This is a genomic window from Alkalinema sp. FACHB-956, from assembly GCF_014697025.1.
In the GTDB taxonomy this organism is placed as follows: domain Bacteria; phylum Cyanobacteriota; class Cyanobacteriia; order Leptolyngbyales; family Leptolyngbyaceae; genus Alkalinema.
This window is the reverse complement of the sequence record NZ_JACJRC010000017.1, coordinates 57672-113313: the sequence shown is the minus strand read 5'-3', so window position 1 is coordinate 113313 and position 55642 is coordinate 57672. Positions and strand designations below refer to the sequence as shown.

General features: G+C 50.6%; 48 protein-coding genes, 31 tRNA genes and 1 pseudogene. 25 read left to right on the top strand and 55 right to left on the bottom strand.

Annotated features, from left to right (window positions below; all coding sequences use genetic code 11):
• Positions 1 to 143: 143 nt before the first annotated feature.
• From H6G21_RS17525 to H6G21_RS17355, 35 genes are all read right to left on the bottom strand, one after another.
• Positions 144 to 779 (bottom strand): hypothetical protein, encoded by a 636-nt coding sequence (locus tag H6G21_RS17525; RefSeq protein ID WP_190574694.1) that lies wholly within the window; start codon positions 777 to 779, stop codon positions 144 to 146.
• Between the two features lie 108 nt (positions 780 to 887).
• Positions 888 to 969: transfer RNA gene (locus tag H6G21_RS17520), tRNA-Ser, on the bottom strand.
• A 4-nt stretch (positions 970 to 973) separates the two neighbouring features.
• Positions 974 to 1057, bottom strand: a tRNA-Ser gene (locus H6G21_RS17515).
• A gap of 3 nt (positions 1058 to 1060) precedes the next feature.
• Positions 1061 to 1137 (bottom strand) — tRNA-His (locus H6G21_RS17510).
• Positions 1138 to 1139: 2 nt separating this feature from the next.
• Positions 1140 to 1212 (bottom strand) — tRNA-Ala (locus tag H6G21_RS17505).
• A 16-nt stretch (positions 1213 to 1228) separates the two neighbouring features.
• Positions 1229 to 1305 (bottom strand) — tRNA-Ala (locus H6G21_RS17500).
• Positions 1306 to 1311: 6 nt separating this feature from the next.
• Positions 1312 to 1387: transfer RNA gene (locus H6G21_RS17495), tRNA-Arg, on the bottom strand.
• Between the two features lie 6 nt (positions 1388 to 1393).
• Positions 1394 to 1466: transfer RNA gene (locus H6G21_RS17490), tRNA-Arg, on the bottom strand.
• A gap of 6 nt (positions 1467 to 1472) precedes the next feature.
• Positions 1473 to 1547, bottom strand: a tRNA-Val gene (locus tag H6G21_RS17485).
• Positions 1548 to 1552: 5 nt separating this feature from the next.
• A tRNA-Gly gene (locus tag H6G21_RS17480) sits at positions 1553 to 1623 on the bottom strand.
• A 28-nt stretch (positions 1624 to 1651) separates the two neighbouring features.
• A tRNA-Gly gene (locus tag H6G21_RS17475) sits at positions 1652 to 1722 on the bottom strand.
• A gap of 154 nt (positions 1723 to 1876) precedes the next feature.
• Positions 1877 to 1950, bottom strand: a tRNA-Thr gene (locus tag H6G21_RS17470).
• Between the two features lie 5 nt (positions 1951 to 1955).
• Positions 1956 to 2033, bottom strand: a tRNA-Met gene (locus tag H6G21_RS17465).
• A 1-nt stretch (position 2034) separates the two neighbouring features.
• A tRNA-Leu gene (locus tag H6G21_RS17460) sits at positions 2035 to 2109 on the bottom strand.
• A gap of 3 nt (positions 2110 to 2112) precedes the next feature.
• A tRNA-Lys gene (locus H6G21_RS17455) sits at positions 2113 to 2187 on the bottom strand.
• Between the two features lie 5 nt (positions 2188 to 2192).
• Positions 2193 to 2268, bottom strand: a tRNA-Leu gene (locus H6G21_RS17450).
• 38 nt (positions 2269 to 2306) lie between these two features.
• A tRNA-Leu gene (locus tag H6G21_RS17445) sits at positions 2307 to 2379 on the bottom strand.
• A 4-nt stretch (positions 2380 to 2383) separates the two neighbouring features.
• Positions 2384 to 2458: transfer RNA gene (locus H6G21_RS17440), tRNA-Pro, on the bottom strand.
• Positions 2459 to 2465: 7 nt separating this feature from the next.
• A tRNA-Leu gene (locus H6G21_RS17435) sits at positions 2466 to 2540 on the bottom strand.
• A gap of 46 nt (positions 2541 to 2586) precedes the next feature.
• Positions 2587 to 2660, bottom strand: a tRNA-Leu gene (locus tag H6G21_RS17430).
• A 223-nt stretch (positions 2661 to 2883) separates the two neighbouring features.
• A tRNA-Gln gene (locus H6G21_RS17425) sits at positions 2884 to 2957 on the bottom strand.
• 5 nt (positions 2958 to 2962) lie between these two features.
• Positions 2963 to 3037, bottom strand: a tRNA-Ile gene (locus H6G21_RS17420).
• 5 nt (positions 3038 to 3042) lie between these two features.
• A tRNA-Asn gene (locus H6G21_RS17415) sits at positions 3043 to 3114 on the bottom strand.
• A gap of 23 nt (positions 3115 to 3137) precedes the next feature.
• Positions 3138 to 3211: transfer RNA gene (locus H6G21_RS17410), tRNA-Phe, on the bottom strand.
• A gap of 39 nt (positions 3212 to 3250) precedes the next feature.
• Positions 3251 to 3324: transfer RNA gene (locus H6G21_RS17405), tRNA-Arg, on the bottom strand.
• A 4-nt stretch (positions 3325 to 3328) separates the two neighbouring features.
• Positions 3329 to 3418, bottom strand: a tRNA-Ser gene (locus H6G21_RS17400).
• Positions 3419 to 3558: 140 nt separating this feature from the next.
• Positions 3559 to 3635: transfer RNA gene (locus tag H6G21_RS17395), tRNA-Glu, on the bottom strand.
• A gap of 206 nt (positions 3636 to 3841) precedes the next feature.
• A tRNA-Trp gene (locus tag H6G21_RS17390) sits at positions 3842 to 3915 on the bottom strand.
• Between the two features lies 1 nt (position 3916).
• A tRNA-Ile gene (locus tag H6G21_RS17385) sits at positions 3917 to 3991 on the bottom strand.
• A gap of 1 nt (position 3992) precedes the next feature.
• Positions 3993 to 4067 (bottom strand) — tRNA-Cys (locus H6G21_RS17380).
• Positions 4068 to 4072: 5 nt separating this feature from the next.
• Positions 4073 to 4149, bottom strand: a tRNA-Glu gene (locus tag H6G21_RS17375).
• A gap of 57 nt (positions 4150 to 4206) precedes the next feature.
• A tRNA-Asp gene (locus H6G21_RS17370) sits at positions 4207 to 4279 on the bottom strand.
• Between the two features lie 182 nt (positions 4280 to 4461).
• Positions 4462 to 4689, bottom strand: a complete 228-nt coding sequence (locus H6G21_RS17365; RefSeq protein WP_190574693.1) for a hypothetical protein — start codon at positions 4687 to 4689, stop codon at positions 4462 to 4464.
• 433 nt (positions 4690 to 5122) lie between these two features.
• On the bottom strand, positions 5123 to 5512 hold the full coding sequence (locus H6G21_RS17360) for an alr0857 family protein (protein WP_190574692.1): 390 nt from the start codon (positions 5510 to 5512) through the stop codon (positions 5123 to 5125).
• A 217-nt stretch (positions 5513 to 5729) separates the two neighbouring features.
• Positions 5730 to 6254 carry an HNH endonuclease gene (locus H6G21_RS17355; RefSeq protein ID WP_190574691.1) on the bottom strand — a complete coding sequence of 175 codons (525 nt, stop codon included), beginning with the start codon at positions 6252 to 6254 and terminating at the stop codon, positions 5730 to 5732.
• A 182-nt stretch (positions 6255 to 6436) separates the two neighbouring features.
• Here H6G21_RS17355 and H6G21_RS17350 point away from each other — a divergent pair, with 182 nt between their 5' ends.
• Both H6G21_RS17350 and H6G21_RS17345 read left to right on the top strand, forming a co-directional pair.
• Positions 6437 to 6670, top strand: coding sequence for a hypothetical protein (locus H6G21_RS17350; protein WP_190574690.1), 234 nt, complete (start codon positions 6437 to 6439; stop codon positions 6668 to 6670).
• Positions 6671 to 6862: 192 nt separating this feature from the next.
• The gene (locus H6G21_RS17345; protein ID WP_190574689.1) at positions 6863 to 8611 is read left to right on the top strand and encodes a glycosyltransferase family 39 protein; all 1749 of its coding nucleotides are present in this window, start codon (positions 6863 to 6865) and stop codon (positions 8609 to 8611) included.
• A 114-nt stretch (positions 8612 to 8725) separates the two neighbouring features.
• Here the strand turns inward: H6G21_RS17345 and H6G21_RS17340 are convergent, their stop codons facing one another.
• Entirely contained in the window at positions 8726 to 9397 is a 672-nt protein-coding gene (locus H6G21_RS17340) for a thermonuclease family protein (RefSeq protein ID WP_199307287.1), read from the bottom strand.
• Positions 9398 to 9599: 202 nt separating this feature from the next.
• Between H6G21_RS17340 and H6G21_RS17335 the strand changes: the two genes are divergently transcribed.
• Positions 9600 to 10796 (top strand): cysteine desulfurase family protein, encoded by a 1197-nt coding sequence (locus tag H6G21_RS17335; RefSeq protein WP_190574688.1) that lies wholly within the window; start codon positions 9600 to 9602, stop codon positions 10794 to 10796.
• A gap of 159 nt (positions 10797 to 10955) precedes the next feature.
• Entirely contained in the window at positions 10956 to 12806 is a 1851-nt protein-coding gene (locus H6G21_RS17330; RefSeq protein WP_190574687.1) for a protein kinase, read from the top strand.
• Positions 12807 to 13130: 324 nt separating this feature from the next.
• On the opposite strand, the gene H6G21_RS17325 is transcribed toward H6G21_RS17330, so the two are convergent.
• The 3 genes from H6G21_RS17325 to H6G21_RS17315 form a co-directional block, all read right to left on the bottom strand.
• Positions 13131 to 14756 carry a phosphoenolpyruvate carboxykinase gene (locus tag H6G21_RS17325; protein ID WP_199307291.1) on the bottom strand — a complete coding sequence of 542 codons (1626 nt, stop codon included), beginning with the start codon at positions 14754 to 14756 and terminating at the stop codon, positions 13131 to 13133.
• A gap of 122 nt (positions 14757 to 14878) precedes the next feature.
• Positions 14879 to 16825, bottom strand: a complete 1947-nt coding sequence (uvrC, locus tag H6G21_RS17320; RefSeq protein WP_190574685.1) for an excinuclease ABC subunit UvrC — start codon at positions 16823 to 16825, stop codon at positions 14879 to 14881.
• Positions 16826 to 16843: 18 nt separating this feature from the next.
• Positions 16844 to 17164 carry a (2Fe-2S) ferredoxin domain-containing protein gene (locus H6G21_RS17315; protein WP_190574684.1) on the bottom strand — a complete coding sequence of 107 codons (321 nt, stop codon included), beginning with the start codon at positions 17162 to 17164 and terminating at the stop codon, positions 16844 to 16846.
• Positions 17165 to 17575: 411 nt separating this feature from the next.
• Between H6G21_RS17315 and H6G21_RS17310 the strand changes: the two genes are divergently transcribed.
• Positions 17576 to 17788 carry a hypothetical protein gene (locus tag H6G21_RS17310; RefSeq protein WP_190574683.1) on the top strand — a complete coding sequence of 71 codons (213 nt, stop codon included), beginning with the start codon at positions 17576 to 17578 and terminating at the stop codon, positions 17786 to 17788.
• 399 nt (positions 17789 to 18187) lie between these two features.
• Positions 18188 to 19459: a hypothetical protein gene (locus H6G21_RS17305; RefSeq protein WP_190574682.1), complete on the top strand. Its 1272-nt coding sequence runs from the start codon at positions 18188 to 18190 to the stop codon at positions 19457 to 19459.
• A gap of 99 nt (positions 19460 to 19558) precedes the next feature.
• Here the strand turns inward: H6G21_RS17305 and H6G21_RS17300 are convergent, their stop codons facing one another.
• The gene (locus H6G21_RS17300; RefSeq protein WP_190574681.1) at positions 19559 to 19720 is read right to left on the bottom strand and encodes a hypothetical protein; all 162 of its coding nucleotides are present in this window, start codon (positions 19718 to 19720) and stop codon (positions 19559 to 19561) included.
• A 307-nt stretch (positions 19721 to 20027) separates the two neighbouring features.
• On the opposite strand from H6G21_RS17300, the pseudogene H6G21_RS26290 reads away from it, so the two are divergent.
• Positions 20028 to 20099, top strand: a pseudogene (locus tag H6G21_RS26290) (PIN domain-containing protein); the annotation flags it as partial.
• Between the two features lie 71 nt (positions 20100 to 20170).
• Here the strand turns inward: H6G21_RS26290 and H6G21_RS17295 are convergent.
• The 4 genes from H6G21_RS17295 to H6G21_RS17280 form a co-directional block, all read right to left on the bottom strand.
• The gene (locus tag H6G21_RS17295; RefSeq protein WP_190574680.1) at positions 20171 to 20767 is read right to left on the bottom strand and encodes a cytochrome b/b6 domain-containing protein; all 597 of its coding nucleotides are present in this window, start codon (positions 20765 to 20767) and stop codon (positions 20171 to 20173) included.
• Between the two features lie 161 nt (positions 20768 to 20928).
• Entirely contained in the window at positions 20929 to 21231 is a 303-nt protein-coding gene (locus H6G21_RS17290; RefSeq protein WP_190574679.1) for a hypothetical protein, read from the bottom strand.
• Positions 21232 to 21251: 20 nt separating this feature from the next.
• A complete protein-coding gene (locus H6G21_RS17285; RefSeq protein ID WP_190574678.1) occupies positions 21252 to 22463 on the bottom strand; it encodes an HhoA/HhoB/HtrA family serine endopeptidase in 1212 nt (403 codons plus the stop codon).
• Positions 22464 to 22578: 115 nt separating this feature from the next.
• Entirely contained in the window at positions 22579 to 24852 is a 2274-nt protein-coding gene (locus H6G21_RS17280) for a recombinase family protein (RefSeq protein ID WP_242041902.1), read from the bottom strand.
• A 228-nt stretch (positions 24853 to 25080) separates the two neighbouring features.
• On the opposite strand from H6G21_RS17280, the gene H6G21_RS17275 reads away from it, so the two are divergent.
• On the top strand, positions 25081 to 26565 hold the full coding sequence (locus H6G21_RS17275) for a proton extrusion protein PcxA (RefSeq protein WP_190574677.1): 1485 nt from the start codon (positions 25081 to 25083) through the stop codon (positions 26563 to 26565).
• Between the two features lie 106 nt (positions 26566 to 26671).
• Here the strand turns inward: H6G21_RS17275 and H6G21_RS17270 are convergent, their stop codons facing one another.
• Positions 26672 to 28498 (bottom strand): ShlB/FhaC/HecB family hemolysin secretion/activation protein, encoded by a 1827-nt coding sequence (locus H6G21_RS17270; protein ID WP_190574676.1) that lies wholly within the window; start codon positions 28496 to 28498, stop codon positions 26672 to 26674.
• An 812-nt stretch (positions 28499 to 29310) separates the two neighbouring features.
• Between H6G21_RS17270 and H6G21_RS17265 the strand changes: the two genes are divergently transcribed.
• The 7 genes from H6G21_RS17265 (at position 29311) to H6G21_RS17235 (ending at position 36136) form a co-directional block, all read left to right on the top strand.
• Positions 29311 to 29829: a hypothetical protein gene (locus tag H6G21_RS17265; RefSeq protein ID WP_190574675.1), complete on the top strand. Its 519-nt coding sequence runs from the start codon at positions 29311 to 29313 to the stop codon at positions 29827 to 29829.
• A 360-nt stretch (positions 29830 to 30189) separates the two neighbouring features.
• On the top strand, positions 30190 to 31701 hold the full coding sequence (locus tag H6G21_RS17260; protein WP_190574674.1) for a UbiD family decarboxylase: 1512 nt from the start codon (positions 30190 to 30192) through the stop codon (positions 31699 to 31701).
• A 91-nt stretch (positions 31702 to 31792) separates the two neighbouring features.
• Complete coding sequence (locus H6G21_RS17255; RefSeq protein WP_190574705.1) at positions 31793 to 32101, top strand: HigA family addiction module antitoxin; 309 nt, start codon at positions 31793 to 31795, stop codon at positions 32099 to 32101.
• Positions 32102 to 32229: 128 nt separating this feature from the next.
• Positions 32230 to 33342 (top strand): tRNA guanosine(34) transglycosylase Tgt, encoded by a 1113-nt coding sequence (gene tgt / locus H6G21_RS17250; protein WP_190574673.1) that lies wholly within the window; start codon positions 32230 to 32232, stop codon positions 33340 to 33342.
• 404 nt (positions 33343 to 33746) lie between these two features.
• On the top strand, positions 33747 to 34925 hold the full coding sequence (locus tag H6G21_RS17245; RefSeq protein ID WP_190574672.1) for a hypothetical protein: 1179 nt from the start codon (positions 33747 to 33749) through the stop codon (positions 34923 to 34925).
• Positions 34926 to 35036: 111 nt separating this feature from the next.
• Positions 35037 to 35174: a photosystem II reaction center protein K gene (locus H6G21_RS17240; RefSeq protein ID WP_190574671.1), complete on the top strand. Its 138-nt coding sequence runs from the start codon at positions 35037 to 35039 to the stop codon at positions 35172 to 35174.
• Between the two features lie 191 nt (positions 35175 to 35365).
• Positions 35366 to 36136, top strand: a complete 771-nt coding sequence (locus tag H6G21_RS17235) for a GUN4 domain-containing protein (protein WP_190574670.1) — start codon at positions 35366 to 35368, stop codon at positions 36134 to 36136.
• Positions 36137 to 36251: 115 nt separating this feature from the next.
• Here H6G21_RS17235 and H6G21_RS17230 read toward each other — a convergent pair whose 3' ends face one another.
• Positions 36252 to 36893 (bottom strand): hypothetical protein, encoded by a 642-nt coding sequence (locus H6G21_RS17230; RefSeq protein WP_190574669.1) that lies wholly within the window; start codon positions 36891 to 36893, stop codon positions 36252 to 36254.
• A 573-nt stretch (positions 36894 to 37466) separates the two neighbouring features.
• Here H6G21_RS17230 and H6G21_RS17225 point away from each other — a divergent pair.
• Positions 37467 to 37796 carry a nucleotidyltransferase family protein gene (locus H6G21_RS17225; protein ID WP_190574668.1) on the top strand — a complete coding sequence of 110 codons (330 nt, stop codon included), beginning with the start codon at positions 37467 to 37469 and terminating at the stop codon, positions 37794 to 37796.
• Entirely contained in the window at positions 37768 to 38106 is a 339-nt protein-coding gene (locus tag H6G21_RS17220; protein ID WP_190574667.1) for a DUF86 domain-containing protein, read from the top strand. Before H6G21_RS17225 ends, H6G21_RS17220 begins: the two co-directional genes overlap by 29 nt.
• Positions 38107 to 38285: 179 nt before the next feature.
• On the opposite strand, the gene H6G21_RS17215 is transcribed toward H6G21_RS17220, so the two are convergent.
• The 4 genes from H6G21_RS17215 to H6G21_RS17200 all read right to left on the bottom strand — a co-directional run bounded on the left by H6G21_RS17215 (position 38286) and on the right by H6G21_RS17200 (position 40964).
• Positions 38286 to 38531: a type II toxin-antitoxin system HicB family antitoxin gene (locus H6G21_RS17215; RefSeq protein ID WP_190574666.1), complete on the bottom strand. Its 246-nt coding sequence runs from the start codon at positions 38529 to 38531 to the stop codon at positions 38286 to 38288.
• Complete coding sequence (locus tag H6G21_RS17210) at positions 38528 to 38743, bottom strand: type II toxin-antitoxin system HicA family toxin (RefSeq protein ID WP_190574665.1); 216 nt, start codon at positions 38741 to 38743, stop codon at positions 38528 to 38530. Before H6G21_RS17210 ends, H6G21_RS17215 begins: the two co-directional genes overlap by 4 nt.
• A gap of 14 nt (positions 38744 to 38757) precedes the next feature.
• A complete protein-coding gene (gene menB, locus H6G21_RS17205; RefSeq protein WP_190574664.1) occupies positions 38758 to 39588 on the bottom strand; it encodes a 1,4-dihydroxy-2-naphthoyl-CoA synthase in 831 nt (276 codons plus the stop codon).
• 80 nt (positions 39589 to 39668) lie between these two features.
• Complete coding sequence (locus H6G21_RS17200; RefSeq protein WP_190574663.1) at positions 39669 to 40964, bottom strand: dicarboxylate/amino acid:cation symporter; 1296 nt, start codon at positions 40962 to 40964, stop codon at positions 39669 to 39671.
• 302 nt (positions 40965 to 41266) lie between these two features.
• On the opposite strand from H6G21_RS17200, the gene aspS reads away from it, so the two are divergent.
• Positions 41267 to 43063 (top strand): aspartate--tRNA ligase, encoded by a 1797-nt coding sequence (aspS, locus tag H6G21_RS17195; RefSeq protein WP_190574662.1) that lies wholly within the window; start codon positions 41267 to 41269, stop codon positions 43061 to 43063.
• A 74-nt stretch (positions 43064 to 43137) separates the two neighbouring features.
• Here the strand turns inward: aspS and H6G21_RS17190 are convergent, their stop codons facing one another.
• Positions 43138 to 45057, bottom strand: a complete 1920-nt coding sequence (locus H6G21_RS17190) for a diguanylate cyclase (RefSeq protein ID WP_190574661.1) — start codon at positions 45055 to 45057, stop codon at positions 43138 to 43140.
• A gap of 728 nt (positions 45058 to 45785) precedes the next feature.
• On the opposite strand from H6G21_RS17190, the gene H6G21_RS17185 reads away from it, so the two are divergent.
• The 3 genes from H6G21_RS17185 (at position 45786) to nfi (ending at position 48332) form a co-directional block, all read left to right on the top strand.
• Complete coding sequence (locus H6G21_RS17185) at positions 45786 to 46721, top strand: hypothetical protein (RefSeq protein WP_190574660.1); 936 nt, start codon at positions 45786 to 45788, stop codon at positions 46719 to 46721.
• Between the two features lie 49 nt (positions 46722 to 46770).
• The gene (locus H6G21_RS17180) at positions 46771 to 47409 is read left to right on the top strand and encodes a ThiF family adenylyltransferase (RefSeq protein WP_190574659.1); all 639 of its coding nucleotides are present in this window, start codon (positions 46771 to 46773) and stop codon (positions 47407 to 47409) included.
• A gap of 248 nt (positions 47410 to 47657) precedes the next feature.
• A complete protein-coding gene (gene nfi / locus H6G21_RS17175; RefSeq protein WP_190574658.1) occupies positions 47658 to 48332 on the top strand; it encodes a deoxyribonuclease V in 675 nt (224 codons plus the stop codon).
• Between the two features lie 40 nt (positions 48333 to 48372).
• On the opposite strand, the gene H6G21_RS17170 is transcribed toward nfi, so the two are convergent.
• Positions 48373 to 49263 (bottom strand): IS982 family transposase, encoded by an 891-nt coding sequence (locus H6G21_RS17170; protein WP_190574704.1) that lies wholly within the window; start codon positions 49261 to 49263, stop codon positions 48373 to 48375.
• A 253-nt stretch (positions 49264 to 49516) separates the two neighbouring features.
• On the bottom strand, positions 49517 to 49834 hold the full coding sequence (gene trxA, locus H6G21_RS17165; RefSeq protein WP_190574657.1) for a thioredoxin: 318 nt from the start codon (positions 49832 to 49834) through the stop codon (positions 49517 to 49519).
• Positions 49835 to 49930: 96 nt separating this feature from the next.
• Here trxA and H6G21_RS17160 point away from each other — a divergent pair, with 96 nt between their 5' ends.
• Complete coding sequence (locus tag H6G21_RS17160; protein WP_190574656.1) at positions 49931 to 50485, top strand: RNA 2'-phosphotransferase; 555 nt, start codon at positions 49931 to 49933, stop codon at positions 50483 to 50485.
• Positions 50485 to 51372: a GNAT family N-acetyltransferase gene (locus H6G21_RS17155; protein ID WP_190574655.1), complete on the top strand. Its 888-nt coding sequence runs from the start codon at positions 50485 to 50487 to the stop codon at positions 51370 to 51372. The genes H6G21_RS17160 and H6G21_RS17155 overlap by 1 nt, the downstream gene beginning before the upstream one ends.
• Positions 51373 to 51444: 72 nt before the next feature.
• Here the strand turns inward: H6G21_RS17155 and H6G21_RS17150 are convergent, their stop codons facing one another.
• Complete coding sequence (locus tag H6G21_RS17150) at positions 51445 to 53556, bottom strand: S8 family serine peptidase (protein WP_199307286.1); 2112 nt, start codon at positions 53554 to 53556, stop codon at positions 51445 to 51447.
• A gap of 234 nt (positions 53557 to 53790) precedes the next feature.
• Here H6G21_RS17150 and dxr point away from each other — a divergent pair, with 234 nt between their 5' ends.
• Positions 53791 to 54972, top strand: coding sequence for a 1-deoxy-D-xylulose-5-phosphate reductoisomerase (dxr, locus tag H6G21_RS17145; RefSeq protein WP_190574654.1), 1182 nt, complete (start codon positions 53791 to 53793; stop codon positions 54970 to 54972).
• 109 nt (positions 54973 to 55081) lie between these two features.
• Positions 55082 to 55189: a photosystem I reaction center subunit VIII gene (locus tag H6G21_RS17140; RefSeq protein WP_190574653.1), complete on the top strand. Its 108-nt coding sequence runs from the start codon at positions 55082 to 55084 to the stop codon at positions 55187 to 55189.
• A 274-nt stretch (positions 55190 to 55463) separates the two neighbouring features.
• Here H6G21_RS17140 and H6G21_RS17135 read toward each other — a convergent pair whose 3' ends face one another.
• A complete protein-coding gene (locus H6G21_RS17135) occupies positions 55464 to 55583 on the bottom strand; it encodes a photosystem II reaction center protein J (protein ID WP_190574652.1) in 120 nt (39 codons plus the stop codon).
• Positions 55584 to 55642: the final 59 nt, after the last annotated feature.

Here is a 55642-nt window from a genome sequence, read left to right as displayed (position 1 = left end):
GGTGCCTTTTCCAATTAGGCCACGACGGCGGATATGCCGTCGGCAGGACTCGAACCTGCAATCACCCCTTCCTAAGGGACGTATGTAAGCTTTACAAATGAGGGCACGGAGTTTCCACAAAAATAATCAGAACAGGTCATTGTTTATGCCTTGGCAATCAACGCTGCCTGAACGGTTTCAGGAACAGGTTGGTAATTACTAGGAGTCATAGAGAAATTACCTTGTCCGGCAGTGAGCGATCGTAGTTGTGTGGCATAACCAAACATTTCTGACAATGGCACCTGCACATTTAAGTCTGTGTCATTCCCATTTGTCTGTATGTTCTGCACCATACCGCGTCGCTTGATTAAATCACCCTGTACCGCGCCAATAAATTTACTCGGCACCGTTACCAGGACATCCATAATCGGTTCGATAATAACCGCATCGGCTGTGCTCATGCCTTGATAGAAAGCTTGGCAAGCAGCAAAACGGAAGGCCCGATCGTTGGAGTCATTCGGATGGAAATCGCCACCAGTCAGGACAACCTTTACACCCACCACGGGATAACCAGCCAAAATTCCAGCACTCGTCGCATCTCGGAAGCCTTGCTCACAGGATTTAATAAATTCCGTGGGAATTGTGCCACCAGTGATGCGATTTTCAAAGATGAAATTTTCATCGCAAGCTTCGACATAACCGATTACCCTTGCATATTGTCCAGGGCCACCCGTCTGCTTCCGCAGGGTGTAGTCGAAATGCCCTGCTTGATTGGATTTAAATAATTGACGGGTCGTCATGGGTGGCTCCTTCACACATTTCAAGGGGCGAACTAGATTTTTAAATACACCGAATTCGCGTCATTCACTATCTCTCCCATCAGCCGTGGCTTATGCAGAGATAGCTAGCGGAGAGTAGAGGAATTGAACCCCCAAGTTAAGAACTGCGATCGTTTTCAAGACGATTTGCCAACCATTGGCCGTACTCTCCAAGGCGGAAGCTAGAGGAGTTGAACCCCTACGACGCAATCGCACTCCTGTTTTCGAGACAGGTTGCTAAACCCTTAGCAGTAGCTTCCATTTGGGGTGACTGACGAGACTCGAACTCGCTAACACTAGATTCACAGACTAGCTCCTCGACCCCTTCGGATTCAGTCACAGTGGAACTGAGGGGACTCGAACCCCTAACCTTCTGTGTGCAAAACAGATACTCTTCCAATTGAGTTACAGCCCCAGGATTAGATGTGGTTTGGTGGATTCCGATCGGAGTTGAACCGATATCTTCCTACTTGCAAGGTAGACGCTTTCCCAATTAAGCTACGGACCCATGTTTTGGCAGGAATGGTAGGATTTGAACCTACACAGGTCGATTTAGAAGATCGATGCCCTTCCCATTAGGCGACATTCCCACGAGGCGAGATTGGTAGGACTCGAACCTACAACCCTCGGTTTCGAAGACCGATGCTCTTCCGATTGAGCTACAATCCCAAAGTTTGGTCACCCCGGTAGGACTTGAACCTACAACCTCGTGTTTGTAAGACACCTGCTCCACCATTGAGCTACAGGGCGACGAGAGCGGAAGACGGGATTTGAACCCGTGACTAAGACTTGGCACGCCTTGATGTTGCCGCTACACCACATCCGCATTGGCAGCAAAACAAAATGATTTGCTAAGCGATCGAAGGGACTCGAACCCATACCATGAGTTTGGAAGACTCTAATGCTGCCGTTACACCACGATCGCGAATAACTGAATTTCACATAACCGATGTCATTCTAGGAAGGCTTTTCAAACAAGTAATTGAGCACCACGATATAAAGACTTGGAATACTAGCGAAGAAGCCTAGGATTACAATAGTAGAAAGCATAGTTTTACCCTGAATAATATGAACGAAGGAGCTGGAGACAGGAATCGAACCTGCAACCCGCTGTTTACAAGACAGCCGCTCTGCCAAGTTGAGCTACACCAGCATGATTGGTTGCGGAGCCAGGAGTTGAACCTGGTAAATGACAGCTTATGAGACTGCCGAGCGCACCGTAGCTCTATCTCCGCGATACCCCTAGTGGGACTCGAACCCACAACATCCAAATTTTAAGTTTGGCACCTCTTACCAATTGGGTTACAGGGGCAAATGGGGAGTCGCCTGGGGGTCGAACCCAGATGATACCGGTTAAAAGCCGGTTGCATAACCGCTCTGCCAACGACTCAGGTTTGGTACTCCTGATGGGATTTGAACCCATAAACTCTAAGTTCTCGACCTAGTGCGTATACCGTTCCGCCACAGGAGCATTGCTTGGGGAATCACCATTTGGGAAATTCATCCCAGTACCCTTGGTGGGATTTGAACCCACAAAACCTGCGTTCTGACCACAGGACGTATACCGTTCCGTCACAAGGGCAAGATCCGAGTGGCAGGATTTGAACCTGCGACTGCCTGTTCCCAAAACAGGAGTGCAAACCAAGCTACACCACACCCGGATTTAGGGACTCTCGATCGGACTTGAACCGATACGTAGACTGTTTCTAAAACAGCCGCCTCTACCCATTGGGCTACGAGAGTTTGCAGGGAAGTACGATCGCGCGATGAACTGTACCCACACTTCCCATACTCCTGGTGAGAGTCGAACTCACAATTACACTAGGTTTGAGCTAGCTGCGTTTTCCGTTTCGCCACAGGAGCTTTAATTGGGGTCAATGACCCAGTACCCTTGACAGGACTTGCACCTGCAAAACCTGCGTTCTAAGCGCAGTACGTATTCTGTTCCGTCACAAGGGCAAATTAACCAGGAGGCTAGTGTTGTGTCTCTCTACAAGCGTCTATCCTCCCGACAGCCTCGCCAGGTATCGAACCTAGTTCTCTTCGTTCAAAGCGAAGGATGTTTCCATTACACCACAAGGCTATTTGGTTGCCAGAGTAGGGGTCGAACCTACATTTCAGTGTTCAGAGCACTGCGACCTGCCATTAGTCGATCCGGCAAGGAATGGTTGGGGTAGTTGGAATCGAACCAACGATCGCTCGGTTATCAGCCGAGTGCTTTGCCATTAAGCCATACCCCAATAGGCTGCCTCGGTGGGACTCGAACCCACAACCGCGCGGTTAACAGCCGCTCGCTCCACCATTGAGCTACAAGGCAATAAATGAGTTTTAACAACCCAGCCCCCCAGGTCGGTCTCGATCCGACGACTTCCTGTTCTTCAGACAGGCGCTACTACCAACTGAGCTACCGGGGGAAATAATGTTAGAAATGCAAGGAGCAACATTTCTAACAACGAGAATGGTAGGGCTTGAACCTACGGTCTTTGGTTTCGTAGACCAACGTGTTATCCAACTACACCACATTCTCAAGGCGGAGAGAGAGGGATTTGAACCCTCGGTGGATTGATAAAACCCACGTCTTCTTAGCAGGAAGGTGCCTTAAGCCGCTCGGCCATCTCTCCATATTTCGATGAATGCCATCATCGATAGGTCAGGTAGGATTTGTAGCTTGCTTCCCGTAGGGTACCTACGCGGCAATGAGCATCCGTTTTACAGACGGTTTCCTTCAACCAGGCTTGGATACTGACCCAGATAAAAAATTTGGCAGTGCTGACGGGGATCGAACCCGCAAACTCAGGATTGAAAGCCCTGTGACTTTACCAATTTGTCTACAGCACCAGGTTGGAGGCTCCGTGCAAGTTTAAGAAGCTGTTTTTTTTCAGCCTCCCTGTCCGATGAATCCATTGAACTAACGTTGTAGGAATCAATTTAGTGGAGGCTGTTGGATTCGAACCAACTCATTGATTTTTCAGATCAATTGTTACCAGTTTGTAGGCTTCTTGATTTAGGGCACGGAGCCACTTTTTGTAGGGCTATACAGCCCACACCGGAACTAGGATTCGAACCCAGACTTTCGGTTTTGGAGACCGACGCGCTTAGACCATTACGCGATTCCGGTTTGGTCGCAGTGGTGGGAATTGCACCCACACCCATCAAGTTATGAGCTTGCTGCTCCGCTATTGAGCTACACTGCATTGGAATCCAGAGTGGGAATTGCACCCACGATGAATGGTTTTGCAGACCATCGCCTTACTACTTGGCTACCTGGATAGGATTGGGAGCCCCGACGGGAGTTGCACCCGCTTCTCACTGACTGAGAATCAGCGCGACTTTTCTAGTCGTCCACGAGGCTGGGAGAGTCTAGGTGTTGCAACGAGACACGCAAAACAACACCGTTTTGGACTCAAGGCGAGGAAGACGGGATTCGAACCCGCGATCTCTTGTTCGACAGACAAGCGCTTTAGCCGCTAAGCTACATCCCCAGAGAAAGTATGAACGAGAAGGAATCAAGAAGTTTGAATGGACTTGTCAGTTCCGACTTCAGCCTTCATCGTTCACACTTCAGAAATTGTGGCATTTAAATTTATTGAGTTTTCAAGGTTCAAGTGAGTGTTGGAAAAATTTAAAAGATGGATTGCGCAATACGATCGCGCGGTTCAGTTCTCTAGAAGAAGCAATGTCGTTCCAGCGTATAGAGGGTTCCTACTCGCCGAAAGGCTTCTGCTGTTTTTTCTTGGTTCAACCGTTTTGATTTTTGAAACCCCTGCTCGATGGGTTGAGCACCTGCGTACCTGCGTGGTTGACTAGAGGCTAGCGGTTGCTCAGGGGACAAGGTAGAAGACGCTTGTCCAGGAGTGGGGTTGAATGGAAGGACTGCGGTTGAGCGTTTCATTGTGTTGGCTCCTTTTCGCTTTCCTGATACTACATATACTACATTGTACTTTTCGGAAGTGTCAAGGGGTTTTGGAATTTTTTTTCGAGTTTTTTTGAGAGTTAATCAAATTGCTGATTGTGAAAGCTTTTCAGGTGATCTAAATAGCCTTGACCTGCTCAAAATAAACGCCCCTTCGACTGCGATCGGTATACTACAAGTCAATCGTGCCATTCCCTGCTGAAATCAGAACTTCAGCATTTACTGAAAACGCATTCTTGAATTTCCAGAATTGGCAGCATAATCTACTGGAGATGTGGTAATTCACATCCCCAATAGAGTTAATTTGACGAACAATTCAATCCTCGATCGATGTTTAAGAAATCGAGTAGTAGCAAATCTCTACCGGATATACCTTGGGTCTACTCCAGTAATAACGATCACGTCATTATTTCTATTGAGCGATCGACGAGATGTTGTGAGGGTCGGCTTGCCAAAGTTTGTGAATGAAAAACTCGACCCGATCGGCCAAGGTGCAGATAAACATCCCTTCGTGGGCTTCGCGGGTTGCTGCTAACCAGAATCCTTGTAAGCTAACTTCCGCAAAATCATCATCTACGACACAGAGGCTGATCCCTTGACCTTGCACTGCATGAATGGCTTGCACCAGATGGTTAAAGCAAGGGTGATCGATCGGGACGAGAAACGCAGCCCGACTGGGTTCTACCGATATGGTTTGTCCCACTCGCATAGCTAGGATGACGCGCTGAGCAACCACCGTTTCCAGCGCACCCGCCAACCGCTCTAAGGTTAATCCAACGTCAGTGTAGGTTAGTTTCAGCATGGGTCTTCTCCTTAGCGTTGGGAGGAGACGGCGATCGGCAATGGATGAAAAACTTTGCTACAATCAATTTCTTACAAATCACTTCAAGACTGTATTCCATGCATCTCTTGCATTGACGCTCAAATTGACGCTCAAATTGACGCTCAAATTGATGCTCAAAATTTTTGTAGCATTGTTTGTTAAATTCATTGACCGATCGGGCCGTTCCTCCTGGAATTTAATCCGATTGATTCTTCCAAAATTGGTCTGCGAACAGGACTGCTGGATGCACCGGGGCTTTAGGTCGATTGCGTAACTTCATGCCAGTTTCGTGTAGAAGTTTGTCGCCCTTTTGGCCGTTGCATTGCTCGCAAGCTGCAACGACGTTGTCCCAACTGTGTTGGCCACCCTTCGATCGGGGAATAACGTGGTCTAGCGTGAGTTTCTTTTTGCTACCGCAGTATTGGCAGGTGTGATGATCTCGTTGTAGTACGCCACGCCGATTGACCGGGGGAACTTTCCAATGCCGCTCTGGATTACCAAAGGTGAGACGAATGTGCTCAGGGACTTGGAGAATTAAGTTGGGAGAGTGAACCTCAAAGCATTGGTTGGTTGTGAAATCCACGGGTTCTGCCTGTCCGGTGACGAGGAGCGCGATCGCCCGTTTGATGGAGATGCGGCTCAGGGGCAGATAGTTTTTGGAGAACACCACGACTGTGTTCTGGAGGATCGATGGATAGGGTGGACGGTGTAACGGTTGCATCGCTCACACTCCTCTAAAAAATTAGCCCCGCTCTGGTCATGTTCCAGGAGCGGGGCTTAGGGCTTGTCGCACTAGCTTGAACTGATCAGCACGCTTTTCGCCTGCGTGCCCCGCATTGTCGGTAGGTTTTCAGATTGGTTCTTGGACTTGGCCGGCCCTCGCCGCCCCAATCTTGACGGGAAATGGTTGATTCGATCGCGGAGTCGATCGTGGATTCGATCGCGCCCACCATGCCGGGTTTGCGACAATCGATCGCAGGATGGTTCTCTACGGTAAATCGGTCTATGCTGACTCGATACAGTCGCCCCAACCCCGATCCTACGATCGCGCCAAAACTTCCCAGGCTGGGACGCTGGCTACGGTGGCTTGATAAGGTATGGGAGAAAGTACGCAACATAGAAGGCTCGACCTCTTAACCTACTAATTTCTATACTACATGTGTAATCTGCTTCTTCAAATCTGTCAAGGGGGATTCCGAAAAATTGATAATCTAGATCTGCTTTGAGCTAGTTACTCTCACGGTTCCCGATCACGTTTCCTGATCACGTTTCCCGATCAGTTTTACAAGTTCCCTTCACTGACAGGTCCTATCCATAGGTTCACTCTGTATGATGTCCCAGCGTATGAACCCCCAGCGATCCCGGCTCTTGAAAGTAGTCCGTTGGATTGGGATTGCTGGATTAATCTTGGCCATTTGTTTCCGATTTCTACACCTCGATCGCAAGGTCTATTGGCACGATGAAGTCTATACCTCTCTCGTGATCACCGCTCACCCAGGGCGATATCTGACGAAAGATTTATTTACCGGAAAAATCGTACAGGCGAAAGATTTATTAACCTATCAGCACTTTGCACCCTCCCTGACTTTACAGGATATGTTGGTTCGCAAAGGTCTGGAAGATGCCCAACATCCACCGCTCTACTATCTGCTGATCTACGCTGGCGCTAAGCTCGGTGGAACCTCGATCGCCTTCATTCGTGGGTTATCCGCTTTTTTGAGTTTGGCGATTTTTCCAGCGTTATATTGGCTCTGCTTAGAGCTTTTTGGATCTGCGGTCTATGGCTGGGTTGCGATCGGTGTATTTGCGGTGTCTCCAGTCCACCTCATCTATGCGCAAGAGGCACGGCAATATGGGCTATGGACTGCGCTGGTTCTGGTGAGTAGTGCGTTATTACTCAAGGCGATCCGATCGTCCTCCTGGCAAAGCTGGGGCCTGTATGCACTTTCTATGCTGGTTGCGAGCTACACATCCCTCTTTACTTTAGGCATTGCAATCAGCCATTGTTTCTATATTCTGTGGGTCGATTGCGTTGCTGGCAATGCAGAACCGCTCCGTTCCCAATCGGGTGGCGTGGGACGATCCTTCACTTTTCAACAGTTACTTGCATTCAAACAACGGCTTACCTGGAAGCCATTGAATTGGAAAGAATGGCTAGACGGTAGGAATCGAACCATTGCTTGCCTAGTCAGCTTAATCGGTGTCGGCGTACTCTTCACGCCTTGGCTCTATTTTATGGTTGTTTCTAAAGATACTCTTCATCAGACAACGAATTGGATTGGTCTTCCATTGCCATGGATTTCTAGCCTAGAACTCTTTATTGCAAATTTCAGCCGTATTTTTATAGATTTTAATTTTGGTTTTAATAATCCATGGATTTATATCTGTGCAATTCCATTCTTGAGTCTTCAGCTATACTCGCTCTTTGATCTATATCGAACATCTTCCAAGGCAGTTTGGGGATTTGTAGTAACCTTGATTGCTGGTACCATTCTCCTTTTGGGACTGCCTGATCTGCTCCTAGGTGGACAACGGGTCACGGTGAATCGCTATCTGATTCCTTGCTTTGTAGGGATTCAACTAGCTGTAGCTTATTGCTGCACCCACCTTCTCCTAAAAACTTGGGCGGTTTCTCTGCAATGGAAGCGGGGACTGGTCATCGCTGGGTGCATTGGTTTAATGGCGGCTGGCGTTGGCTCTTGTGGGGTCTATAGCCAAGCCAATACTTGGTGGAATAAAGTGGTCAATTCTAACTATGCACAGATTGCAGAAATTTTGAATCGCAGCGATCGACCTTTGGTGGTTACTGATGGGGACATCTACAATCCGGCCAGCATGGTATCTCTGAGTTATTTACTCAATCCCACAATTCACTTTTGGCTTTTACCGAAAGTGAGTGACACATTCCCCGATCGGGGGGTTCCAGAGGGATTTCAGAGCCTTTTTATGATGAATCTTTCTGAGCAGTTTCGCCATCGGTTTGAAGCAACTTACCCCTGGCAAGGCCATCTAGTTTTTCAGGATGAGTGGAACCAAGTTTGGCAGCTCAAACCGAAGCCAGTCGCCCCAAGTCAGTAGACTGGACAAGTTGCACAGCCAACCGAGCAAGGTTCCACCCATCTATCCTCCTAGCAGGAAGGACACAATGGGAGGGACAACAAAGAATGCGTCTCTATGTGTCCCTCCTCAGCCTTAGCGCAAACTCTCGCAGGGAATACCATCCCGATCGCCATCTAGCCGAAACGGATCACCCGGAAAGGCGCGAAATACCGCTTCAGCTTCCTCACGGCTGGAGAAATCCTTACAATCACAATCCGACCTCACACAGGCTGGAAATTGCTGTTGGGGCTGAGTTCTGGGTGTGGTGGTCGATTTGCCATGGCGGAAATCCCAGGGCATGACCGGATTGGCCTGATTCCAGAATCCTCGTTTTTCGGCCTTGGCCCAACGTTCCGCATTCAGGTATTGGCGCTGGTTATCGGGACAGGCACTCAGATATTGGCGATAGACCACGGCCTCGCCAGCATTCACCATTTCTAAATTGATCGATTTATTTCCAACAAAAATTTCACCGACTAACCGACCGTACTTATCCTTTTCCACATCTCGGATTCTCACCGTTTGGCCGATCGGTAAAAGGCGTTGCAATTGTCGTTTGGACTGTGTACCCCAATTGCCCTGCTTCATTTCCGCTGCATCAATGCAGGCCAGACGCACCGTTGTTTTTGCATTGCCCTGTTGAACGGTAATTGTGTCGCCATCACCGATGGAAACAACCTTGGCATTGAGATCGGCCCAGGCAGGAGATTGTAACGAGAATAGGAGTATGGAAAGACCAGCAAAAATTAGAATTCGAGCCATCATGAGAAAGTATCGATCCAGAATTAGGGGGGAATCCGCAGATTATTGCTTGATAAAAGAATCGAAATCTGCCTGAAATCAAGAGTTAAGAACCTGATTCAGGCCGTTACTTCAATTATTCTTCTAATATCATCATAGAAAAATTCGCCAATTCCGGACATCTCCGCAGACAATAGAAATGGCCGTGAATGGGAGACCGATTTCCATGCAGATCTACCTGGACTATAGTGCAACTACGCCCCCCCGATCGGAGGTGATTTCTCTGATGCAGCAGGTGATGGCGGAGCAATGGGGCAACCCCTCTAGCTTGCACACCTGGGGCAATCGATCGGCCACGCTGCTGGAACGGGCGCGGATGCAGGTGGCTCGTTTGGTCAATGCACCTGCGGAGGCGATCGTGTTCACGTCCGGTGGCACCGAGTCCGATAACCTGGCTATTTTTGGGGTAGCTCGGCAATACTATCACCCACAACATGTGATTATTTCCAGTGTGGAGCATTCCGCTATTTCTGAACCTGCCAAGCAATTGGAGCGGGAAGGCTGGCAAGTGACTTGGTTACCGGTGAACTCAGCGGGACGGATTGATCCAGCGGATCTGCAAGCTGCGATTCAGCCCAATACGGTGCTTATTTCCCTGATTTGGGGACAAAGTGAAATTGGAACCTTGCAACCGATCGGGGAATTGGGGGCGATCGCCCGTGCCCACAATGTGCTGTTCCACACCGATGCCGTGCAGGTGGCGGGCCGTTTAGCGATCGATGTGCAAACATTACCTGTGGATCTCCTGTCTCTGTCCAGCCACAAACTCTATGGGCCGCAGGGGGCTGGGGCGCTGTACGTTCGTCCGGGGGTGGAATTGGTGCCCCTGCTGGGCGGGGGGGGCCAGGAAGGTAAGCTGCGATCGGGCACCCAAGCCATGCCTGCGATCGCGGGATTTGGGCTAGCAGCGGAACTGATATGTTCGGAAATGGCGACGGAAACGACGCGATTAACCCAGCTGCGCGATCGTTTGTTCGACTTGCTGGCGGATTCAACCTTGGTGCCGACGGGAGATTTGGCCGATCGACTACCGCACCATATCAGCTTTTGTCTACCGGAGGCCGATGGTGAGCAGGTGAGTGGCAAAACATTGGTGCGGCAGATGAATTTGGCGGGAATTGGCATCAGTGCGGGGGCGGCCTGTAGCAGCGGCAAAATTACGCCCAGTCCCATTCTGACGGCCTTGGGGTGGAGCGATCGGGTGGCAAAAACGGGCATCCGGTTAACCCTCGGACGCCATACGACGGAGGCCGATATCGATTGGACGGCAATGGTATTGCAGCAAGTCCTCGATCGGCTGACAGGAACGATCGAGCGATCGGTGTCAATGGCTTATCCCCCCCTCAAGCCATTGCTGCGGTAATAGGCATCTTGTCTTCCTCAGCAATTATGAAGAATTTACTGGGGATAGATTTCTGTTTTGGGGATAGACGCCAGTAAAGGTACACTAAGAACAATCTCTAATGAATGAAAAGTCTGTAGAGGTTGATTTCGTTGTCCTTATCGTCATTCTAGCCCGACCATGTTACAGCCCATTGAACCTGGGATTTTAGTGGATCAGCGTTACCGCATTCTGAGTGGGCTAGGCCGGGGTGGATTGGGTAGAACTTATATCGCGGAAGATATTCGGCAATTTGATAAACGGTGTGTTCTGAAGGAATTTTGTCCCTATCAGCAAGATCCTGATTCCTTGCAAAAAACACTAGAACTTTTTCAGCGGGAAGCCCGACTGCTACATCATTTAGAACATCCTCAAATCCCAAAGTTTCAAGCTTTTTTCCCCTTTGACTATCAGGGCAACCAACTATTCTTTATAGTCCAAGATTTGATTGAAGGAGAAACCTATCAAGCTCTTTATAATCGTAACTCTCGATTTAATGAAACAGAAGCGATTCGGTTCCTTCAGGAAGTGCTACCTATCTTGGACTATATCCATGGGCATGGCATTATTCATCGGGACATTTCACCAGACAACTTAATTTGGTCTCAGTCAAAACAACGGACATATTTAATTGATTTCGGAGTGGCTCGGGAAATTACACTTGCTTTTCCTGGAACGTTAGTGAGTAAAGAAGGGTATACCCCATTGGAGCAGATGCAAGGTCAGCCCTGTCCTGCCAGTGATCTCTATGCCCTGGGCGTGACAACCCTAGTCTTGCTGGGCGTCCCCCTTAGTTTCTTTTATGGGCCACCTCAGCGTGGGGCTGCCCGATTAGCATGGCGGCAGTGGGTTCCGTTGAGCAATCCAGATTTTGCCCAGATTTTACAGACTTTAATCGCTTACAACGTCTCATCTCGGTTTCAATCAGCAACATCCGTGTTACATGCATTGGAATTCCTGGAAGCAAGACCAATCTCTCCAACGGTTCCTCCAATGTCTTTCACCAATACTAGTGTGAAGACCATGGTGGTATCTGAGGTGGCATCTGAGGTGGTATCTGAGGCAACTAACCGTACTGAAATGTTCCCAATTGCGGCTAGTCAGTTACCTGATACAACACCCTGTCCCCTGGAGACAATCACGGTTCAAGTTGACGACCTAAGGCAAGAAGCACAAAATTGGGAAGCCCAACATCAATGGAATAAAGCATTGGAGATTTGGCAAGAATTGATGATTCACGCGGAGAGACTTGAAGACCGCCAACTAGCGCAAAAAAGAATTCAAGCACTTTCCGAGAGGCAACAAAAAACCTATCCCCTCGACCCTGACACTACTACGAATGCTAGAAAAATTCAAACTTACAAAGATCACTCTCTATGGTTGCACTTTAGCGCATTGGTATTCAGTTTGGTTCCTTTGGGCGTTCTAATTGCTCTCAATCATTCATCCACATTGGTTGAGCCATTTTCTGCCGGACGCTGGGCCACGTATTGGGCTTTCACTTTAGCTTGGAGTTGGCTTTTAGCTTGGGTATGGCCGGGTATCTTATCTTGGTCTTGGCCAAAGGTTTTAGTCGTATTTTGGATTCTATCTGTATCTTGGGTGGTTTCTTTGTCTCTAGCGTGGGCTTCGTTGTTAGATGGGGCTTTGGCATTTGCTTGGGCTTTGGCATTAGATGGAGCATTAGTGATCCTGTGGGCAAGTTCTGCGAATGTGGTGTGGGCATTCTTTGAGGTTATATTCGCTGGTTGGCTTATCGGTTATTTTACAAATGTGACCATCGGGAGTGCAATCAGCGTAGGTTTAGTTGCAATGTTGCAATTTATTCTGTTCAGTAGAGGTCTTAATAAGGCTACTCTCAAGCCGAGGACGTATAAACAATATATCTGGGTAATCTTGCTGTTTGGTACCATCTCAATATTGGGTACATTCATTGGGAGAGTCATACAATCGTCGCTGCAATCAGTATCTGAGTTTGGTATGCTAACTTAATTAGCCCACAACTAAAAGGTCATTGTGCTGTTGCACAAAAACTCAGTCAGTTTTGGCGTAGGGGTGAAGTTTTTATGAGAGTTGGGCTCCCCCAAAAAGCGTAGAGCCACCCCACTGGATATCCCAAAAAAGAGTGGCTCGATCGCAGGTTGAAATCCTGGGTTCAAATCCTGCTCAATCCTCCTCGCTGAGTGCAAAGCAAGGAGGAACCGCGACTTGGGGGGATGCCTACAATCCTGATCGTGTTGTGTAAATACGATCAGGTATTAATTAGCACTCGTATTCAGCACCCGTCTTGAGTCCCTAGCCCCCGATCAATCGAAGTCACCGCATCGAAACCAAATCCGGTTGGAGCGTCAGGGATGGTGCACCTTGCAGAACTTCAGGACTTACCATCGCCTCAAACTGCCGAAAATTATCCACAAACCGTTGCGCTAACTTCAACGCTTGCAAATCATAATTTGCTGGATCACTCCACGTCAGACGGGGATTTAACAGCTTGGCCTCCACGCCCGGACAGGCGATCGGAATCCGGAAGCCAAACAACGGATCAACCACCGTCTTCACCTGATCCAATGCCCCACTCAACGCCGCAGATAACATCGCCCGCGTTTGCTGAATCGGCATGCGATCGCCCTCACCATAGCTGCCCCCCGTCCAGCCCGTATTCACCAACCACACCCGAGCACGGTGCCGCACAATCTTTTGCCCGAGCAAATCGGCATAGACATGGGGATGCAATGCCATAAACGGTGCACCAAAGCATGCGCTAAAGACCACCTCCGGCTCATGGCCCAAGCCCTTTTCCGTTCCGGCCACCTTGGACGTGTAACCGCTGAGGAAATGGTACATCGCCTGTTCTGGCGTTAGTTGCGCGATCGGCGGCAAAATCCCCAACGCATCCGCCGTTAGAAACACAATATCCTGGGGATGGCCCGTGGTTCCCGTGGAATCGATATTGTCAATAAACCGGATGGGATAGGCTCCCCTTGTGTTTTCTGTTAAGCTCCCATCATCTAAGTCCAACTGTCGCGTTAGCGGATCGATCGCCACATTTTCCAAAATCGTGCCAAACCGTTGGGTGGTTTGATAAATATCCGGCTCCGCTTCCGGTGACAGACGAATTAACTTGGCATAGCAGCCGCCTTCAAAGTTGAAAATGCCCCGATCGCTCCAGCCATGTTCATCATCCCCAATCAATGTCCGCTGGGGATCGGCGGACAGCGTGGTTTTTCCCGTTCCCGACAGGCCAAAGAACAATGCGACCCGACCATCCTGACCCACATTGGCCGCGCAGTGCATCGGCAACACATGGTGATGGGGCAACAGATAGTTCAACGTTGTGAAGATTGCTTTTTTCATCTCTCCGGCATAGCTAGTGCCACCAATCAACACCAGCTTACGCTCAAAATCTAAAACAATAAAAACATCGGAATTGGTGCCGTCAATTTCAGGTGTGGCATGGAAATTGGGCAATGTAATCACCGTAAAATCGGGAACAAAGTTTAAAAGCTCTTCATGACTGGGGGAAATAAACAGATTTTGCACAAATAAGTTATGCCAAGCCATTTCGGTAATGAAACGCACCCCAATGCGATAGGCCGGATCAGCCCCCGCAAAGCGATGCTGCACAAACAGATCGCGCCCTTGCAAATAGGCCAACATCCGCGCCCGGAGCGACTCAAAGCGGTGTTCACTCAAGGGATGGTTAATTTTGCCCCACCAAACTTCATCCACGGTACTGGCTTCCCGAACAATGAATTTGTCATTGGGCGATCGACCGGTGTGATGGCCCGTTCGGACTACTAAAGGCCCCGCTGCTGCTAACATTCCTTCCCGGCGTCGCAGGGCTTCTTCGTAGAGGGCCGGTACCGAAAGATTCCAATACACCATGCCGGGTTGCAAAATACCATGGTGCTCCAGTCCATAGTGGATCTGTTCCTTTGCCATATTCATAATCAAAATCCTCAACGGTAATGTAGGGGGATTACCGGGCGTTGCAACCATTCATCCCTGACGCTACGGGAGAAATTTGAGAATCTTGTGAGGAAATATTCGCCAATGTCAGGGTTTCAGGAGATGGCTTCTGCTTCCTGGGTGGGATGGAAATATTCGTAAATTTGCTCGGCCATTTTGGGGCCAATTCCCGGTACCGCTGCTAACTGCTCTACCGTTGCCTCGCGGATGTAATCGATCGATCGAAAGGTGGCGAGGAGTTGCTTTTGGCGATAATGGCCCAGTCCCGGCACTTCATCCAGGCGCGATCGTTGCATGCGTTTACTGCGTTGTTGGCGGTGGAACGTGACGGCAAAGCGGTGGGCTTCATCTCGCAAGCGCCGCAGCAATTGCACCCCCGGCTGTTCTGCTTCGGTGACTAACGGTAGGGATTCCCCCGGCAGAAAAATCTCTTCCCGTTGCTTGGCTAAACTGACAACGCGAATTTCTTCCAGCAAATTCATCTCCCGCAGGGCATTGACCACTGCTGAGAGTTGGCCTTTGCCGCCGTCGATCATGACTAAATCGGGAAAATCTGAAAAGGATGTGGATTGCCGTGTTAAGACTGAGGACTCGTTCCAACGGCGAATCTGTTCTCCCCGAGCTTTGGCGTTGGCATACTTACGGAACCGCCGCGTAATCACCTCGGCCATACTAGCGAAGTCATCGGAGTGACCCGGACGGACATCGGGATTTTTAATTTTAAAGTGACGGTAATGTTGTTTGGCCGGTAATCCATCGACGAATACAACTTGGGAGGCCACCGCATCGGAACCTTGAATGTGGGAAATGTCATAGCCTTCAATGCGTCTGGGCCATTCCGGTAAATCTAAAATTTCCGCTAAGTCCTGCATGGCTTGGTTATTACGATCGACCACCCGTTGAGTCCGTGCCAGTTCGTAGGCGGCGTTGCGTTCCACCATTTCCAGGAGGTCGGCTTTGGATTGCCGCTGGGGATGGACGATCGAGACTTTGCGGCCCTTGGCTTGGCTGAGGTAGGCGGCTAGAATGTCGGCCTCGGGCAATTCGTGCTGCACCAAAATTTCCGTGGGAATTTCCACGGGATCGACGGTTTGGAAATGTTCTTCCAAAACTCGCTGCAAAATGGCTCCCGGTTCCCCCGATCGGGCATCGGCGACATAGCCCAGCCGCCCTACCAACCGTCCGGCACGAATTTGGAATAACTGCACGCAGGCATGGTGATCATCGGCGACTAGGGCGATCGCGTCGCGGGAGATGGTGTCGTCGGAGAGGGCGACTTTTTGATCGGCTCCTAACTCCTTTAAGCCTTGGATTTGATCGCGCAATCGCGCCGCATGTTCAAAGTTGAGGGCTTCGGCGGCTTGCTCCATTTGCTCGGTCAGGGTATCGACCAGTTCTCCACTGCGTCCCTGGAAAATCATCGCCACTTTTTGCAGGGTTTTGCGATAGTCGTCCGGTTGGATTAAGCCTTGGCAGACGCCGGGACAGCGGCCAATGTCATAGTTTAAGCAGGGGCGATCTTTAAACAGCGGTTGGGGGCGTTGTCGCAGGGGGAAAATGCGTTTGACCAGGGCCAAGGTACTGCGCAGGAGTTGGGTGTCTACGTAGGGGCCGTAGTAGCGATCGCGGGAGTTGCCCATCTGTCGCCGCCGGGTGATAAAAATGCGGGGATAGGGGTCTGACCAGGTGATGCAGAGGTAGGGATATTTTTTGTCGTCCTTCAGCAGGACGTTGTAGTGGGGTTGGTGTTGCCGAATCAGGTTGGCTTCCAGCGCTAGGGCTTCGGCTTCGGTGTCGGTTACGATGAATTCCACTTCCGTGACCAGTCGCATCATGGTCGGAATTCGCGATCGGGTATCTTGACCGTTGAAATATTGTCGGAGTCGCGATCGTAGTTTTTTAGATTTACCGATGTAGAGGATGTTGTCGGATGCATCCCGCATGTAATACACGCCCGGTTCCAAGGGGATTTCCTTCAACCGGGCTTCCAATTGTTCGGGGTCTTGGATGAGGGGGAGGCTTTTCCGGGAATGGGTCACCATGGTGGCAATCGGGAGGGGCTAGTCAGGATGGGTGGGATGGAATTTGGGGTAGAGCATGGCTGGGATGGGCTGCCCCTGGTTCAGGTGACGATCGACGATCGCGGGCACTTCTGCGGGACTCACCCGACAATACCAAGTTTTTTCGGGTAACACCACGACCATTGGCCCGTTGCCGCATTGTCCGAGGCAGGAGCCGGGGACGATCGGGACTGGGCAGGTGGACTGGGCTTGGAAGGCGGCGAGAACCTGGGCTGCGCCGAGTTTGCGGCAGGATTTGCCTTGGCAGACGTGCACCCAACGGGGGAACTCGGTGGGGGGCAGGGGGGATGGGCAGGGCATGGGCGGGGAAGTTGGCGTCGCTCCATTGACTATCCTACTGTGCATTGTCTGGGGGTGGGGAGGCAGGGGTTGGTGTTTTCTACGATCGGAGTAAGGTTAATATTTTTTTGGTTCTGTACGGTTGACTTGGGAGGAGTTTGTCCGTAGGCTGGTTTTTCATAGCGGTTGCCATGGACATCCTTCTTTGACGGGTCGGTATGAAGCATGGGGTCGCTGGGTTCCCAACAATTTAGAGCACTACCCTTCGTTGTTGACGCAACTCCGGGTAGCTATTCCCCCTCGCTGGTGCTACAGCAAGGAGGCTTGATGAGGATTTTAACATCTGACCGAGCCACTCTTGTTTGTGATGTCAAACGGGGTGGCTCTAAATTTTGGGGCTTCTTAGGTTCACTACAAGGAGAAGCTCACAATATGGCGAAAGGTTCTAGCGATCGGAGCGATCGCTCGATCGAACAGTTGCATCCATACTATCGGTTACAGCTTTTCGGCACTAAGGAAACAGTAGAGTCAATCATTAACCGATTGCATTCGATCGGGTTTGTGGACAGGGTGTATTGGGGAAAACCAATGCCTGTACCCGGTGTGGAAGGCGAATGGGTGAGTGTGTTGCAGCGCCGTTGGTAAAGGCTGTGGCGTAGGTGTCCCGCAGGTTTGCTTGTCTTGTAGCCTGTGGGCACCTCACTCAAATGAGGTATCCGATTCCTAGAGAATCGACCTAAATCGATCTAATTAGGATTTTTGGATATTAGGCAGCGAAGGAAGCTGAGGAGAGTGGAAGAAATGCTGAAATCTCCAGCATTTTGATTTGGCAAGGGTTAATATACGGAGAATCTATTCATCCTAATGTCCCATTTTTCCAATTAGATAGAATTTTTCTATCCATTTGGGGACTGAGAGGGTATTAGACAGAAAAAATCGATCTAATAATATAGTTAGGCGGCTAAAGCTGATCCGTATCCAACATTTTTTCAAACTATAATTGGATGGAAACTGAGCTTATCAACATCTGAGGAGAAGCAAGACGTGGTGAGATTAAGCGATGTTTTTGTGGCTGGCGGATTTCCTAGCATCACCTATATTTCCCGCGATGAATATCAGCTTGAGTCTACAGTTGAGGATTATCTTGATGCTCGATACAAGCTGCTGTCTATATCTGGTTCAACTAAGTCTGGTAAGACTGTTTTAGTCCGAAAAATTGTTCCAAAGCAATCTAGTTTCTGGATTCCTGGTGGTCAAGTAAGTGATTTGAACAGTTTTTGGGGGATAGTCTTGGAAAAGACAGGAGGCTATACCTCACTTAGTGAGACGACAAATGAGAATACAAATACTGTGTCAGGGCGTGAGATGACTGCCAGTATTAAACCAGGAGGGATGGGAGGGGACATTAAGTCGCAGTTCAATGAGAGTGAACAGTATGGGGTCAGTCAAACTGTAAGCCGCACAGTTCCATCAGCTTCCTCAGCTATCAACCAACTGCTTGATCACAAAATCCCGCTGGTTGTAGATGATTTTCATTACATAGATAAACCTATACAACAATCGATTGTACGTAGTCTTAAAGATCCTATTTTTGAAGGTTTGCCAGTCATTCTAATCACCGTACCTCATAGGGCATTCGATGTCATACGAGTGGAAAAAGAAATGACTGGACGAGTAAAGCAATTACAGATACCGGCATGGCAGGCAAGTGAATTAGAAAAAATTGCAGAACTTGGTTTTAGGGCGCTTAACGTGCATTGCAATCCTGAACTTGTGAGGAAAATGGCTGAAGAATCATTTGATAGCCCACACCTCATGCAGGACTTTTGTGCAGCTTTATGTAAAGCAAATGGTGTGCGCGAATCTCAGTCATCACTTATCGAGTTACAGGAACCAGATGACTGGCAGTCCTTCTTTAGAAATATGGCATCTGATACATCGAAATTAGCTTTTGAGCGTCTGGCAATAGGACCTCGCCAGCGTACTGACCGTATAAGAAGAACACTAGTGAATGGTGAAACGTGTGATATATATGGCGCTGTTTTATTTGCAATTGCCTCAACTGGTCCCAAAATAAGATTGTCTTATGAGGATATACGTACAGGTTTGCGAACAGTATTAAGTGATGAAATACCACAGGCTCATGAAGTAACGCGAATATTAGAAAAGATGTCCGAGATCGCTAAAGATGAAATTGAGGGTGAGCCTGTTGTTGATTGGGATAGCTCTTATCTCCACATTTCTGATCCCTTTTTTGCTTACTATCTCAGATGGGGAGTTGTTCTTCCTGAAGCAGAACAGAGAAGCTTATTTTGACGTGATTCTGGTTAGGGCAGCCTAACACTTCACGGCAGCGGACGGACGAAATCCGCTGGTGCTGAGTTTATGGTTATCTGCCGCCGCTGCGTTTTGCCGTTATGCTGACTGCCCAGAGAGAAAAAAGCCCTTCCATTCTCTGTCTTTCCAGCATTTCAGTTTACGTTTCAGAATTGCAATAATCACGATCGCTCCCATAATCGCATCATCAATGTCATTCGAGACTCTGCGCGGACTCATCGATCGAGGCTTTTGCAACATTGATCCGTTTGTTTTCCCAGCATGAAATCGATCGAGGTTTCAGCAAAAGTAACTGGTTCATTGACCCAGAAACCCGTCCGCGAAAGCAGAAATAGTGGTAGTTGAGAGCGATCGTGCATTTTCTCACTCATCTGTGTGATGCAAAACTCGATCGGCTTTTCAGGTTGTTTCTTGGGCAGTCGTTTTCAGGCGAAAAATCTAGAAAGACTTGATTAATGAGAGGCTTATTAAAAACAGACCAACCTGCCCCAACCGATGAAGAAGTAGCAGCGATGCTGGAAGAGCGGCGGGTGGAGAAGTATCTTCAGTGAGAGTTTTAATTGATACCAATATCGTTTTAGATTTTCTGCTGCAACGAGAGCCTTTTTTCCAAGATGCAGGACTGCTCAGTTCGAATGCGTCGTTGGAGCAAAGCAGACATTTCTCCTCTCGGTTCACCCAACGATCGACCTAGCAGCCCGCAGCATTCCTGGAAAACTTCGTTTTGACAAACCCCTTAAACCGTCGCCAATTCGCCTTCACCACCTTCCACTGAACCAACATATGCAAAATAATCAACGCCAAAAAACTGTAGGATAGCCAGAAATGTAAACCTCGTCCCACATCCACCATCGGTTGACTCTGGGGAAAAATATCCGGAATCACAATCCCAAAAAACTTGACATTATTGGGACGAAACGAATTCGACAGAAAAATTCCCGTCACCGGAACCACCCACATCAAACCATAGAGCAGCGTATGCAGGATCACATTGCGAATCCACTTCGGTGACAACTTCGGAAAACGCTTACTGTACTTCTTGCCAATCACTTGTAGCAATACCAAAATCCGCCAGGTTAATAACCCTAACGTTAACAACCCGATCGACTTATGGAAATCATAGAGCGATCCTCGAAATGAGACCTCCCTGGGTAACTGCGCCATCCAAGTTCCCACGACAAACAAAATCAGATAGCAAACCGCCATCCACCAATGCACCGACATCAACCGTTGAAAGGCTGAATTGACCCTGGGAGAACGGGGAGCTGTAGACGGTAATGAACCCATAATGGCTTGCCCTCATCACAGATAGATCAACAAAACAGATCAATCAATTCCTTCGGTCAACTCCTGAGAAGCAATTCCACCCCTCTTGTTGAAAAGCAATACGACTCCTTCAGAACCGATGCGGCCAGAACCGATCGCTAACTTCAGATCGCGCCATGATTTTAGCGACGGCGGAAGCTGATGAAAAGTATAACTCCCAACAACAAGCGCAGAAACGTGAACACAAGGCCCAACCCTAGCAGGAAATATAACCCGATGACCCCTTGCCCTTGAAATCGTGCATCTCCACGCTCCAGAATCACCACCCAACCCAGCGCTGCAATGAGGTAAAGCAGTGCTGGAAGCAATGCCATCAAGACTTGTTTACTTCGTTGCAGAAAAGTTCCTTTCCAGCAAAAAACAGCCGTGAGGACAAGGTCAATCAAGAGCGCCGGAAATAGTACCCGAATCAGATAAAAATCCATAGGAGCTTGAAAAACGCTGATTACCTAGGCTCGTCAGACTGACGTTGCGTCGGGTATTCTCCCGGACGCACTTCCACCGTCACCGTTTGATTGCCCCGCAACACTTCAAACGTCAGCCCTTGCCCGATCGTACTCGCTTCCACCTTGTCTTGCACATCCCCCGAAGTTTTAATCGGTTGCCCATTCACTTTCTGCACAATATCCCCCGCCTTCAGTCCCCCTTGGGCCGCTGGCGAACCTCTACCCACCCGCACAATCAGCACCCCGCTACTTTGGGTAATTTGCAGATTGGCATCGGGGTCATTGTTGATTTGTTCCTGGAGTTCCGGCGTCAGCTCCATCATTTGAATCCCCAGGAACGGGTGAGAGGCCTTGCCTTTGCTGAAAAGCTGATCCCCAATGCGTTGCGCCGTCGCGATCGGAATCGCAAACCCCAACCCCTGGGCATCGGCCCGAATCGCCGTATTAATCCCAATCACCTCGCCCCGATCATTGAGCAACGGGCCACCGGAATTCCCCGGATTAATCGCCGCATCGGTTTGGATGAAATTAATACGCTTGTCCGAAATGCCCACCTGCCGACTCGATCGCCCCGTCGCACTGATAATCCCCGCCGTCACTGTGTTATCGAGTCCTAGGGGATTGCCGATCGCGATCGCCCATTGCCCCGGAATCAAGCGATCGGAATCCCCCAACTTCACCGTCGGTAAATTCTGGGCATCAATCTTAATCGCCGCCACATCCGTCACCGGATCTAAGCCCAAAACCTTCCCCTTAAACGATCGGCCATCCTTCAGCACCACATTCACCTCATCCGCCTCCGCCACCACATGGGCATTGGTCAAAATCCGGCCATCCGTCGTCAAAATGAAGCCCGAACCCGTGCCCCGTTCCACCCGCTCCGGTTGCTGCTCTGGCATCTGATCGCCAAAAAAGCGCCGCAACAACGGATTTTGGAACGCATCGGGAGCATTCGCAACCCGACGAGCCGCATTAATCCGCACCACCGCAGGCCCCACCCGCTCCACCGCATCGGCAATAAAGTTGGGATTATTCACACTGGGGGCTGACTGCGTTGGTGGATTGGCCTGGGTCGAGCTGACGGGAGCCGGAGGAGAACCTTCAGGATTTTTCGCACCATTGCGCACACAACTGGCCGTGATCAGTCCCACACCACTCCCGATCGCGACCAAAGAAACCCCGATCGCCAGTTGTTTAAAGGAAAGTGCCATAGTTCGTTTCCGTTCCCGATCGTCAAAAATCCGTTGCTGGCCTAGCTTTAAGTGTCGCCCAATCTTGAGAGAGTCAGCGACCCAAGCTGCAAAATTTTACTCGATCCAGCAGAACTCAACGATCGATCACGATCGTTTCTGCCTCAACCGCCCGATCGTCCCCCAGCCCGATCGGAGCCGCCGCATTGACCAACGACAACAATACCCCCGTCTGTTCCTGACCGTTAGAAGCCAAGTCACTGTAACAAAGCACCACCTGCTCCTGGGTGCAGCTCAGCAGATCGGTGAGAATCCGTTGCAACCGCCGTTCATTGGCCGCCTGGGTGTCATCCACCGTCCAGAGATGCCCCGACCAACCTTGCAAAAACAACGGAGCCGCAAACAACGAATCCACCCCACTCAGCCAGCGCGGACTGCCCGCATCCAACCAGAACTGCCAACGGTGCGATCGGCGACTGGAACGGTACTGGAACACGGTAGCCAGGGTAACAGCATTCCGGGCAGGGCCGATCGGACGCACGGGGAAGGGATTCGCCGTCACCGCCCCCGCCCGCAGCAGTTGGATAAACCGGGCAATGGGTTGAGCCTCGATCCGGGCTTCGACTTGAGCCTGAACTTGAGCCTCGACTTGAGCCTCAACTTGGGCACGGGAATCCCTTAACCGCAGTCGGGCTTCTACCTCCCAATAGTGCTGCGCTGTTTCCATCAACTCCCGCAAACTGGCCACCTGCTCAAAGGGCAGATGGGTTCCCCCCTGGAAAAATTTTTGGATCGCCCGATCGAGCAGCACCACCGGCGTCGCAATCATGCGCTGACTCAGTTGAGCTTGCTGATTCGCAATCCACTGCACCAGATCTTCGTAGGCTTGGCTGGCTTGGTAACCCAGGCGATCCCAGCGGGCAAACACCTGGCTAGGCAACAGACGCGGCGTTTCCGGATGGGGTTCAAAGCAGTGATCGGCCAGCAGTCCCGCCCGCACCGGATCGATCGCCCCCAAGCTCAAAACCCCTAACATTTCCGCGATCGCATCCCGTTTGATCCGCCGTCCCAAACCGGGATAAACCAGCGTCAGCAGCGACAGCAAGCCCCGCACGATCGCCACCGAGGTCAGTGGGCGCTGTTCGTTCAAATTCTCCACCCGCACCCCTTGGCTAGTCAGAATATTGGTCAAGGCATAGCGGGAAATCGGTTCCAAACCGGGGGCAATAATCGCCACATCGCTCGGTTCCACCTGCCCCCGCTGGATGCCTTCTAGAATGAGCTCGCTGGTTTGGCGCAGCAGTTGGGCACGGGTTCCCGTTTGCAGAGACTGGATGCTGTTGGGCAAGCTGGGCGGGAAAAACGTCGGCGCGATCGCCAGTTCAATCACCGCTTCACCCACCTCCGCCAGCAGAGAGGCCGCCGGATTTGCCGATCGTTCAATTACCTGGCAGCGATCGCGCAGGCTTGCCAAATACTCCGGATCCGCCCCCAACCCTAGGCGAATGCCCCCGTTAGGGTTATAGGTCAGGACTGTAGGTGCATGGGCGTCCAGAAACTGCTCTATCAGGGGCCGCACGATCGCCGGATATTCATCCACATCGTCGGCGAACAGGGCGGTGTAGCGGCTTTGTAATTTCTCTCGGTAGAGGGGATCGGGCAACAGCACTTGGCCGTAGAGTTCCGCAACCAGGCTGTAGGTCAGCAGGCCGCGCTGCAAACACCACGATCGCCATTGCAGCAGCAGATCCCGCACGGTGTCGTAGGGCAGGGGCAGTTCGGTGGATTGGGAGCCTAACCCCTGGGTCAGGACGATCGGGAGATCCTGGAGCGCCATTCCGCCCAAGGCCGCCAATTGCATCAAATCCAGCAAGCGGCGGACTAACTTCGCTTCGCGGATGCCCGTTTGACCCACCGCCCGATCGATAGCCGGTTGCCAGAGCCGTTGGGCCAATTCCTGTTCGTTCTCCGGTCGCAGCCGCAGGGGGAATTGCGCCGCCAAGTCCAGCTTCTCAATCAGCAACGACCAAAACAGCACCACCTCATCTTCAAAGAACCCGAGGGGCGTGGTGGCCCGGAAGGGATACTGGGCCTGGGTGGCAGCGGTGAGCCGATCGGCCAAGTCAATACGGTTGTCTCCGATCGCCGAGAGCACGAGCACCCCTGGAAAGGTGGGCAGCGTCGGATAGCTCTGCCGAGTCCCGTTCGCCCATAAACAAAACTGATCGATCAGCGCTTGGGTTTTGCCGCTACGGCTAGAGCCGGTAATCCAATAGGCGTTAGGGCGATCGCTGGGTGAGGTCTCGGTGTGATGCGGGGCTCCCGGTGCAGGGGATGGAGCCAGTCTGGAAGGCGCAGCGGGATGGGAGCGGGAGGGAGAACTTGTACGATCGAACACCTGATCTGCCATAGCAAAAAACCTAGGGAAGCTCTATTCTAGTCTGGCTGATCTCGGCTGACTGATTGAAGCCTGATCGGTTTGTCACAGCGATCGATTAGAAATTTGGTTAGTTCTGAGATAGATCTTTCGGAATGGCGAGCATAGAATAAGCTGTGCAATGTTGTCTAGAGCACTTGAATATTTTCGTCCATTAGGATTTAATTCATCCTCCGGAGAAAAGCCGCCTCATCATCAATTATGGTTAGTTTTCTTTCTCGCCTTCGTGTTTATCTGCAACGCGCTGAACAATGGTATCTGACCACACCCGATCGGGCACTGGATGAAGCCTATGATGCCGCCTTAATGATTCAGGCATTGGAAAACGAGCACTTTGGAGGACAAAAAATCAGTCCGAACCATAGTCAGGTGGGACAGGAAACCTATGCTTACTTTGAGCAGGAACTCAACAAACACCTCAAAACCATTCGCCTACGGTTATCTGAGTTTCGCTTGAGTCGATCGACCCTCAATGTCACCAATCCCAAAGCCGATCGCCAATTACCCCAATCTGGGAGTGGCGAGAGTTACAGCACCCCGCCGGAGTCTGGACGCTTAGTGCGCCCCAGCAAAGAACGGACAGCCATCTCCTTGGAAAAGTTACAGTTTGTCGATCAAATTCTGGCCCGGTATCAGGTGTCGCGGGGTAATGTCTCTACGGCTTTGGTTCCCCTGGACGCACCAACAACGCCCTATGGATCACCCGCCACCCCGCCCCGATCGGGGAATTTGCCCATCAACAACTACAATGGCAGCGCCAATTTATCCGGCAGCGCCAATTTATCCGCTCAGATCCTGGCTGATCAGCAGGCTAGGACTGCTAGAAAGTCGGATACGCTGAGTAATCTGGAAACCATTTCCGATAAGACGGGAGTGTTGCCCCGATCGATTTTGGGAACGATCGGTCGGCTGAAACAGGAACTCGATCCCAATGCCGAATATGAAGTCATGCAAGACTTTCAGGTCAAGCGGCAACGGACAAAAATGGCCATTCGCTTCATCCTGACGCTGGTTGCAGTCCCGATTTTGGTGCAAGTGTCTGTGCGGAATGTGGCGTTGTCCGATCGGTTTATTCCCGGCCATTGGATCAGCCGACAATTTACGATCACGAACCCCAACAAGATTTTCCTCAACGGTGAAATGACCGAGCAGGCTCTCAAGAGTTTGACGACCTTTGAGGAACGTATGAAATTTGAAACGTTACTGCGGGAAACCCTCGGACTGGAAGCCCCGGAGGTGGAAGCTCAGGAGGAAAAAGTGCGCGATCGGGTGAAGGCGATCGCGAAGGATTATTCCCATCGGAGTGCCAATGCAATTAAAAACTGGATCGCCGACCTGTCTGGGGTGATCGCTTTTATCTTCATCCTGACGCGAGGCCAGGCACAGATCGAAGCGGTGAAGGGCTTTATTGACGAAATTGTCTATGGTTTGAGTGATAGTGCCAAGGCATTTATCATCATTCTGTTTACCGATGTCTTTGTCGGATTCCACTCTCCCCACGGTTGGGAAGTGATCTTGGAAGGCGTGTCCGAGCATTTGGGCATTCCACCCAGTCGTAATTTCATTTTCCTATTTATCGCGACATTCCCAGTGATTCTCGATACGATTTTCAAATATTGGATTTTCCGTTATCTCAACCGGATTTCACCGTCCGCAGTAGCAACCTATAAGGAAATGAATGAGTAGTTGTTATTGGTTTAAAGTTTCTGTTGATTGACTTCTACTTTTACGATTTACAACCCTTCTCTATTTTGAGAAGGGTTTTGTTTAGCTATTTTCGACTTGTTAATCATCAGCGCAACGGTGAAGCGACGATCGAAAAATGAATGCCCCGTTCCTGTAAGTTTTGCCGATCCGTTGAAAATTCCACCAACGGAATCCCCCAGTCCAGCCTTGCCGTCAATGCATTCGCGAGTTGTAACCGCAACCCAATCCCAACAGAAGCCAGCGTATTCGTTGCCGGATCATCCTGTTCCCCCAGATTCCACGCCTTGCCGAAATCCACAAACGGCGTCAGTTGCAACAAATTCTGCTGTCGCCCAAATCGGACGATCGGAATCCGCACCTCCGCCGAAAACAAAACGCCACTATCGGTCAACAGCGAGTCCTGCCGATAGCCCCGTACGGTTTCCGGCCCACCGAGGCCAAATTGTTCCAATCCCAGCAATGGCCGATCGGCCAGTTGCACATCTCCCCGCAACAGCAATAGCGTATCCGGCCCCAACAGCCTGACCCACTGCGCCTGTCCCCGCCAAGTAAAAAAGCGACTATCGGGTGCATCTGCATTAATCGTTGAGCCAAAGGCATTGAAGCCCAAACTGAACTGCGATCGCAGTGCAAACACCTGACGACTGTTGCGCTGCGTCCATTCTTGAAAAAATCGTACTGCCGTTACCCGCGTCTTCCCGTTTTCATCGGCTCCGCTTGCCGGAAAGGGTAAATCCTCCAAAAAGGTGGCCTGACTTTGCCGCCAACTGCCCGTCACCCCGATCGCGAATTCTTGGGTGGGCGTTTGCAGAAATGGATGGCGTAGAGTGAGTTCGTAATAGCGAGATTTGGATTCAATCTCCAAAATATTAAACGGTTGCTCAATCACACGACTGGAAGATCCACCATAACTGAGACTCAGCGTCGTATTGTGGGGACTGACAGGTAGGGTATAGCCCACATCAAAGCTGTTACTACCCGTCGTATTGGTATAGGACAGACTCAGACTATCCCCCAAGCCCAAAAGATTGGCTTCGCGCAGTTGGATTTTGCGTTGTTCAGTGCCCACACTGGGCGATCGGCCATTGTCTAAGGTCAGACTGGCATCAAAGGTCTTGGCCTCCACCACTCGCAGATCCAATATGCTTTGTCCGGGACGATCGCCCGCTGATAATTCCGCAGACAAATTTTGAATCCGAGGATCGAGTTGCAGTAACCGTAGGGCATCTAGCAAGCGTTCCCGCTGCAAGGGGCGTTGGGTTGCAATGCCAATGCGCGATCGCACATAGCCACGATTGAGCCGCTGGGTTCCGGTGACGTTAATGGCTTGTAGGCTCCCTTCCAACACCCGAATTTCCACCACCCCGTCGTTAAAGGTTTGCGGCGGAATGTAGGCCCCGGAGGTGATATATCCCTTTTGAATATAAAAGTTGGTAATGGCCGATCGCGCTTGGAACAATTCCGTCAAGGTAATCGGTCGATCGACAAATTCCGCCACTACGCGATCGAACTCTGATTGGGAAAACACTGTACTCCCAGTGACTTTGAATTGCTTCACCACGATCGTTCTTGGCCCACTGGGAAAGGTCTCGCCCGAGGCAGGCAGCGGCGGCAACAACTCCGATGGGGGGGGTAAAGGCTGAATCGGTGTTGTTTCGGGTAAGGGCTGGCTGGAGGGAGGTTGGGCGTCCCGGGGAACAATGCTATCCCCTCGGGGGAGGGCGCGATCGAGGGGGGGAGTGCCAGGGGAAACCGTCTGCCCCCAACTGGGTACGGCATGGATTAAACTGCTACCCACCAGCCCGCCACTGACCAAGCTGCTCAGGACGATCGCTCCAGGCCGGTGAAGCGGACTAGAAGGGGGGAACCATGCCAACCAACGAGGCAAAGACCTAAACAGCGGACTAACCATGGTGAAGCTCCGGAAGATGCCCAAAAATGCGTTGCAAAAGGGGGCTGTGATCAGGAAATGTTCGTTTCACTGCCACAGGCTTGGACGAAAACAAGGGAAGTTAGGGGTCAACAGGGAGCTATCACAGGGATTGAATTATGCCATTGAGTTGCATAATCGCCAAGGGGCATCTCAGTAATTTCACTCAATTATAGAAATTGAGTATTCATTTTAACCAAGTGTCTTACATAGTACTGAGGTTATCCAAGTTGAGCCGGATGACTTGAGCAAAATTTATGGCTCACCCAGATCGTGCCCTAAATTTTTCGATCGAATCAACAGTTACGTGAGATTGATTCAATCCACTGGCGTCTAAAAAATGCTGTATCCAACCGCAAAAGCAATACCATAATCCATCTGAAAAATATTAATGAATCTAGTTTTTAGAACACTCAAGACTCAAAAAAGCAATTGCAGTGTAAAAACAGAAGTTAAGCCATCAGGAATTTTCTGGAAATCATTTTTTTTATTGATCTATCAATTGATAGATCAATTGATAGATCAATTGATGGATTGGCTGCTTGGCGTTGTTGCAAGTTGTTATCAGTTGTTGCAAGAATCCTTCTTTTTGAAGAGATCGCTAATTTTGAGCTTCCCTCTTCTAGAAGACGGGGCGGGGGATGATTGACCGCTATTGTGGAAACATTCCTGGAAACATCCCTGGAAACCACAAGCTCCTTTTAATCGCAAAGCGGGACAGCTCAAAGGCTATTGAATCCTTGATGTAAGGAGCATTTTAAGGAGCACATTTTTGTAGAAATGAGGTCTTACTAATGAGTACAGATAATAAAGTCAATCATGATGTAGACGCCAACCTAGATCCCATTACGGGACAACCCGGTGCCCATCCGATTGGCACCGGTGTTGGGGCTGCTAGTGCAGGGGTCGTTGCCACCGCAGTAGGGGCGACCGTTGCAGGGCCGATCGGGGCTGCGGTGGGTGCAGTGGTGGGTGCGGTTGCAGGTGGGCTGGCCGGGAAAGGCGTTGCTGAACAGATGAATCCCACCCTGGAAGACGAGTACTGGAGCACAAACTATACGACTCGTCCCTATTTTGAAGCAGACTATGGCTACGATGATTACCATCCTGCCTACCGCACTGGGTATGAGGGATATTCAACCTATGCAAAACGCGGGTTGACCTATGATGCAGCAGAACCCCATCTGCGCGAAGACTATGAACGCCATAACAAAGGTCGCCTTGCGTGGGAAAAGGCACAACATGCCGCACGGGATGCCTGGGATCGGGTGGAAAGGGCCTTGCCTGGGGATACCGATCGTGATGGCAAGTAAAAAGTTGGGTATTTCAATCTAGTCGCTCCACTGCGAAAACCAAGCAATCCCGGACTTGGCAACTAAATTCAGCGATTAGTCAAATTCAACCTTGTAATAGTATTGAGTGATTTTCAGGTGTGCTGTTTGCGCATCTGAAAATTGTTTATGGATTATGACTGATGATCTTGATTGACAGATTCATTGTTCAATGACAGTAGATAAACGCGATCGCGCAGAATTGACAAAAACGGAATGCTCTAGGGGACTTCTTGATCCGCCCCTTCCCCTAGCCCGAAAATCCCATCTAAACCCCAGAAATCCCACCCCACCGAAGCAGTCCCGGTGTAGGATCAGAAAGGTCTTTTACAAAGCTTAACCATGCCACGGGATTTGCGGGGATTTATCAAACAATTGGAGGATCGCGGTCAACTACGGCGCATCACAGCCCCCGTTGATCCAGACTTGGAAATTGCCGAAATTGCCCAACGAATGCTTCAGTGTGGTGGGCCTGCCCTTCTGTTTGAAAACGTCAAAGGCGCAGATCATCCCGTGGTCGTTAACCTGATGGGGACGGTGCAGCGCATCGTCTGGGCAATGAACATGGAATCGGTGACGGAACTGGAAGACCTGGGCAAAAAACTCGCTATCCTGTACCAACCCCGTCCCCCCAAAAAACTGCAACAGGCGATCGACCTGGGGAAGGTTCTGTTTGATGTTCTCAAGGCTAAACCCGATCGCGATCTCTTTCCCCCGTGCCAGCAGGTGGTGCTAAAAGGCGAGGAAGTTGACCTTACCAAACTGCCGCTTCTGAAGGTGTATCCCGGTGATGCGGGTAAGGTGGTCACGCTCGGCTTGATGATCACCAAAGACCCGGAAACTAAGATTCCCAACGTCGGAGTCTATCGCTTGCAACTGCAATCTAAAAACACCATGACCGTGCAATGGCTGTCCGTCCGGGGAGCCACACGCCACCTTCGCAAAGCCGCAGAACGGGGCGAAAAGCTGGAAGTGGCGATCGCCATCGGGGTTGATCCGATCGTCATTATGGCCGCGGCCACACCCTTGCCGATCGATTTATCGGAATGGCTGTTTGCTGGACTCTACGGCGGTTCTGGGGTGCACTTGGCCAAGTGTAAAACGGTGGATTTGGAAGTGCCTGCGGATTCGGAATTTGTCCTAGAAGGCACAATTACCCCCGGAGAAGTGGCGATCGATGGCCCAGCGGGGGATCACATGGGTTACTACGGCCCCGTTAAGGAAGATGCACCCCTCCTGCATTTCCACTGCATGACCCACCGCAAAAATCCCATTTACCTAACAACCTTCAGCGGTCGCCCCCCCAAGGAAGATGCCATGATGGCGATCGCCCTGAATCGCATTTATACGCCCATTCTGCGACAACAGGTTCCGGAAATTGTGGATTTCTTTTTGCCGATGGAAGCGTTGTCCTATAAGGCTGCGGTGATCGCGATCGACAAAGCCTATCCCGGTCAAGCACGGCGGGCGGCCTTGGCCTTTTGGAGTGCCCTCCCACAATTCAGCTACACCAAATTTGTCATTGTGGTGGATAAGGACATTAATATTCGTGATCCGCGGGCTGTTGTCTGGGCTGTGACCTCTAAAGTAGATGCAGCGCGGGATGTGTTTATTCTGCCGGATAATCCCTTTGACTCCTTGGATTTCGCCACGGAGCGCAGTGGCCTCGGCAGCAAAATGGGCATTGACGCCACCACCAAAATTTATCCGGAAACCGATCGGCCTTGGGGCGAGGCATTGCAACCTGATCCAGCGACAGCGGAGTTAGTCACCCAACGCTGGGCGGAATACGGTTTAGCCGACATCAATCTGACCGAAGCGAATCCCAATCTCTTTGGCTACGATGTCCGTTAACTCATTCGTTAATCCGATTGAATTAACCGAATTTAGACGACTGGAAACCGAGGAAAACGACCAAGATAAAGCATCTGTCAACAAAAGTTCTATGGACAACGATCGTCTTCCCCACATTCATCCTGGTGAAATTTTGAAATCGGAATTTCTAGAACCCTTAGAGATTACGCCCTATCGTCTCAGCAAAGACATTGGAGTTGCTCAAACCCGTATTAGCGAAATCTTGGCTGAGAAACGTAGCATTACCGCAGATACGGCTTGGCGGTTATCCCGCTATTTTGGGAATAGCCCTCAGTTCTGGTTAAACTTACAAGCACAGTATGACCTGCGTCAAGCCCAAGAAGAAAATCAAGAAATCTATGATCAAATTTCTTTAGTGCAGTGCCTTCCTGCTACCTAGTGTTTATGCTATCTAACTAAACCCGAATCCGGTATTGCTATTCTCCTTTCTGAATCTTGTATCCATCGCGATCGCGATGGATAATCTATTCTCCTATCTCTTTCATTCCTCTCTGGCTAGCTAACCCTATGTCCTTCACCTTCGAAGTCCAAGCCACTTGCTCCTACACCAACGCCCGTGCAGGGGTTTTCCACACCCCCCATGGCGTGGTAGAAACACCTCGGTTTATGCCCGTGGGAACATTGGCCAATGTAAAGACCGTCACACCTGCGCAGCTTCAGGACACAGGTGCACAAATGGTTTTATCCAACACCTACCATTTGCATTTACAACCCGGTGAAGACATTGTGCAAATGGCAGGGGGATTGCATAAGTTTATGGGGTGGTCTGGCCCCATGCTGACGGATTCCGGGGGTTTTCAGGTGTTCAGCCTCAGTGAAATTAATCAGATTAACGATGATGGCGTGACCTTTCGATCGCCCCGTGACGGATCGCTGATTCACCTAACGCCTGAGAAATCGATCGCCATTCAAAACACCCTCGGCGCAGATGTGATCATGGCCTTTGATGAATGTGCGCCCCCTGGAGTGGGACGGGATACGGTGGAAAAAGCCATGGAACGCACCTACGAATGGCTGAAGCGTTGTGTCGCAGCCCACAGCCGCAAGGCAGATCAAGCGCTGTTTGGCATTGTCCAAGGGGGCGAATTTTTGGATCTGCGGGCGGAGGCGGCGCGGCAATTGGTGGACTTGAATTTGCCGGGATACGCGATCGGGGGCGTTAGCGTGGGGGAAGCGCCGGAAGTGATCGATCAAGTGGTACAGCATACGGCTCCCCTGTTGCCGCAGAATAAATTGCGCTACCTCATGGGCGTCGGCAGTTACCGTGAAATGGCACGGGCGATCGCGGCGGGGGTGGATGTGTTTGACTGTGTGATTCCGACCCGGCTGGCGCGTCATGGTTCTGCCTTAGTGGGGGGCGAACGCTGGAATTTGAAAAACGCGAAATTCCGGGAAGACTTCCGCCCCTTAGATGAGACCTGCTCCTGCTATGTCTGCCAAAACTTTAGTCGGGCTTATATCAGTCACTTGTTGCGATCGCAGGAATTACTAGCCTACACCTTACTCTCAATTCACAACATCACTGAGTTAGTCCGGTTTACCCAACGCATTCGGCAATCGATCCTAGCGGGCACCTTCACAACAGAATTTGCTGAATGGATTGCACCAGTCACAGGTTAGACAATGCTGAAAACAACCTCCCTCGTTTGAGGGAGCAACCCAGCAGCTGTGTCTGAATTCAGAACCAAACAGGCTAAATTCAACTGCAAGCTGCGCCTAGGGTAATTGCAAATCAATCAATGGAGACACCAAGACATGGAGGAATTAGGATTTCGATAGCTTTCCGTGAAAGCCTTTAGGAAAACCAATCTTTGCAGTTCGGCAACTCTATCTAAAGACATACCTCGATTAGTATAAACAGTTGTTAAGGTACAGGGCGTAGCTATCTACTGTAGTTGTCTATGTTTTTGTAGCGATCTACTTTTTTGTAGTTATCTACTGCTTGGCAATGATCAACGCTTTGTAGTTACCGACCCTGGTTAGTCATCTACCCTGGGTAGTCGTTTACCACATCGAGGTATTCCATGCTACTGTCCACGCTGTCCCCCAGCGGTTTTGCACCTTTCACACCCCCCTCAGCCGGCTTAAGACTCGAAGACCCCTTACCACCACCCACGGGCTCATTTCTAGATCCCATTTTTGGGACAGGCAATGCCCAGGCTTTTTTAAACACCTTAAAATCCGCGAGCGGAACCCTCACCCTTGGCGAAAATGGCATCGTCACTGGCAGCTTGACGAGCCCTACGGGTGAACTGTTCAACGCCCCCTTGGACTTGGTGAAGCTCGCTGGAGACTTAGCCGCTGGACTAACGACGCTCAACGGAACCATTAGCCTGGATCAGGGGGTTGCCACCACTAATCTGACCTATGGCGGCGGTCAACTCCAGGGAACGCTGAATTTTGCCGATTTGATCAGTTCTACGATCGTGAATTTGGTCAACAGCTTAGAAGGCACGGCTCCCTTTGCCGATGGGAAGGTGCAGGTAAATACGCCAACGCTCTTAGGCCCCGTGACAGGGACGATCGACTTTGGTCGCGGAGCTTTTGTAACGGATTTGCAAACGCCCTTTGGGGATCTCGACTTGACGATCGACTTTGGGGATGATGCCAAAGTGCCCGTTGCATTGGGTGGAATCAGTGGCCTAGTCGATTTAGATCAAGGCGTTGTCACGTTGCAAACCGGGGGCTTTCTAGGGAATTTGAATATTCCCCTGACCGCCTTTTCCGGCGATTTTACCTTCTCCAAAGGGAACATTATCCTCGATATTCCCACGCCCTTTGGCGAATTGACGACCAGCTTTGCGACAGGGGCGATCGTTGCGGATAAGGTCAAGGATGCATTGCAAGGCACAGGCACGATCGTCTTTACCAATGGCATTGCGGCGATCGATGTCACAGGGAGCTTAGGGACGATCAAAACCAGTCTGGATCTGCCAAAATTCGTGACGGACACAGCCAGCTTCTTAGCCCAAAGCCAAGGAACTGTTAACTTTAATCAAGGCATTATTACAACAAATTTAACAACTCCCACCGGCCCCTTCAGCGCCACCTACGACCTGAATACGATCGTACTCACCGCTTCCTCCCAGCCCCCCACATTGCCCCCAAATCCTAGCCCCACGCCCACGCCACCGCCTGAACTTCCCCCGATCGACCCGATTCCGGGGCTACCGGGTTTCCCAGGAATCTTCTTCTTTGTATAGGGCGGTTCTGTGGGAGGCCCATGCTCCCCGCGATCGGACTCCCTCTTGCAGAGCGGTTTATGTTAAAATGCGTGTCAATTATTAATACTGTGTTGGAGAGGCAATCGATTCATGGAAGCTGCAATGCTGTTGGCGAAGCTGCCGGAAGCTTACTCGATCTTCAATCCGCTTGTAGATATCATGCCTGTAATTCCCGTTTTCTTCCTGTTGCTGGCATTTGTATGGCAAGCAGCCGTAGGTTTTCGGTAAACTGATTCCTAGTTTGGAATTCATGCTTGGGGGCCAATCTTGGCCCTTTTTTGTTGCGATCTGTTTTGTTGCGATTTAGTTGAGATTGAATGGGGGGAATCTGGAAATTCTTGGGCAACGTCTAGAATTTCTTGGGTAACATGGTGGGCACCCATTGGTTTGATGGGGAACTCGTTACGTGGGAACCTGCTATGAGATTGACGCGCTGTTCTAAGTTGTTGCCCAAACTGCCGTTGGCTAGATTGTTGCCTGGAGGGCGATCGGTTACAGGCTCCACGACGATCGGTGGAATTGGCCTTGCTGCGATCGGGGTCAGCGCGATCGGACTCGTCTCTGGCATAACTTTGCTGCCGAAACCCGCCCTAGCCATTCCCCAAACGCCCCTAGAGACCCTGCCGTCCAGCCGCTTAATCGACTATGAACCGCTACAACAATTACTGCGGCAGGGGCAATGGGAAGCGGCCAATGAAATGACGTCCAATCTAATGCTGCAAGCGGCGGATCAGTTGGATCAAGGGTATCTGGTGGCTCGCGATATTCGGCTGTTTCCCTGCCAGGATCTGCTGACGGTGGATAAATTGTGGCGCTATTACAGCAACGATCGCTTTGGGTTCAGTGTCCAGGCGGGCATTTGGATGCGGATGTATGGCAAGAACTACAAGGATTCCCAGCGGTTCGAAGGCAAGGTTGGCTGGCATAGGCAAATTCTGAATGCGGATTTGCGGGCACAGCGAGGCCACTTACCGTTGCGACCTGCCAGTAATGGTGGTGCGATGGATGCCTGGGGCGGGGGCTGGATTGCGGAAATGCCGAAGCGTTTAAGTATCTGCCTGAATCCAGCCAAAGCTCAACCCCAGAGAGCGCAACCAAGCAAGCCAAAGCCGACGAAGCCAAAGCCCACAAAGCTGAAACTCTCGCCGCCTAGCACCTCTAGCAGAAGTGGTTCAACCAACCTCACCTAATCGAAATCCTCGCACACAGGCATCTTGAACAGCGCTACCCTCAAACTGCTTAGCAAGGCGGTAGCAAATTGCCCTCATAAGTTGCTACCCCACCCCGAGCCAAACTGCCCAATGGCTAGTCGTCACAAACCTGAATTTTATCGAAGCCATCTCCCTGAGGATCAGTCACCCATCGACAGGATAAATCGCGTCTGATTTGATCCTGCAATATTCTGCCCGCTTCTTCGCTCTGCTTCTGTCTCTGTTTTTGAACGAGGGTATCATAGGCTTGTTTATCAGTCGAGGATAAAGTTGCTTTCCACGCTTCATACTCATCCCGTGGAGTGGCAAAGACTAGGGGATCAATCCTGGTATGCCATTGCTCATGGGTTTCATTGCTGCGTCTATTCAATAGGCGCTGAATTAATCGATTACCCGGTTTTGCACCCGTCGGGTGATTGCTATCCTTTACCGTAGTTTCAGAACTGCTTGAGTTCCTACTATCGCGAATAATCGTTTGAAATTCTCGGTCGAGGTCTTGTGGACTTTGAGTCACCTGCTTGGGTGAGAAGCCCATGAGTCCCCCTAACAAATTAGCACCGGCCTGCTGCCGAAGAACTTTTTTGGCTCTCTGGATCACCGTATAAAGCTGCCGTTCATCCGGAGAAAGGCTCTCTAGAAATTGTTGCTCCTGAGGACTGATCGGGGCTGGCGGCTTCGGCTGACGAGGTGTCGGAGAATTCCTGGGAAAAGGACTAGGCGGAACTTGGTCTGGCATTTGCGAATCGTTTGTATCCCTATCCCTCGTAGGCCGCTGGGAAGGCTTAGGTGTGCGCCGCTTTCTTCGCGTCTGACGCACGTTCGGGAGAATATCCTTTAACTCAAGGGCCAGAACAGGCACGCCACGATCGTCAATTGATATTTGAGAAGATTGCCCTAACGCTGGAAAAGGACTCACTAATAGAGTACTCATCACAAGTAAACAAATAGCATTCTTACTGTAACGCCGCTCAACTCGAGCCATAATATCCTCATTAGGGTGACGTTGAATCATGCCAGGTTGGACTTTCATATGAACTGAAAAAGCTAAATAGTCATCCTATTAAGTTAGCAGAGAAAATATTTGCTGGGATGTATTAAGACACACAATCAAATTGTCCGTGCACTTATCTTCAAACCAAGATAGACACACTCCTTCCTCGGACAATTGTTGTTAATATATAGGTCGTTTTCTCCCCCCGATCGCATCGCAAAGTAAGCCCCCTCTAAAAACGCTTCCAACTCTATACCAAAATGACCTAGTAGCAGATATCACCCAAGAAATCAATCGCAAAACTAAAAGGAGTCAATCATGACAATCGCGATCGAGCTTCCTAGGGAGCAAATTGCTGAATTTTGTCAAAAATGGCAGGTGACAGAGCTTGCTCTCTTTGGTTCCGTTCTGAGAGAAGACTTTTGTTCCGACAGCGATATTGATATCCTGGTGCAATTTCATCCAGACGCGCATCCCACCTTCAACACCCTCGACCAGATGGAAGCAGAACTTACCACTCTTTTCGATCGGGCTGTGGATCTAGTCACCCGTCAAGGCATTGAATCCAGTCGGAATTATCTCCGCCGCCACGAAATTCTTTCCTCAGCCCAGGTGATTTATGCAACGAGATCTGCAATTTCTGCTTGACATGCTGCAATCCGCAAAACTAGTTGTCACTTATGTTGGCCAGTGTAAAAAAGCGGAATTTATCAACAACATTCAGCTTCAAGATTCAGTCATCCGCCGACTCTTGGTTATTGCCGAAGCTGCTCGACGAGTTTCAGAAGCGACTCGACAAACCTTACCTGATATTGCTTGGCAAGAGATCAACGGCATGAGAAACCGGCTCGTGCATGAATACGATGATGTCAATCTTAATATTGTCTGGGATGTTATTCAGTCAGAAATACCGCCATTGATTAAAGTATTACAAACTAAAATCCCACCCGAATCTTAAAACGATGAAAGCCTCGATCTCATCTACATCAGTTGCCAATTCTCTCAAACTGCTCTTAGCCGGGAGACACCGATCTCATAGCATTGCTAAGCAAAACGCCTCGAAAAATGCTTCAACCTTGACACCCAAATAACCTGCTAGCAACCCTTTCCAAGAAAGCTATCAAGTTTAACCCGTTATTAAGCTGTCTGTTTATCCACACACTCTGATTGTAAAAATTGCCCAAATAACTGTGGGTTTGGTAAAGGCTTGCCTTCTTCCAGGGTTGATTCAGTGAGCAATTCCAGAACCTCACAGGCATTTTGTAGGGCTTCTTCGTAGGTGTCCCCGTGGGTGTGGCAGTAGTCACCCCATTCCGGTAGGCTCACAACGTAGCATTGATCCTCATCTGACCATTGAATAATAATGGTGTAACGAGTATTCATGAATTCTCCCCTTCGATTTGAGCGATTTGTCTGAGCGCACTCTCAACGTCTTGCTCTTGGTAACGTTTCGCATCCTGCCCATCTTTGCCTGACAGTGTTAGCTTTCCAGGTAACAGAGGATGAGACCATTTAGTGTGACTACCTTTCCCAGACTCGTACGTAAATCCTGCCTTCAATAATAGACTTTTTAACTCTCTGATTTTCCTAGGCATTGGCTCCGTTCTCCTTAGGGCAGCCAAGGATATTGCCGGAAATCGGGCTTGCGTTTCTCTAAGAAAGCTTTCTTCCCTTCAGCCCCTTCGTCGGTCATGTAATACAACATCGTGGCGTTACCTGCCAATTCTTGCAGCCCTGCCTGCCCATCACAATCAGCATTCATGGCAGCTTTCAAACATCGGATCGCGATCGGGCTTTTTTCCAGAATTTCCTGGGCCCACTGGATGCCTTCCGCTTCCAACTGCTCCACAGGCACCACCGTATTGACCAAACCCATATCTAGTGCCTGTTGGGCGTCGTATTGGCGGCAGAGGTACCAAATTTCCCGCGCCTTCTTTTGCCCCACGATCCGTGCCATATAGCTTGCGCCAAAGCCGCCATCAAAACTGCCGACCTTCGGCCCCGTTTGCCCAAAGATTGCATTATCCGCCGCGATCGTCAGGTCACAGAGCATGTGCAACACATGGCCCCCCCCGATCGCGTAGCCTGCCACCAAGGCAATCACGACCTTGGGCATGGAGCGAATCAACCGCTGCAAATCCAGCACATTCAAGCGTGGCACACCCTCTTCGTCGATGTAGCCGCCTTCGCCCCGCACACTTTGGTCGCCCCCGGCACAGAAGGCATATTTGCCATCGCTGTGAGGCCCTGCCCCCATGAACAGAACGACCCCAATGCGGCTATCTTCACGGGCATTGGCAAATGCCTCGTAGAGTTCAACAACGGTTTTGGGACGGAAGGCATTGCGTTTGTGGGGACGATTAATCACGATTTTGGCAATGCCATCGGCTTTGAAATATTGAATGTCCTCGTAGTCTTTCACCGAATGCCATTCCATCATCTTGCCCCGTCCCTTTCCCGACGTTAGGATACCGACCCCATATTCTATCGGGTTTCGGGGGTCGGTTCGGCAGGTGGTCGCTAATCTACCACTGTGGGATCAAGCAGAAAGGGTTCCGTCTCCGGTTGGTGGGGGGTTGACCCATCCAGCAGGCAACTGACGGTCATGTCTCCCATCACGTTAATGGCCGTACGACAACGATCGAGGAACCAATCCACCGTAATCAGTAGGGCAATGTACTGCGTGGGTAACCCAACGGAGCTAAACACCAGCGTCATGGTGACCAGTCCGGCTTCCGGAATGCCCGCTGCCCCGACGGAAGCAACGATCGAGGTCAAAATCACGACTAACTGTTGCGGCAGGCTGAGGTTGAGCCCCAAAACCTGGGCGATGAATAACGCTGCCATGGCTTCGTAGAGGGCGGTGCCATCGTTGTTGAAGTTACTGCCGACCAATGCACCCATGGAGGCAGACGATTCCCGCAGGCCCACCTTGGCAATTAACGCCTCAAAGGTAATGGGCATCGTCACCGTGGAAGACGCCGTGGAGAAAGCGGTAATTAAAGGGTCTGCCCCACCCCGCAAAAAGCCCCCAGGACTGACCCAGGAACCCAACTTGACGCGGGTCAGGTAATAAACTCCTTGCAGTAGCAAAGCCAGAATCACCGTTAGTACAAAAACACCCAGAGCTTTAAATGGTTCAAAGCCTTGGATCGCGATCGTTTTTGCCACGATACCAAAGACTGCGATCGGGACCAAGGCAATCACCCAGTGCAAAATGCGAATCACCGCTTCAAACATCACGGCAATGCCCTGTTCCACGGCCACGTAGTCCCGTTTTCCGTCAGCAATTTGGTGGGCTTTAATGCCCCGCAGCACAATGCCAAAGGCCAAGGCTAGGAAAATCAATTGCAAAACATTGTTATCCACCAAGGGCTTGACCACCGATTCCGGTACCATGTCCTGCAACAGTCCCCAGGGATCCAAGCTCTTGCCATGCATCCCTTCGGTGGGGGCCGCCAGCTTGCCAAAGCGACCGGGTTGCAACACGTTAGCGACCAACAGACCAATGACGATCGCGACCGTAGTGTTGGTGATCAGCAAAATCGCGAGTTTCCGGCCCGATCGACCGGGAATGTCAGCGGTCAAAAAGGTATGCAGCACGGCTAGCAAAATCAGCGGCGTCGCCAGGGTACGCAGGGCTTTGAGGATGAGCGTACAGGGCACGGCTAGGTGATTAGCCCAACCTTGAACGGCTTCGCTGGCATGACCCGCCCCCAGCGCAATTCCAACGCCGATCGCTAGGACAATCGCGATCGCAATTTGTGCATAGAGCGGAATAGCTTTCCAGTTGAACGATTTCTGTGATGTTTCCATAGAGTGTGTAATCCAGGGCTGTGTAATCCAGGGCTGTGTAATCCAGGGTTACGTTACGAAAATCCTGTCAGTCGGGGGATCAAACGAATAATCTGACGGCGTCCCCGAAATCTTAATCCTTACCCCCCATTGGCATAACCGTTTTCCAGGGAATGTTACGGGAACGTGAGAAAGCTCAACTCGCCTTATCCCGATCGCGCCCGAAGGGGCTGGGCTGCTTTTTATTGCAGTCCGGTGTAATGCGGCAAATGCTGGCATAATGGAAAGGTTTTCAATTTAGTTAGAAGTAACGATTAGGAGCCATGCGTAGTCACTATTGCGGTCAAGTTCGAGCAGCCAATATCGGAGAAACTGTCACCCTGTTCGGCTGGGTCGATCGTCGCCGTGATCATGGCTTTGTGATTTTTCTCGACCTGCGGGATAAGACCGGAACCGTGCAAGTGGTCAGCGATCCCGATCGCACGCCCCAATCCCACCCGATCGCCGGAGACATTCGCAACGAATACGTGATCAAAGTAACGGGTCGGGTGAGCCAGCGGCCTGAGGAATCTCTCAATACCAAGATCCCCACGGGGGAAATCGAAATTTATGCCGATGAGATTGAAATTCTCAGTGCGGTGCGCAAACAGTTGCCCTTCCAGGTGTCCAGTGCGGAAACGGAGACGGTGAAGGAAGAACTGCGCCTCAAGTATCGCTATCTCGATCTGCGGCGGGAGCGCATGAGCAAGAACTTGCAACTGCGCCACCAGGTGATTAAGTCGGCGCGGCGGTTCTTGGAGGATGAAGAGCAATTTACCGAAGTCGAAACTCCCATTCTGACCAAATCCACCCCAGAGGGCGCACGGGACTACATTCTGCCGTCTCGGGTGAACCCCGGTGAATGGTTTGCCCTGCCCCAGTCGCCTCAGTTGTTTAAGCAGTTGCTGATGGTGTCGGGGCTCGATCGCTATTACCAAGTGGCGCGCTGTTTCCGGGATGAGGATCTACGGGCCGATCGGCAACCGGAGTTTACCCAGCTCGACATGGAAATGAGCTTCATGGGTCAGGAGGAAATTCTGGATCTGAACGAGCGCCTCGTCTGCTACATCTTCAAGGCAGTTAAAGGCATCGACATTCCCCGTCCCTTTCCCCGCCTGACTTACAAAGAAGCGATGGAGAAGTACGGTTCCGATAAGCCCGATACTCGCTTTGGGCTGGAACTGGTGGACGTGTCTGACATCCTCAAGGATTCTGGCTTTAAGGTCTTCTCCGATGCGGTGGCCAAGGGCGGCATTATTAAAATCCTGCCGATTCCGGGGGGCAATGATGCCATTTCCAACGTGCGGATCAAGCCCGGTGGGGATCTGTTCAACGAGGCGACCGTTGCAGGTGCGAAGGGACTGGCCTACATCCGCGTGCGGGAAAATGGCGAAATCGACACGATCGGAGCCATCAAAGACAACCTAACCCCGGAACAAAAGGCCGAATTGCTCCAGCGTACCGGAGCCCAAGCCGGACATCTCCTGCTGTTTGGGGCGGGGGATACAGCGACGGTGAACAAGACCCTCGATCGGCTGCGGCAGGTGGTGGGTCGGGAGTTGAACCTGATCGACGAAAGCCTGTGGAATCTGCTCTGGGTAACGGATTTCCCGATGTTCGAGTGGAATGCCGATGAAAAGCGGTTGGAAGCACTGCACCACCCGTTTACCTCCCCGTTCCCGGAGGATCGCGACAACCTGGCAACGGCCCGCGCCCAAGCCTACGACATTGTGTTGAACGGCTACGAAATCGGTGGCGGTAGTTTACGGATCTATCAACCCGATCTGCAAGCCAAGGTGTTTGCAACGATCGGCCTCAGCGATGAAGAAGCCCAGAGCAAGTTTGGCTTCTTGCTGGAAGCGTTCGAGTATGGCACGCCGCCCCACGGTGGGATTGCCTACGGGATCGATCGCTTGGCGATGCTGTTGGCGGGCGAAGAGTCGATTCGGGATGCGATCGCCTTCCCGAAGACCCAGCAGGCCCGCTGTTTGCTCACCAATGCGCCCTCCAACGTGGAAGACAAGCAGCTTAAGGAGTTGCAAGTCGTCTCTACCTATCGGCCTAAGCTGAAGCAAGATTAGGCAGCTTTCATCAAAAACAGACTAGGCACCGGGAGATCGAAACTCAAGGGATCTTCCGGTGTTGTTGATATCAGTTACAACGCGACTTCTTGGCTAATGGCTTGGTTTCTGCCGCTGAGTTTAGCCTGGTAGAGGGCATGATCTGCGATCGTGACAATTTTTGAAGCATCAATATCATGTAGGGGGATCATGGTGGCCACCCCAAAGCTCAGGGTGACCCAGGAGCTGACCTTGGACTGTTCATGTTGAATTTTTAATTCGCCCAATTTGCTTTGGATACGGGTAATAATTTGAGCGGCACCTCGGGCGGTGGTGTTGGGGAGGATAATGCCAAATTCCTCGCCGCCATAGCGAGCCACAATATCCCCAGGCCGCTTGACCGCCCGTTGCAGCACCGTTGCCACCTGTCTCAGACATTCGTCACCCATCTGATGGCCGTAGGTATCGTTAAAGGCTTTAAAGTAATCAACATCACAGAGAATTAACGACAACGGCAACCCAGCCCGCTCCAGTCGCCGCCATTCCGCCTGTAGACATTCATCGAAGTGACGACGATTTGCCACTTGCGTCAAGCCATCAATGTAGGCAATGCGTTGTAGTTCTTGATTCGCCGATTGTAATGCCGATTCCACCACCATCCGCTCACTGATTTCCTGCTGTAGCTTGGCCGTTCGCTCACTGACTTTATTTTCCAATAGGCGAGAGTACTCTTCCAACTGCCGCCGAGACTGTTGCAAATCTTGGAGCATTTGGTTAAACGATCGCGCCACCACGGAAAACTCGGCAATGGCTCCCACCTTGGCCTTTTGACTAAAATCGCTTAAGGCAACGCGCTGACTGACCGCTAATAAATTTAACAACGGTTCAGTGATGATGCGACTGATGATGGTGCTAGCAATAATGGCGATCGCCAAGGCTCCTAAGGACAAAATGATCGTCGTTTGGGTATTTTGATTCACCTGTCCTGCAAAATCTGCTTTGGGAATAATGACAACAATCAACCAATCTAGCCCTCGGCTATCCCGCAGGGGCTGGACTTGCAGAAAGTAGGAATTGCCAGAAACCAACAATTCTCGTCGATAGGAACGCTTCAGGGGAACCGATTCAGGCCATTCCGCCATGATATATTTGGCCGCCGCTTGCGTCACCGGATGGATACTTTCCAGGGCGGAGGTGCGCTGAGCTCCATGGACTTGATTAATAGGCCGAAAGGGTTTTTCACTGGTAGAAGTGGCAACCAGCAGGCCCGATCGTTCAATAATAAAGCTCTGTCCCCGCTGACTCAGCTTCACCTCTCGCAAAAAGTTATTAATTTGCCCCAGATTCAAACTACTAAATAAAACTCCCTGCGGCTGAAAGTTGATCACCAAAGGCTGAGAAGCATACAAATAGGCGGTCATGCCGCTGGCATGGGGAGAGATTGGACTCCAAGTGAGGCCCTTTGCCTTGATCGCCGTTTGATACCACGGTGATCGCTTTGGATCAAAGTTCGCATTGCGTCGAATGGGTTGGGCTGATTTTCCGATTTCTGCGGTGTAGAAAGCTTGCAGTTCGTAGTTGGTGGCTTGTCCTGAACGCCAAACCGTGAGGGCATTATCCGACAACCGTTCTGCACCGATCGCCTCCCGATTCTCTCTCCCCAAACCAATGGAGGCCAGGGTTGGATTAATTTCAAGTTGGCGCAGAAAAATGGATTCCAACGATTTCCACTGCTTAGAAGATAAATTATTGTTACGAGTAATTAACTCGCTATTCGCCATCGCCTGTTCTGGAATCGCCAAATAATTGCGCAATTGGCGATCGATATGATTCGCGGATTCTGACAATAGGTAGCCAGCTGTTTCATTCACAGCCTGTTGTCCATTGAGATAGGACAGCCAACCCAGCGCTCCAACCGACGCAACAATCTGTAGCACAAACGGCAAGACCAAGATCAGTCTCAGCGGAATCTGCCAAGAAGTCACATCATGTTTGAAAAAGGGGGAAAGCCGCATAGCTGATTCACGGACAGCACTTACTGTTAATACGCCAACCTACTTAAGCTAATCTACTTAAGCCAACCTACTTAATATGCCAATCTGAGCCGCGAGAAGTGACATTGACCACTCACCAGCGCAGAAAAAGTTGCATAGATATTTTCTCAGGTTATAATACTTTGTATTATGTGTAGCACACCCTTGGGTCAACCAACAGCTCGGCGATTGGGTTAGCTGTCAGTTGAGTGTCGGACAACTAATGCCATTGGCACAATTCATCAATCTTCAGCATGATTCCTTTATTTTAAGGTGATTAAACACACCGTTATAGAGTGATCAAAAACACCAAACTCAGCAAATTAATGGGTTGGTGAACTCGGTGAACTCAATGTTGGAAATATTTGATGAGAAGAAAAGAAAATTTCGTGTAGCAAATCAGAGATTCAGAGTAGATGTATAGAAAAGGACTAGGAACGTACAAAGTTCTGTCTGCATCCAGAATTGGCATCTCACCAGCAATGCCTGTAACGTATCACATTTACACAGCCTGAGCAGTAATCAATGCAACTTCCAACCCATTAATTGCACTGGATTAACCTGAATATCCTGGTTGGCCTGAGTATGCTAGCTCACTTGAATATTCAGGGGGCTGCTTAAACTCCATAGCATTCAAGTTATAACCATTTAGTCTATTCAGAACAAGTTTACATAACCTTAGCAAATCTCCTTGTGTTCATGTTGAGTCTATGAAACCCATTTCTCAGTTATTAGCAACACTCTCTGCCCAGGAAACCCAATTACGATCGACGACGTTTCTTGCACCTTGTATCAGCGGGGGAAGAATTTGGACTCGCATTGCCGGTTTGGTATATACCTTTCGTCCAGAGCCAATAACGTTTGCAGGTTGGGGCCTCTTCCAACCGCGAAATACTGAAACGGCAAGAGTGGTGGAAATTGCATCTCCTTTAATGGTGGATGAATACTTGCAAAGGTTACCTAAGTTTCATCTTCGGTTAATCCTCCAGTTGAGGGATTTAATTTGGTTAGCCTATCCTTCCTTTGAAGGAGATTTTTGCCAACGCTTAGAACATTTAGGAACCCCAGGAAATCGAGATTTACGGTCTGCGAGTTATGGGAAGGCCACTGGGTGGGCTCAGGATGGAATGGCTCCTAGTGAGTTGGCGAGGGGGATTCAACCAGTTGTTGTCCATTTAGTTTCTGAAGGTCAGCCCTTTGACCCAATTCTGGCCAGACGGCAGGGGAAAATTTGGTGGTTTCATGGAATCGATCGCTTGGCCGATCCTCGGCAGGCGGATGCCCTACGGCTTGCGCTCCAACAGGGCACAACGCCCGCAGCTTTACAGTTTTCAGGCTTAACGCCCGAGATGCGCACGGCCTATCAATTGGCCTTTGCTGCCATTACCTCCCGTACCCAGCCTGAGCAGGCAGCCCAGCGCCTACAAGCGGCCTTAGCAATGGGTGGAGGGGATCTGCATAGCTTCCAGGATCAAGGGGACTATTGGACGGTGGAATGGCAAACGCGGACAGGTCAGCACCATGTCAGCGCGATCGCCAAAGCAGATCTGACAGTTTTAAGTTCTGGCATTTGCCTGAGCGATCGCGACCGCGATTTCGATTTGCAAGCCTTGGTCGGTGTCATTGAACAGCAGGCCGAGGCTTGAACAGCCGCAGGCGTATCGCTAGGCATATCACTGATAGGAGGGATCCACCATGTCAATGTTTCTACATGAGCACATTTACCGCACCCCAGCCGTGATGGAGAAATTTAAGGCCGTTCCCATTACCATCTGCGGCGCAGGGGCATTGGGAGCCAACATTACAGAGACTTTAGCGCGATCGGGATTTCAGGCGTTACGGGTGATTGACTACGATCGTGTTGAAGAGCATAATCTCTCAACACAGCCCTATTACCGATCGGAAGTCGGGGGCTTTAAGGCAAAAGTACTGGCGAACAACCTCTATCGGGCATTGGGCGTAGAAATTAGCCCGAATACGCAGAAATTGACATCAGACAACGCGATGAAGTTGCTCAAAGGCAGTCAACTCGTGATTGATGCATTTGATAACAGTTCATCGCGGCAAACGGTGACAGATACCTGTGCCCAGCAAAATTGGCCCTGTCTTCATGCTGGCTTAGCTACCGATTATGCGGAGGTCATTTGGAATGCCCACTATCGCGTGCCCTCGGCAAGTCGGGAGGATTTGTGTGATTATCCCCTAGCCCGCAATTTAGTGATGCTGACGGTGGCGATCGCTAGTGAGGTGGTGATGGGCTATGCGACAACAGGTGAGCAACGAAACTTTACAATCACGTTGAAAGATCTCTCTGTGGAAGCGTTGATTGTGTAGGTTGGTTATGTGGGTTGATTGTGTAGGTCGATTGTGCATGTTCTTGATTGTATTGGTTGATTGTATTGGTTGATTGTATCGGGATAGGACTGTTGGCCCTTAACCAATCTATTTAGCATGCACTGTACCCACCTAATTTAATCTGGCCTGCATTTAATCGGGCCTACGCCTACCAATGGCTCATTTTGATTTCACTAATTTTTTTGATTTCACTAATTTGATTTCACTAATTTTCCATTTTTGAGTTCATGCCCTTACAACCTTTGCACTATCACCCGCCCACAACGATCGAAGCCGCGATCGCGCTGCAAGATCAATTGCGATCCCAAGTGATTCGGCAGGATGATTTTGGGACAGTGCGTTGGGTAGCAGGAATCGATGTGGGGTTTATCGGCGATCAAGCTAGAGCCGCGATCGCAGTGCTAAACTTTCCAGATTTAACATTGCATGAGTCAGTGGTCACCCTGGCTCCGATCGGATTCCCCTATATTCCCGGTTTGCTTGCATTTCGGGAACTCCCTGCCATTCTCCAGGCCTTTGAGCAACTGAACACCCAACCCGATTTACTGCTATGTGACGGCAATGGCTATTTGCATCCACGCCGCTGTGGTTCGGCCTGCCAAATTGGGTTACTGACCGGAATTCCCGCGATCGGGGTCGCCAAAACTTACCACCTAGGCCACCATGAATCCGTGGGGAACCAACGGGGCGATTGGCAACCAATTTGGGATCGGAAGGAAGTGATTGGTGCAGTGGTGCGATCGCAACCCAAGGTCAAACCCATTTACGTTTCTGTGGGTCATCGCATTGGTTTAGACACTGCAATTCAACTCACATTACAATGTACTCAGCAATATCGTTTACCAGAAACCACCCGTTGGGCCGATCACCTTGCAAATGGTCATACGAATGTACTTGTGTAACCCGAATGTACTTGTATAACCCGAACGTGAGTTCGACGGATTAAAAGATAGCTTCAGGCAAGGCAGGTAAGCCTTTAGACTTCAAGTCAAGGGAGGGAAGTTTGGGCTGATAGGTGTAGGCAATCAGCCCAGCGACCAAATTGACCAGAAAGTTCCAGATACTGCGATGACGAGAATGCTCAATCTGGCATTGATTCTTGAGTTGGTCATTCACCGTCTCAATCAGGGCGCGTTTACGCAGCAGAATTTTGTCGATCAGTTTGACCAACTTCTGTTTCATATTCTTCTTGCGTTTGGTCACTAACTGTAAGCCTCGATCGTAGAGTTGCTCAAACAATTGCTGTGAGATATAGCCTCGATCCCCAAATAGTTGACCGAACAAGTCTTGGGTCATTTCGGGGACGGGTTGACGGTCATCGGTGTTAGCTGGGGTCAGTTTGAAGGCTAGCAGTTCGCCCCGCTCATTGATGATCAAATGAAGCTTGAAGCCAAACTTCCAACCCGTCGAACTTTTGCCCCAACCGACGAGATCTTTGAATACCTTGTGCGCATGGGCCCGCGCGGGGAGGCAGACTTCCAGGGGCGTCGAATCAATGAAGGCCAGGCCAGTAACTTTGCCGCGTCGGGTCACGGCAAAGCAACACAACAGCATCAGACCCCAAGGCATCAGTTCGACAAAGCGGGTGTAGCTGACCAAGTTGGGGAAGGCATTGCGCCAGTGGGGCAAGACGGTCAGGGTATAGAAATCTTTGAAGGTTCTTGCCCCTGACCCATGAAAGGCGATCACAATCGTCATCACCTCACTCAAGTGCAGTCGAGAGCCACACCGCTTTTCTCCAGGCATAGAGGGCAGTTGCGGTTGCTGTGACCAAACTTGTGCAAATTGCTGGCAGAAGTCATCGACCTCACAGAAAATCGCTGTGACATCCAAGCGCGATACGATAGATTCCATAGCTGAGACTCGAAAGAACTTTGTTTATGTCTTCTTTCAACCGTAGTCTCAGCTTTCCTTTTATGCCACTCCTCTCGTCGAACTCACGTTAACCCGAATGTACTTGTGTAACCCAAATGTAATTGTGTAACCCGAATGTACTTGTGTAACCCGAATGTACTTGTAGCATTGCAAAGCTATCCCATGCTTTGCAATCAGATTCGTTGATAGATGGGTTATAGGACTGGATTGGTTATAGGAACGGTTGGATCTGTGCCAGAAGTTGTTTTGCCTGCACAAGCCCTTCAATGCGATGGACGGGTTGTCCCTGTTTAAAGAGAACTAAGGTGGGTAGGGCTGTGACTTCGTGCTGCGAGGCTAGCTGAGGATAGGTTTCCGTGTTGATTTTGACAACTTTGAGCCGATCGGTCGTCTGGGCATTCACCTGTTCCAACACCTTCGCCATGACCTGACAAGGGCCACACCATTCTGCATAAAAGTCTACTAATACAGGAATATCTGAGTCTGAGAGGAGTTCTTCTAGATTACGAAATTGCTTTTTGACGGCCATGGATGTGACCTCACAGTGGAATGACGACTCAATGAATCATGACTCTATGAATCATGACTCTATGCTAATCACTTTTTTGATATTTGGGAGAAAGCCATGAATCGCGATCGCCGAACCAACGTGAGTAAATACCTCAGTTGTCACCTACGCCACAAACCCGAGGAAATCGGGCTGCAATTGGAACCCGGCGGCTGGGTGAGTGTGGCAGACTTATTACAAGCCTGTGCTCAGCATGGGTTCGCTATCAGCCGTGCGGACTTGGAAGCAGTGGTGACAACCAATGACAAACAGCGCTTCTCCTTTGATGCAACGGGGGAGAAAATCCGCGCCAACCAAGGCCATACCGTGGCAATTGATCTGCAATTGGAACCACAAGTACCGCCTAAGGTTCTCTACCACGGGACGGGGGCGCGATCGGTCGAGGCAATTTTGCAAACTGGGTTGCTCAAAATGACGCGGCACCATGTCCATCTGTCCTACGACACCATGACTGCGAAAAAAGTGGGAATGCGCCATGGTAAACCTGTGGTGCTCGTGGTGGATGCCGCTGCGATGCACCAAGCTGGATTGACATTTTACCGATCGGAGAATGGCGTGTGGCTGACCGATCATGTTCCGCCCCAATACATCCGTCGTTTGGAGGATTCCTAATGCAACTGTATCCCATCACTGATTTCGCAACAATTTCAGCAGCGCTCACTGAGTTTTTATTGCAATATCCTGCGGAGAACAATCTGCTGCTAGGCGTCTGGCAAACGCTGGCAGCCCTAGACGAAAATCGCTTACAGCAATGCTTCATAGCCTATTTAGACCATGCAAGCGAGATTACTGGAGTCGTGCTACAAATGCCCCCCTATCCATTGTTACTGTCCTTTGGATTGGAGTCTAGGGCAATCCAACTGGTCATTGAGCATTTACAGGCGCAGGGTCGATCGATGCCTGGTGTTTCTGCAATGGTGACTGAAGCCCAGCAGTTTGCTTCCCTTTGGACAGCCACGACGGGACAGTCCCATGAACTGGAAATGGCGATGCGGTTACATCAACTCACGGCCTGTCAACCGATTGCGCCCACATCGGGATACCTAAGATTAGCTACCGAAACCGATCGAACTTGGTTAATCGAAGCCTATCGGACGTTTAATCAAGAGGTTTTCCCAGAACGATCGGTTGCTAATGCCACTGATGATGTAGACGCTTCGATCGATTTGTTTATCCAACAACAGCGTGCCTATCTTTGGCTAGATGCCATTAGTGATTCTAGTCATGATAGCGAACCCGTTTCCTTTGTATGTGCTCAGCGTTTTAGTCCGCAGTTTGCAAGAGTTGGCCCAGTATTTACGCCTCTACACCATCGACGTAAAGGTTATGCCACTGCCTGCGTGCATACCATTAGCCAAATACAGCTTGATCAGGGTTGCCAAGCCTGTTTTATTTTTACTGATCTGAAAAACCCAACCTCGAATCACATCTACGCCAAAATTGGCTATTGCGCGATCGGAGATTGGGCGATTTATAACTTTCTAGAAGCTAAGGGTTAGCTAGAAGCTAAGGGTTAGATTGGGCAAGATTCAATTTAGTAGGGTTAAATCTGCCGAGTTAAATCTGCCGGGTTAAATACCCAGCTTGAGTTGCCACCAGTTCAGCGTGCCAGAATCCGTGGGTACCGAATCAATCACTTGAACTTGCCAACGACCTTGACTGGCTTCCCCCAAGAGCAAACGCAACGCAGGTGTATTTTGCAGGTTATAGAGCGTTTGCAACTTGGTTTTAATCCCTAACGTGCGACCTTGGAGTAGGACCGATTGCCCGCTGGGTGCCACCAGCCGAATTTCCAAATCACCCAAATAGCCATGATCAATGTCGATCGTCACGCTAATATCCTGAACCGTACCTGTATCATTGATTTGTACAGTGCTTAATACGCCCTGGGGATCCCCATCGGGAATAGTCTGTGCAGTATTGTTTTGGGCTTGTACCGATCGCGGCGCAGTCAACGGTACCGCCCGTTTCTTCACTGCCATTTGCACAGCTTTTGCAGCATTGACTTTTCCGTAACCAAACCAATCCGATCGGCCACTGGCTTCATAGGTGCCTTTGCGAAATCCGAATTGCGGATCGGGCTCGGGATCGACAATTTTATCTGCCGTTTGTTCCAGAATTTGTCGCACTTCCCGCGCGGTCAAATCGGGATTTGCAGACAGTACCAGAGCCGCGACTCCAGCTACTAACGGGCAAGCGCTGGAGGTGCCACCAAAATCCGGGGTGTAACTGGACGGATCATAGCCCGCTGCCCCCACGCGATCGGTCGTAACAATGCCTAAACCAGGGAGATAGATATTCACCTCCGGCGGCGTCGCCACGTAGCCCAGATCCGGTAAGCCTACGCCGGGGGGGGCGTTATTGCTCGGCGCACAAACCGACGCCTGCGGCCCCCAATTGCTATAGGCGGCCTTTTTACCCAAACTGGTGGACGCCGTCACCGTAATCACATCGGGATGCACCGTAAAGCCCCCTAACCAACGGGTAGGGCCTTTGATGGCATCGCGGGGCCAGCCACGTTCGTTCACCACCCCATCGGTGGGTCGATTGGCATTCCCCGCCGCAAAAACAATCACACAGCCCTTACCCCGCCTTCCTTGGGTCGCCGCACGGGTCAGCACGGCCTTTTGCCGCAGGGAAAGGGGATAGTAAACCGCACTCGGCCCCCAACTACAGGAAATGACGGAAGCACCTTTGTTAATCGCCCAAAGAAATAACTCTTCGATCGACTCGTCATCCAAAAATCCGGTCGTCCGAATGGGCATCAGCGCGCAGCCCGGAGCTGCTCCAACCGCTCCAATGCCGTTTTCCTCTGCCACAGCCACCCCTGCACAGGAGGTTCCATGATCTTCCCCCGGTTCATCGGGCAACGGCATAAAATCTTTCCCTCGAAAATCGCGGGGAGCTACAATTTTTCCTAAACCCTGGAAGTCGGGATGGTTCACATCGATCGCGTCATCCATCACCGCAACCACAACCGATCGATTGCCTCGGGTGACATCCCACGCCTGTTCCGCAAAAATATGGGAGCCGGAGGCTAACTCATTACCACCATTATGATTTAAATGCCATTGTTTAGGATATTGCGGATCACGGGGACGGTAATGTTGCTGACTTTCGACAATAATATTAGGTTCCGCCGTTAGCACGTCCGATCGTTGCATGAGGCGATTAGCAACCTTAATTGGATTTTCTGAAGATCCATCAGTCACCTCAAAGACAAAGGCATTGGTAATTCCCTCGATCGGCTTGACTCGTTTCAAACCAAATTCATTGGTAATTTGCGTGACACTGTGATCACCCAAATGGGGGGCAAACTGAACCGTTAATTGATTGGTTAAATAAACCCGTGAAGCGGGGTCATCTTTAAAGCAATAAACGTGGCTGGCATATTTCACGACATCGGAATTGCGAATATTAGCCATTGCCTGATCTCGCTGATGGGCAGGCACGACAAATTCCGACATTTTAGGTGGAGAGTTCCGATTCACTTGTGCCGAGACCTGGGCCGCTAACCCTGGCACCTCTTCCTTTGAAGTAGCCTTGACCGTAAACCGATCTTCCGATTTTTCCAGGACAATTTCTTCACCTCCCCGCTGTAGAATTATCCCCCGACTATCATCGGGCATGGCTGCGTTTCCCTTGGGGGCGGTGGCTGGATTAGAGCCTTGGGGATTCGTCATGGCGATCGCCTCATCAAAGTCAATTTCAGTGTAGGGGCTGGGCTAAGAAGTGGCAGATAAAGTTTACAGATAATTACTGTCTGGGTCTTTTTGCTTGCATTCTTATCAAAGTCCTATCTTGCTCTACGGGCTGGAATCCTCGCTTTTCGGAAAGTAGCCGAGTTCCCCCGTGCCACGGATTAGGAAGTTCGACCCTTTCCCGTAAGATAAGGGAGACGTTTAGGTGTGGCGATCGTGAAAGCACTAACTCTTCTCGGTTCAACAGGTTCGATCGGAACGCAAACCCTGGATATTGTGGCCCAGTACCCTGAGCAATTCCGGATTGTCGGGATGGCTGCGGGGCGTAATGTCGAGTTGTTTGCCCAGCAGGTGCGGCAGTTCCAACCAGAAATCATTGCGCTGCAAGATGAAAGCAAACTGGAGGAGTTGAAAGCAGCGATCGCGGATCTGAAACCCCAACCCATCATCTTGGCTGGCGAAGCCGGGGTCGTGGAAGTGGCCCGCTATGGGGCTGCGGAAGTGGTCGTCACGGGTATCGTTGGCTGTGCAGGACTGTTGCCGACGATCGCGGCGATCGAAGCGAAAAAAGACATTGCCCTCGCCAACAAAGAAACCTTGATTGCGGGTGGCCCCGTCGTGCTGCCGTTGATCCAGAAACACGGGGTTAAATTGCTCCCGGCAGATTCCGAGCATTCGGCCATTTTCCAATGTCTTCAAGGTGTACCTGACAAGGGTCTGCGGCGGGTGATTTTAACGGCATCCGGGGGCGCATTCCGCGATCGCCCAGTGGAGGATTTAGCCCATGTCACGGTGGCCGACGCTCTGAAGCATCCCAACTGGGCCATGGGTCGCAAAATCACGATCGACTCCGCCACGTTGATGAATAAAGGCTTGGAGGTCATCGAAGCCCACTTCCTGTTTGGCATGGACTACAACGCGATCGACATTGTGATCCATCCACAAAGTATTATCCACTCGATGATCGAGCTCCAGGACACCTCCGTGCTGGCTCAACTGGGCTGGGCCGATATGCGCCTGCCCCTGCTCTATGCCCTGTCCTACCCCGATCGCATCTACACCGACTGGGAAACCCTGGATCTCGTGAAAGTGGGCAGTCTCACCTTCCGAGAGCCCGATCACGCAAAATATCCCTGCATGAACCTGGCCTACGCAGCGGGTCGGGCCGGGGGCTGTATGCCTGCGGTGCTGAATGCAGCCAATGAACAAGCCGTAGCGCTTTTCTTAGATGAAAAAATTAAATTCCTAGACATTCCTAAACTGATTGAGAAGACCTGCGATCGTTACCAGACTCAGAACACCCAACAACCCAGCTTAGAGGACATTCTAGAGGCCGATCGCTGGGCCAGACAGGCGGTTCTGGAAGCGGCTGGAGCACGGGATTTAGTGATGCGTTAATCCCTAGCAACATCTCGCAATTGTTAAGAATTCTAAGAACTGCAAACCAGGCTTCATCATTTCGCAGTAGATTCACAGGTGGAATCATTCGATCGATAGGAAAACGTTTATGTACGCAGCATCCTACTTAACCTGGTTTCTCATCCCCGCAGTGTGCTGGCTCCTGCCTCTAGTTGGCATGGGTTTGCTGTTCCTGTACGTCGAAAAAGACGCTTAAAAGTTACAGACTCAGGTACTGAAAGCTCAGGTACTGAAAGCTAAAGTACTTAGACCTTAGGGGGCATCGAAACTTCGATCGCCCCTTTTTCATGGGCTTTTCAGAGATCTGCAACTGCTGCAATCCGCTGAGACAGCAGATCCGCAAAACCAGTTCAGTTCGACGAAATTCCAGTTCGACAAAATTCCAGTTCGACAAAACAAAAGCCGCCTAACTTGAGGCGGCTTTTGCATTGATAAAAATCTGGAATACAGCCCGAAGACTCCATTCAAGACTACATTGAAGAACCCAGACCCGCGTAGGCACCGTAGAAAAACAGACCTACAACCACTAACACGCCAGTTCCGGCGACCGTAGCAACGATCCACAGAGGGATGCGACCATTCTGCAACATTGATTTCTTCTCCTAACCAGCAAGCTTCGTAAAGTCGAAATTGTAAAAAAAACGAGCCA

What these genes read in the sequence shown, in the direction of transcription:
- H6G21_RS17230 (WP_190574669.1), bottom strand. Translation starts at nt 36,893, where the DNA reads ATGCCAGACCAAGTTCCGCCTAGTCCTTTTCCCAGGAATTCTCCGACA.
- H6G21_RS17135 (WP_190574652.1), bottom strand. Translation starts at nt 55,583, where the DNA reads ATGTTGCAGAATGGTCGCATCCCTCTGTGGATCGTTGCTACGGTCGCC.
- H6G21_RS17350 (WP_190574690.1), top strand. Translation starts at nt 6,437, where the DNA reads ATGGTTGATTCGATCGCGGAGTCGATCGTGGATTCGATCGCGCCCACC.
- H6G21_RS17245 (WP_190574672.1), top strand. Translation starts at nt 33,747, where the DNA reads ATGCTACTGTCCACGCTGTCCCCCAGCGGTTTTGCACCTTTCACACCC.
- H6G21_RS17280 (WP_242041902.1), bottom strand. Translation starts at nt 24,852, where the DNA reads ATGGCAGATCAGGTGTTCGATCGTACAAGTTCTCCCTCCCGCTCCCAT.
- uvrC (WP_190574685.1), bottom strand. Translation starts at nt 16,825, where the DNA reads ATGGTGACCCATTCCCGGAAAAGCCTCCCCCTCATCCAAGACCCCGAA.
- H6G21_RS17225 (WP_190574668.1), top strand. Translation starts at nt 37,467, where the DNA reads ATGACAATCGCGATCGAGCTTCCTAGGGAGCAAATTGCTGAATTTTGT.
- menB (WP_190574664.1), bottom strand. Translation starts at nt 39,588, where the DNA reads ATGATGGAATGGCATTCGGTGAAAGACTACGAGGACATTCAATATTTC.
- H6G21_RS17215 (WP_190574666.1), bottom strand. Translation starts at nt 38,531, where the DNA reads ATGAATACTCGTTACACCATTATTATTCAATGGTCAGATGAGGATCAA.
- H6G21_RS17355 (WP_190574691.1), bottom strand. Translation starts at nt 6,254, where the DNA reads ATGCAACCGTTACACCGTCCACCCTATCCATCGATCCTCCAGAACACA.
- H6G21_RS17220 (WP_190574667.1), top strand. Translation starts at nt 37,768, where the DNA reads ATGCAACGAGATCTGCAATTTCTGCTTGACATGCTGCAATCCGCAAAA.
- H6G21_RS17240 (WP_190574671.1), top strand. Translation starts at nt 35,037, where the DNA reads ATGGAAGCTGCAATGCTGTTGGCGAAGCTGCCGGAAGCTTACTCGATC.
- H6G21_RS17285 (WP_190574678.1), bottom strand. Translation starts at nt 22,463, where the DNA reads ATGGCACTTTCCTTTAAACAACTGGCGATCGGGGTTTCTTTGGTCGCG.
- H6G21_RS17270 (WP_190574676.1), bottom strand. Translation starts at nt 28,498, where the DNA reads ATGGTTAGTCCGCTGTTTAGGTCTTTGCCTCGTTGGTTGGCATGGTTC.
- H6G21_RS17310 (WP_190574683.1), top strand. Translation starts at nt 17,576, where the DNA reads ATGGCGAAAGGTTCTAGCGATCGGAGCGATCGCTCGATCGAACAGTTG.
- H6G21_RS17315 (WP_190574684.1), bottom strand. Translation starts at nt 17,164, where the DNA reads ATGCCCTGCCCATCCCCCCTGCCCCCCACCGAGTTCCCCCGTTGGGTG.
- H6G21_RS17295 (WP_190574680.1), bottom strand. Translation starts at nt 20,767, where the DNA reads ATGGGTTCATTACCGTCTACAGCTCCCCGTTCTCCCAGGGTCAATTCA.
- H6G21_RS17260 (WP_190574674.1), top strand. Translation starts at nt 30,190, where the DNA reads ATGCCACGGGATTTGCGGGGATTTATCAAACAATTGGAGGATCGCGGT.
- H6G21_RS17155 (WP_190574655.1), top strand. Translation starts at nt 50,485, where the DNA reads ATGCAACTGTATCCCATCACTGATTTCGCAACAATTTCAGCAGCGCTC.
- nfi (WP_190574658.1), top strand. Translation starts at nt 47,658, where the DNA reads ATGCCCTTACAACCTTTGCACTATCACCCGCCCACAACGATCGAAGCC.
- H6G21_RS17360 (WP_190574692.1), bottom strand. Translation starts at nt 5,512, where the DNA reads ATGCTGAAACTAACCTACACTGACGTTGGATTAACCTTAGAGCGGTTG.
- H6G21_RS17300 (WP_190574681.1), bottom strand. Translation starts at nt 19,720, where the DNA reads ATGTTGCAAAAGCCTCGATCGATGAGTCCGCGCAGAGTCTCGAATGAC.
- H6G21_RS17325 (WP_199307291.1), bottom strand. Translation starts at nt 14,756, where the DNA reads ATGGCAAAGGAACAGATCCACTATGGACTGGAGCACCATGGTATTTTG.
- H6G21_RS17190 (WP_190574661.1), bottom strand. Translation starts at nt 45,057, where the DNA reads ATGCGGCTTTCCCCCTTTTTCAAACATGATGTGACTTCTTGGCAGATT.
- aspS (WP_190574662.1), top strand. Translation starts at nt 41,267, where the DNA reads ATGCGTAGTCACTATTGCGGTCAAGTTCGAGCAGCCAATATCGGAGAA.
- H6G21_RS17525 (WP_190574694.1), bottom strand. Translation starts at nt 779, where the DNA reads ATGACGACCCGTCAATTATTTAAATCCAATCAAGCAGGGCATTTCGAC.
- H6G21_RS17255 (WP_190574705.1), top strand. Translation starts at nt 31,793, where the DNA reads ATGGACAACGATCGTCTTCCCCACATTCATCCTGGTGAAATTTTGAAA.
- H6G21_RS17185 (WP_190574660.1), top strand. Translation starts at nt 45,786, where the DNA reads ATGAAACCCATTTCTCAGTTATTAGCAACACTCTCTGCCCAGGAAACC.
- H6G21_RS17330 (WP_190574687.1), top strand. Translation starts at nt 10,956, where the DNA reads ATGTTACAGCCCATTGAACCTGGGATTTTAGTGGATCAGCGTTACCGC.
- H6G21_RS17180 (WP_190574659.1), top strand. Translation starts at nt 46,771, where the DNA reads ATGTCAATGTTTCTACATGAGCACATTTACCGCACCCCAGCCGTGATG.
- H6G21_RS17210 (WP_190574665.1), bottom strand. Translation starts at nt 38,743, where the DNA reads ATGCCTAGGAAAATCAGAGAGTTAAAAAGTCTATTATTGAAGGCAGGA.
- H6G21_RS17265 (WP_190574675.1), top strand. Translation starts at nt 29,311, where the DNA reads ATGAGTACAGATAATAAAGTCAATCATGATGTAGACGCCAACCTAGAT.
- H6G21_RS17290 (WP_190574679.1), bottom strand. Translation starts at nt 21,231, where the DNA reads ATGGATTTTTATCTGATTCGGGTACTATTTCCGGCGCTCTTGATTGAC.
- H6G21_RS17345 (WP_190574689.1), top strand. Translation starts at nt 6,863, where the DNA reads ATGATGTCCCAGCGTATGAACCCCCAGCGATCCCGGCTCTTGAAAGTA.
- H6G21_RS17160 (WP_190574656.1), top strand. Translation starts at nt 49,931, where the DNA reads ATGAATCGCGATCGCCGAACCAACGTGAGTAAATACCTCAGTTGTCAC.
- H6G21_RS17340 (WP_199307287.1), bottom strand. Translation starts at nt 9,397, where the DNA reads ATGATGGCTCGAATTCTAATTTTTGCTGGTCTTTCCATACTCCTATTC.
- H6G21_RS17200 (WP_190574663.1), bottom strand. Translation starts at nt 40,964, where the DNA reads ATGGAAACATCACAGAAATCGTTCAACTGGAAAGCTATTCCGCTCTAT.
- H6G21_RS17140 (WP_190574653.1), top strand. Translation starts at nt 55,082, where the DNA reads ATGTACGCAGCATCCTACTTAACCTGGTTTCTCATCCCCGCAGTGTGC.
- H6G21_RS17275 (WP_190574677.1), top strand. Translation starts at nt 25,081, where the DNA reads ATGGTTAGTTTTCTTTCTCGCCTTCGTGTTTATCTGCAACGCGCTGAA.
- H6G21_RS17365 (WP_190574693.1), bottom strand. Translation starts at nt 4,689, where the DNA reads ATGAAACGCTCAACCGCAGTCCTTCCATTCAACCCCACTCCTGGACAA.
- tgt (WP_190574673.1), top strand. Translation starts at nt 32,230, where the DNA reads ATGTCCTTCACCTTCGAAGTCCAAGCCACTTGCTCCTACACCAACGCC.
- H6G21_RS17235 (WP_190574670.1), top strand. Translation starts at nt 35,366, where the DNA reads ATGAGATTGACGCGCTGTTCTAAGTTGTTGCCCAAACTGCCGTTGGCT.
- H6G21_RS17150 (WP_199307286.1), bottom strand. Translation starts at nt 53,556, where the DNA reads ATGACGAATCCCCAAGGCTCTAATCCAGCCACCGCCCCCAAGGGAAAC.
- trxA (WP_190574657.1), bottom strand. Translation starts at nt 49,834, where the DNA reads ATGGCCGTCAAAAAGCAATTTCGTAATCTAGAAGAACTCCTCTCAGAC.
- H6G21_RS17335 (WP_190574688.1), top strand. Translation starts at nt 9,600, where the DNA reads ATGCAGATCTACCTGGACTATAGTGCAACTACGCCCCCCCGATCGGAG.